General features: G+C 35.7%; 74 protein-coding genes and 1 pseudogene (1 of these 75 cut by a window edge). 18 read left to right on the top strand and 57 right to left on the bottom strand.

Annotated features, from left to right (window positions below; all coding sequences use genetic code 11):
- The 15 genes from FS802_RS20415 to accB form a co-directional block, all read right to left on the bottom strand.
- On the bottom strand, positions 1-357 hold the 5' end (the start) of the coding sequence (locus FS802_RS20415) for a glycosyltransferase family protein (RefSeq protein WP_144525413.1). Its footprint begins 1170 nt before the window's first position; the window shows 357 of its 1527 coding nt (coding positions 1-357); the start codon lies at positions 355-357; its stop codon lies beyond the left edge, outside the window.
- A 381-nt stretch (positions 358-738) separates the two neighbouring features.
- On the bottom strand, positions 739-1533 hold the full coding sequence (spo0A, locus tag FS802_RS20410) for a sporulation transcription factor Spo0A (protein ID WP_033657730.1): 795 nt from the start codon (positions 1531-1533) through the stop codon (positions 739-741).
- A gap of 287 nt (positions 1534-1820) precedes the next feature.
- Positions 1821-3119 (bottom strand): SpoIVB peptidase, encoded by a 1299-nt coding sequence (gene spoIVB / locus FS802_RS20400; RefSeq protein WP_002096319.1) that lies wholly within the window; start codon positions 3117-3119, stop codon positions 1821-1823.
- Between the two features lie 118 nt (positions 3120-3237).
- Positions 3238-4977 carry a DNA repair protein RecN gene (gene recN, locus FS802_RS20395; protein WP_000947769.1) on the bottom strand — a complete coding sequence of 580 codons (1740 nt, stop codon included), beginning with the start codon at positions 4975-4977 and terminating at the stop codon, positions 3238-3240.
- 266 nt (positions 4978-5243) lie between these two features.
- The gene (gene argR / locus FS802_RS20390; protein WP_001032581.1) at positions 5244-5693 is read right to left on the bottom strand and encodes an arginine repressor ArgR; all 450 of its coding nucleotides are present in this window, start codon (positions 5691-5693) and stop codon (positions 5244-5246) included.
- Between the two features lie 142 nt (positions 5694-5835).
- Complete coding sequence (locus FS802_RS20385) at positions 5836-6675, bottom strand: TlyA family RNA methyltransferase (protein WP_144525409.1); 840 nt, start codon at positions 6673-6675, stop codon at positions 5836-5838.
- Positions 6676-6678: 3 nt separating this feature from the next.
- Entirely contained in the window at positions 6679-8571 is a 1893-nt protein-coding gene (gene dxs / locus FS802_RS20380; RefSeq protein WP_000366437.1) for a 1-deoxy-D-xylulose-5-phosphate synthase, read from the bottom strand.
- Between the two features lie 302 nt (positions 8572-8873).
- Positions 8874-9764 carry a (2E,6E)-farnesyl diphosphate synthase gene (gene ispA, locus FS802_RS20375; protein ID WP_000150365.1) on the bottom strand — a complete coding sequence of 297 codons (891 nt, stop codon included), beginning with the start codon at positions 9762-9764 and terminating at the stop codon, positions 8874-8876.
- Positions 9764-9994 (bottom strand): exodeoxyribonuclease VII small subunit, encoded by a 231-nt coding sequence (gene xseB, locus FS802_RS20370; RefSeq protein WP_000428423.1) that lies wholly within the window; start codon positions 9992-9994, stop codon positions 9764-9766. Before xseB ends, ispA begins: the two co-directional genes overlap by 1 nt.
- Positions 9984-11342, bottom strand: a complete 1359-nt coding sequence (gene xseA, locus FS802_RS20365; protein ID WP_000415269.1) for an exodeoxyribonuclease VII large subunit — start codon at positions 11340-11342, stop codon at positions 9984-9986. The genes xseB and xseA overlap by 11 nt, the downstream gene beginning before the upstream one ends.
- Before the next feature lie 26 nt (positions 11343-11368).
- The gene (gene folD / locus FS802_RS20360) at positions 11369-12229 is read right to left on the bottom strand and encodes a bifunctional methylenetetrahydrofolate dehydrogenase/methenyltetrahydrofolate cyclohydrolase FolD (protein WP_000226735.1); all 861 of its coding nucleotides are present in this window, start codon (positions 12227-12229) and stop codon (positions 11369-11371) included.
- Positions 12230-12252: 23 nt separating this feature from the next.
- Positions 12253-12645 carry a N utilization substance protein NusB gene (gene nusB / locus FS802_RS20355; RefSeq protein ID WP_000830249.1) on the bottom strand — a complete coding sequence of 131 codons (393 nt, stop codon included), beginning with the start codon at positions 12643-12645 and terminating at the stop codon, positions 12253-12255.
- 347 nt (positions 12646-12992) lie between these two features.
- Positions 12993-13385, bottom strand: coding sequence for an Asp23/Gls24 family envelope stress response protein (locus FS802_RS20350; RefSeq protein ID WP_000807630.1), 393 nt, complete (start codon positions 13383-13385; stop codon positions 12993-12995).
- Between the two features lie 22 nt (positions 13386-13407).
- Positions 13408-14760 (bottom strand): acetyl-CoA carboxylase biotin carboxylase subunit, encoded by a 1353-nt coding sequence (gene accC / locus FS802_RS20345; RefSeq protein ID WP_000592872.1) that lies wholly within the window; start codon positions 14758-14760, stop codon positions 13408-13410.
- 16 nt (positions 14761-14776) lie between these two features.
- Complete coding sequence (gene accB / locus FS802_RS20340; protein ID WP_144525407.1) at positions 14777-15265, bottom strand: acetyl-CoA carboxylase biotin carboxyl carrier protein; 489 nt, start codon at positions 15263-15265, stop codon at positions 14777-14779.
- A 469-nt stretch (positions 15266-15734) separates the two neighbouring features.
- Between accB and FS802_RS20335 the strand changes: the two genes are divergently transcribed.
- Positions 15735-15929, top strand: coding sequence for a hypothetical protein (locus tag FS802_RS20335; protein ID WP_046957516.1), 195 nt, complete (start codon positions 15735-15737; stop codon positions 15927-15929).
- 85 nt (positions 15930-16014) lie between these two features.
- On the opposite strand, the gene FS802_RS20330 is transcribed toward FS802_RS20335, so the two are convergent.
- From FS802_RS20330 to FS802_RS20290, 9 genes are read right to left on the bottom strand one after another with little or no spacing between them, the layout of a single operon-like run.
- Positions 16015-16659, bottom strand: a complete 645-nt coding sequence (locus FS802_RS20330; RefSeq protein WP_000914706.1) for a SpoIIIAH-like family protein — start codon at positions 16657-16659, stop codon at positions 16015-16017.
- Between the two features lie 15 nt (positions 16660-16674).
- Complete coding sequence (gene spoIIIAG / locus FS802_RS20325; protein ID WP_000368870.1) at positions 16675-17337, bottom strand: stage III sporulation protein AG; 663 nt, start codon at positions 17335-17337, stop codon at positions 16675-16677.
- On the bottom strand, positions 17327-17959 hold the full coding sequence (spoIIIAF, locus tag FS802_RS20320; protein ID WP_001161039.1) for a stage III sporulation protein AF: 633 nt from the start codon (positions 17957-17959) through the stop codon (positions 17327-17329). The genes spoIIIAG and spoIIIAF overlap by 11 nt, the downstream gene beginning before the upstream one ends.
- Before the next feature lie 12 nt (positions 17960-17971).
- Positions 17972-19144 carry a stage III sporulation protein AE gene (spoIIIAE, locus tag FS802_RS20315; protein WP_000911620.1) on the bottom strand — a complete coding sequence of 391 codons (1173 nt, stop codon included), beginning with the start codon at positions 19142-19144 and terminating at the stop codon, positions 17972-17974.
- 10 nt (positions 19145-19154) lie between these two features.
- Positions 19155-19538 (bottom strand): stage III sporulation protein AD, encoded by a 384-nt coding sequence (gene spoIIIAD, locus FS802_RS20310; protein WP_144525405.1) that lies wholly within the window; start codon positions 19536-19538, stop codon positions 19155-19157.
- A 23-nt stretch (positions 19539-19561) separates the two neighbouring features.
- Positions 19562-19765 (bottom strand): stage III sporulation protein AC, encoded by a 204-nt coding sequence (gene spoIIIAC / locus FS802_RS20305; RefSeq protein WP_000020914.1) that lies wholly within the window; start codon positions 19763-19765, stop codon positions 19562-19564.
- 14 nt (positions 19766-19779) lie between these two features.
- Positions 19780-20295, bottom strand: a complete 516-nt coding sequence (gene spoIIIAB / locus FS802_RS20300; protein ID WP_000238694.1) for a stage III sporulation protein SpoIIIAB — start codon at positions 20293-20295, stop codon at positions 19780-19782.
- Positions 20289-21215: a stage III sporulation protein AA gene (gene spoIIIAA / locus FS802_RS20295; protein ID WP_000665894.1), complete on the bottom strand. Its 927-nt coding sequence runs from the start codon at positions 21213-21215 to the stop codon at positions 20289-20291. Before spoIIIAA ends, spoIIIAB begins: the two co-directional genes overlap by 7 nt.
- A 27-nt stretch (positions 21216-21242) precedes the next feature.
- Positions 21243-21524: a YqhV family protein gene (locus tag FS802_RS20290; RefSeq protein ID WP_000816054.1), complete on the bottom strand. Its 282-nt coding sequence runs from the start codon at positions 21522-21524 to the stop codon at positions 21243-21245.
- 293 nt (positions 21525-21817) lie between these two features.
- Between FS802_RS20290 and FS802_RS20285 the strand changes: the two genes are divergently transcribed.
- Positions 21818-22138 (top strand): hypothetical protein, encoded by a 321-nt coding sequence (locus tag FS802_RS20285; protein WP_000866176.1) that lies wholly within the window; start codon positions 21818-21820, stop codon positions 22136-22138.
- 36 nt (positions 22139-22174) lie between these two features.
- On the opposite strand, the gene efp is transcribed toward FS802_RS20285, so the two are convergent.
- The 4 genes from efp to FS802_RS20265 are packed head-to-tail and all read right to left on the bottom strand — an operon-like array spanning position 22175 to position 24801.
- Positions 22175-22732 (bottom strand): elongation factor P, encoded by a 558-nt coding sequence (efp, locus tag FS802_RS20280; RefSeq protein WP_000626521.1) that lies wholly within the window; start codon positions 22730-22732, stop codon positions 22175-22177.
- A gap of 21 nt (positions 22733-22753) precedes the next feature.
- A complete protein-coding gene (gene pepQ, locus FS802_RS20275) occupies positions 22754-23815 on the bottom strand; it encodes a Xaa-Pro dipeptidase (RefSeq protein WP_098653293.1) in 1062 nt (353 codons plus the stop codon).
- A gap of 4 nt (positions 23816-23819) precedes the next feature.
- On the bottom strand, positions 23820-24260 hold the full coding sequence (gene aroQ / locus FS802_RS20270) for a type II 3-dehydroquinate dehydratase (protein ID WP_000757087.1): 441 nt from the start codon (positions 24258-24260) through the stop codon (positions 23820-23822).
- A 52-nt stretch (positions 24261-24312) separates the two neighbouring features.
- Positions 24313-24801, bottom strand: coding sequence for a YqhR family membrane protein (locus FS802_RS20265; RefSeq protein ID WP_000076890.1), 489 nt, complete (start codon positions 24799-24801; stop codon positions 24313-24315).
- A 244-nt stretch (positions 24802-25045) separates the two neighbouring features.
- Between FS802_RS20265 and FS802_RS20260 the strand changes: the two genes are divergently transcribed.
- Positions 25046-25966, top strand: coding sequence for a DUF1385 domain-containing protein (locus tag FS802_RS20260; RefSeq protein ID WP_000807116.1), 921 nt, complete (start codon positions 25046-25048; stop codon positions 25964-25966).
- 79 nt (positions 25967-26045) lie between these two features.
- Positions 26046-26447 (top strand): SA1362 family protein, encoded by a 402-nt coding sequence (locus tag FS802_RS20255; RefSeq protein ID WP_001014467.1) that lies wholly within the window; start codon positions 26046-26048, stop codon positions 26445-26447.
- Here the strand turns inward: FS802_RS20255 and FS802_RS20250 are convergent.
- The 3 genes from FS802_RS20250 to splB all read right to left on the bottom strand — a co-directional run bounded on the left by FS802_RS20250 (position 26444) and on the right by splB (position 28759).
- Positions 26444-27106, bottom strand: coding sequence for an HAD family hydrolase (locus FS802_RS20250; RefSeq protein WP_141547097.1), 663 nt, complete (start codon positions 27104-27106; stop codon positions 26444-26446). The two genes, FS802_RS20255 and FS802_RS20250, sit on opposite strands and share 4 nt — an antisense overlap.
- 54 nt (positions 27107-27160) lie before the next feature.
- Positions 27161-27589, bottom strand: coding sequence for a transcriptional regulator MntR (gene mntR / locus FS802_RS20245; protein WP_001143071.1), 429 nt, complete (start codon positions 27587-27589; stop codon positions 27161-27163).
- A gap of 144 nt (positions 27590-27733) precedes the next feature.
- Entirely contained in the window at positions 27734-28759 is a 1026-nt protein-coding gene (gene splB, locus FS802_RS20240; protein ID WP_144525403.1) for a spore photoproduct lyase, read from the bottom strand.
- 156 nt (positions 28760-28915) lie between these two features.
- Between splB and FS802_RS20235 the strand changes: the two genes are divergently transcribed.
- From FS802_RS20235 to FS802_RS20220, 4 genes are all read left to right on the top strand, one after another.
- Positions 28916-29233, top strand: a complete 318-nt coding sequence (locus tag FS802_RS20235; RefSeq protein WP_000556083.1) for a PadR family transcriptional regulator — start codon at positions 28916-28918, stop codon at positions 29231-29233.
- Positions 29234-29238: 5 nt separating this feature from the next.
- Positions 29239-29925, top strand: coding sequence for a DUF1129 family protein (locus tag FS802_RS20230; RefSeq protein ID WP_098653290.1), 687 nt, complete (start codon positions 29239-29241; stop codon positions 29923-29925).
- 7 nt (positions 29926-29932) lie between these two features.
- Positions 29933-30604, top strand: a complete 672-nt coding sequence (locus tag FS802_RS20225) for a DUF1048 domain-containing protein (protein ID WP_098707531.1) — start codon at positions 29933-29935, stop codon at positions 30602-30604.
- Between the two features lie 200 nt (positions 30605-30804).
- Positions 30805-31644, top strand: a complete 840-nt coding sequence (locus tag FS802_RS20220) for a hypothetical protein (protein ID WP_088048125.1) — start codon at positions 30805-30807, stop codon at positions 31642-31644.
- A 27-nt stretch (positions 31645-31671) separates the two neighbouring features.
- Here FS802_RS20220 and FS802_RS20215 read toward each other — a convergent pair whose 3' ends face one another.
- Positions 31672-32508 (bottom strand): lipoate--protein ligase family protein, encoded by an 837-nt coding sequence (locus FS802_RS20215; protein WP_000514071.1) that lies wholly within the window; start codon positions 32506-32508, stop codon positions 31672-31674.
- 170 nt (positions 32509-32678) lie between these two features.
- Between FS802_RS20215 and FS802_RS20210 the strand changes: the two genes are divergently transcribed.
- Positions 32679-33062, top strand: coding sequence for a rhodanese-like domain-containing protein (locus tag FS802_RS20210; RefSeq protein ID WP_000108656.1), 384 nt, complete (start codon positions 32679-32681; stop codon positions 33060-33062).
- A gap of 39 nt (positions 33063-33101) precedes the next feature.
- Here the strand turns inward: FS802_RS20210 and FS802_RS20205 are convergent, their stop codons facing one another.
- Positions 33102-33638 (bottom strand): DNA polymerase III subunit delta, encoded by a 537-nt coding sequence (locus FS802_RS20205; protein ID WP_141545913.1) that lies wholly within the window; start codon positions 33636-33638, stop codon positions 33102-33104.
- Positions 33639-34019: 381 nt separating this feature from the next.
- Here FS802_RS20205 and FS802_RS20200 point away from each other — a divergent pair, with 381 nt between their 5' ends.
- The 5 genes from FS802_RS20200 (at position 34020) to FS802_RS20180 (ending at position 36670) form a co-directional block, all read left to right on the top strand.
- Positions 34020-34997 carry a LacI family DNA-binding transcriptional regulator gene (locus FS802_RS20200; RefSeq protein WP_098189923.1) on the top strand — a complete coding sequence of 326 codons (978 nt, stop codon included), beginning with the start codon at positions 34020-34022 and terminating at the stop codon, positions 34995-34997.
- Between the two features lie 98 nt (positions 34998-35095).
- A complete protein-coding gene (locus FS802_RS20195) occupies positions 35096-35677 on the top strand; it encodes a TetR/AcrR family transcriptional regulator (protein ID WP_141545909.1) in 582 nt (193 codons plus the stop codon).
- Positions 35678-35748: 71 nt separating this feature from the next.
- Positions 35749-36081: a DMT family transporter gene (locus FS802_RS20190; RefSeq protein ID WP_000312344.1), complete on the top strand. Its 333-nt coding sequence runs from the start codon at positions 35749-35751 to the stop codon at positions 36079-36081.
- Position 36082: 1 nt separating this feature from the next.
- Entirely contained in the window at positions 36083-36397 is a 315-nt protein-coding gene (locus FS802_RS20185; RefSeq protein WP_046956356.1) for a DMT family transporter, read from the top strand.
- A gap of 15 nt (positions 36398-36412) precedes the next feature.
- A complete protein-coding gene (locus tag FS802_RS20180) occupies positions 36413-36670 on the top strand; it encodes a DUF3975 family protein (protein WP_144525401.1) in 258 nt (85 codons plus the stop codon).
- Positions 36671-36686: 16 nt separating this feature from the next.
- On the opposite strand, the gene FS802_RS20175 is transcribed toward FS802_RS20180, so the two are convergent.
- From FS802_RS20175 to gcvT, 12 genes are all read right to left on the bottom strand, one after another.
- Positions 36687-36875, bottom strand: coding sequence for a hypothetical protein (locus FS802_RS20175; protein ID WP_098653287.1), 189 nt, complete (start codon positions 36873-36875; stop codon positions 36687-36689).
- A gap of 246 nt (positions 36876-37121) precedes the next feature.
- Positions 37122-37715: an ABC-2 transporter permease gene (locus tag FS802_RS20170; RefSeq protein WP_098653286.1), complete on the bottom strand. Its 594-nt coding sequence runs from the start codon at positions 37713-37715 to the stop codon at positions 37122-37124.
- 13 nt (positions 37716-37728) lie between these two features.
- The gene (locus tag FS802_RS20165; RefSeq protein WP_098199999.1) at positions 37729-38352 is read right to left on the bottom strand and encodes an ABC-2 transporter permease; all 624 of its coding nucleotides are present in this window, start codon (positions 38350-38352) and stop codon (positions 37729-37731) included.
- 31 nt (positions 38353-38383) lie between these two features.
- On the bottom strand, positions 38384-39016 hold the full coding sequence (locus FS802_RS20160; protein WP_144525399.1) for an ABC-2 transporter permease: 633 nt from the start codon (positions 39014-39016) through the stop codon (positions 38384-38386).
- A gap of 14 nt (positions 39017-39030) precedes the next feature.
- Positions 39031-39699 carry an ABC-2 transporter permease gene (locus tag FS802_RS20155; protein WP_098653284.1) on the bottom strand — a complete coding sequence of 223 codons (669 nt, stop codon included), beginning with the start codon at positions 39697-39699 and terminating at the stop codon, positions 39031-39033.
- Positions 39680-40552, bottom strand: a complete 873-nt coding sequence (locus FS802_RS20150; protein WP_098200002.1) for an ABC transporter ATP-binding protein — start codon at positions 40550-40552, stop codon at positions 39680-39682. Before FS802_RS20150 ends, FS802_RS20155 begins: the two co-directional genes overlap by 20 nt.
- Positions 40553-40555: 3 nt before the next feature.
- On the bottom strand, positions 40556-40930 hold the full coding sequence (locus FS802_RS20145) for a GntR family transcriptional regulator (RefSeq protein WP_144525397.1): 375 nt from the start codon (positions 40928-40930) through the stop codon (positions 40556-40558).
- Between the two features lie 118 nt (positions 40931-41048).
- The gene (locus tag FS802_RS20140; RefSeq protein ID WP_000535935.1) at positions 41049-41240 is read right to left on the bottom strand and encodes a hypothetical protein; all 192 of its coding nucleotides are present in this window, start codon (positions 41238-41240) and stop codon (positions 41049-41051) included.
- A gap of 70 nt (positions 41241-41310) precedes the next feature.
- Positions 41311-41514 carry a DUF3929 family protein gene (locus FS802_RS20135; RefSeq protein WP_000639160.1) on the bottom strand — a complete coding sequence of 68 codons (204 nt, stop codon included), beginning with the start codon at positions 41512-41514 and terminating at the stop codon, positions 41311-41313.
- 294 nt (positions 41515-41808) lie between these two features.
- The gene (gene gcvPB, locus FS802_RS20125; RefSeq protein WP_000795689.1) at positions 41809-43284 is read right to left on the bottom strand and encodes an aminomethyl-transferring glycine dehydrogenase subunit 2; all 1476 of its coding nucleotides are present in this window, start codon (positions 43282-43284) and stop codon (positions 41809-41811) included.
- Entirely contained in the window at positions 43281-44624 is a 1344-nt protein-coding gene (gene gcvPA / locus FS802_RS20120) for an aminomethyl-transferring glycine dehydrogenase subunit 1 (protein WP_000903245.1), read from the bottom strand. The genes gcvPB and gcvPA overlap by 4 nt, the downstream gene beginning before the upstream one ends.
- Positions 44625-44644: 20 nt before the next feature.
- The gene (gene gcvT / locus FS802_RS20115) at positions 44645-45745 is read right to left on the bottom strand and encodes a glycine cleavage system aminomethyltransferase GcvT (protein ID WP_000631766.1); all 1101 of its coding nucleotides are present in this window, start codon (positions 45743-45745) and stop codon (positions 44645-44647) included.
- 392 nt (positions 45746-46137) lie between these two features.
- Between gcvT and FS802_RS20110 the strand changes: the two genes are divergently transcribed.
- Both FS802_RS20110 and FS802_RS20105 read left to right on the top strand, forming a co-directional pair.
- On the top strand, positions 46138-47820 hold the full coding sequence (locus tag FS802_RS20110) for a DEAD/DEAH box helicase (protein WP_001100048.1): 1683 nt from the start codon (positions 46138-46140) through the stop codon (positions 47818-47820).
- A complete protein-coding gene (locus tag FS802_RS20105; RefSeq protein WP_001183977.1) occupies positions 47807-48601 on the top strand; it encodes a YqhG family protein in 795 nt (264 codons plus the stop codon). Before FS802_RS20110 ends, FS802_RS20105 begins: the two co-directional genes overlap by 14 nt.
- A 36-nt stretch (positions 48602-48637) precedes the next feature.
- Here the strand turns inward: FS802_RS20105 and FS802_RS31710 are convergent, their stop codons facing one another.
- Positions 48638-48769 carry a hypothetical protein gene (locus tag FS802_RS31710; protein ID WP_000064661.1) on the bottom strand — a complete coding sequence of 44 codons (132 nt, stop codon included), beginning with the start codon at positions 48767-48769 and terminating at the stop codon, positions 48638-48640.
- A gap of 97 nt (positions 48770-48866) precedes the next feature.
- Positions 48867-49094 (bottom strand): hypothetical protein, encoded by a 228-nt coding sequence (locus tag FS802_RS20100; protein ID WP_000032702.1) that lies wholly within the window; start codon positions 49092-49094, stop codon positions 48867-48869.
- Positions 49095-49167: 73 nt separating this feature from the next.
- Between FS802_RS20100 and FS802_RS20095 the strand changes: the two are divergent.
- Together FS802_RS20095 and FS802_RS20090 are read left to right on the top strand one after the other, a co-directional pair.
- Positions 49168-49285 (top strand): annotated as a pseudogene (locus FS802_RS20095) (GTP pyrophosphokinase).
- 140 nt (positions 49286-49425) lie between these two features.
- Entirely contained in the window at positions 49426-50058 is a 633-nt protein-coding gene (locus FS802_RS20090) for a VC0807 family protein (RefSeq protein WP_098653280.1), read from the top strand.
- A gap of 67 nt (positions 50059-50125) precedes the next feature.
- Here the strand turns inward: FS802_RS20090 and FS802_RS20085 are convergent, their stop codons facing one another.
- The 10 genes from FS802_RS20085 to comGA form a co-directional block, all read right to left on the bottom strand.
- On the bottom strand, positions 50126-50326 hold the full coding sequence (locus FS802_RS20085) for a YqzE family protein (protein WP_000106080.1): 201 nt from the start codon (positions 50324-50326) through the stop codon (positions 50126-50128).
- A gap of 38 nt (positions 50327-50364) precedes the next feature.
- Positions 50365-50862 carry a shikimate kinase gene (locus FS802_RS20080; RefSeq protein ID WP_098653279.1) on the bottom strand — a complete coding sequence of 166 codons (498 nt, stop codon included), beginning with the start codon at positions 50860-50862 and terminating at the stop codon, positions 50365-50367.
- Positions 50863-50980: 118 nt separating this feature from the next.
- A complete protein-coding gene (locus tag FS802_RS20075; RefSeq protein ID WP_000183842.1) occupies positions 50981-51631 on the bottom strand; it encodes a 2OG-Fe(II) oxygenase in 651 nt (216 codons plus the stop codon).
- A gap of 174 nt (positions 51632-51805) precedes the next feature.
- Positions 51806-52177: a competence type IV pilus minor pilin ComGG gene (gene comGG, locus FS802_RS20070; RefSeq protein WP_098653278.1), complete on the bottom strand. Its 372-nt coding sequence runs from the start codon at positions 52175-52177 to the stop codon at positions 51806-51808.
- Positions 52174-52644, bottom strand: coding sequence for a competence type IV pilus minor pilin ComGF (gene comGF / locus FS802_RS20065; RefSeq protein WP_000923108.1), 471 nt, complete (start codon positions 52642-52644; stop codon positions 52174-52176). Before comGF ends, comGG begins: the two co-directional genes overlap by 4 nt.
- Positions 52614-52916, bottom strand: coding sequence for a hypothetical protein (locus FS802_RS20060; protein ID WP_000829519.1), 303 nt, complete (start codon positions 52914-52916; stop codon positions 52614-52616). Before FS802_RS20060 ends, comGF begins: the two co-directional genes overlap by 31 nt.
- On the bottom strand, positions 52909-53364 hold the full coding sequence (gene comGD / locus FS802_RS20055; protein WP_000810391.1) for a comG operon protein ComGD: 456 nt from the start codon (positions 53362-53364) through the stop codon (positions 52909-52911). Before comGD ends, FS802_RS20060 begins: the two co-directional genes overlap by 8 nt.
- Positions 53361-53660, bottom strand: coding sequence for a competence type IV pilus major pilin ComGC (gene comGC / locus FS802_RS20050; RefSeq protein WP_001178693.1), 300 nt, complete (start codon positions 53658-53660; stop codon positions 53361-53363). Before comGC ends, comGD begins: the two co-directional genes overlap by 4 nt.
- Positions 53661-53671: 11 nt before the next feature.
- The gene (gene comGB / locus FS802_RS20045; RefSeq protein WP_098653277.1) at positions 53672-54703 is read right to left on the bottom strand and encodes a competence type IV pilus assembly protein ComGB; all 1032 of its coding nucleotides are present in this window, start codon (positions 54701-54703) and stop codon (positions 53672-53674) included.
- The gene (gene comGA / locus FS802_RS20040) at positions 54696-55739 is read right to left on the bottom strand and encodes a competence protein ComGA (protein ID WP_033657726.1); all 1044 of its coding nucleotides are present in this window, start codon (positions 55737-55739) and stop codon (positions 54696-54698) included. Before comGA ends, comGB begins: the two co-directional genes overlap by 8 nt.
- Positions 55740-55929: the final 190 nt, after the last annotated feature.

Here is a 55929-nt window from a genome sequence, read left to right as displayed (position 1 = left end):
TTCTTTAAGGATGGCATAATCTCCTACAACAGGGTTAAATGCTATGGAAGTAATAACTATTTCCATCGTCAAAATGATTATAATACCTAAAGCAATCATAATATTTGTGTACGTTTTTTTCATTGTATTAATAACCAATTTATAATACATAAAGAAGATCGCAAATAAAAGCAACGTCGCCGCTATAACAGCACCGACTTTTTTTGGAGTGTACTCCTCAGTCGGATAAGGGAATTCACCACTCATCAAAATTGTTTTTGGGATAAAAAATTTACTTACTATCATTGAAAATATAGATAAAAACACCGTCATAACAATGATTGGGTAAGCTCGATTCACTATTTTTTTTAAAGTCATTCATCCATTCTCCTATATCTCTAACTTTTCCCAATCAACGATACGTTATAGAGATTATGATGTCAAACCCACGTATTTCCTGTACATATCCTTCTTTTCACTACATTTTTCCTCATAAATTTATATATTCCCTCAAAACCTCAAAACCCTTAAATCGAAGGAAATAAAAAAACTCACTTATATGTAATATTACTAAAAACAGGATTTATCTTCCATGACATCAAATGATCCTCTTGTTCTCAATAAAATAAAAAGACCAACGAATTCTAAAATTCATTGGTCATTAAATAAAAAGTTCATTGGTTTTACATTTAATATCGAGTATAAATTTAAAGAATGATTAAGCTTTACTAAAACTTAAATCCCTTACTATCTTTACTCTCAGCTAGCCTTATGTTCAAGTCTCAGCTTATCGGCAACCATTGCGATGAACTCGGAATTCGTAGGTTTTGCTTTTGACATGGATACTGTATAACCGAATAAGGACGAAATAGAATCAATATTCCCACGACTCCATGCTACTTCAATTGCGTGACGGATTGCACGCTCGACGCGGCTTGCTGTTGTATTATATTTCTTCGCGATATCTGGATACAATACTTTCGTAATAGATCCAAGTAATTCGATATCATTGTACACCATAGAGATCGCTTCCCTTAAATACATATACCCTTTAATATGAGCAGGCACACCAATTTCATGAATGATACTCGTAATACTTGCATCTAAGTTTTTCGGCTTTCCATCTATTGTCGTTGCTGAACGGAAAGATGGAAGTGGACGTTTAATGGTAGCGTTCGCCTTACCGCTCACTTGACGAATATGACTCGTTAAATTCTCCATATCAAATGGTTTTAATATGAAATATGAAGCACCTAAGTCAACTGCTTTTTTCGTCACATCTTCTTGTCCAAATGCTGTCAACATAATTACGCTAGGCTGTCTCAGCCTTTCAATATGTCGCATTTTCTCTAATACAGCTAAACCATCTAAATGTGGCATAATAATGTCTAAAACAAGTACATCCGGCTGCATATCATTTAATAAATTTAAACACTCTTGACCATTATAAGCAGTACCGATTACTTCCATATCATCTTGAGCAGCTACGTAACTCTCTAGCATTGATACTAATTCTTTATTATCATCCACAAGACATACTTTAATTTTCTCCACAGCTTTTCCTCCCTTACCGAATCGATTCTCCGACATGTGTATCCTTCTAGGCTACATGAATTGTTCGACAATTGTGTGAAAATTCCCTTTTAAAGTTTGTTACTTTCCGATAAAATCACAAAAAAATATGTTTATCGCTCATTTATTCCCTTTCGCAGCACATTCCATCATAGAAATACAACGAAACGTTCAACCCTTTTCTTTTATTTTACAACAAAAAACACCTCTTGCGGAGCTTTTACAAAATTTCAACGAATTTTTCAACAGAAAAGCGAGCTAATTAATAATTAGCTCGCTTTTCTTTCTTGTTCATAAATGTTAATTCCAGCCTCATGTAACATCCATTCAATATGAACACCATATCCTGATGTTGGATCATTTACAAATACATGTGTAACAGCACCAATTACTTTCCCGTTTTGTACAATTGGACTTCCGCTCATGCCTTGTACGATACCACCCGTTTTCGCTAATAAACGTTTGTCCGTTACTTTTATTACCATGCCTTTTGTAGCTGGAAACTTTTGCGGTACTGTACTTACAACTTCAATATCAAACGCTTCCACTTTATCTTTATCAATAACTGTTAATATTTTTGCCGGTCCCTCTTTCACTTGATGAGATAGTGCAATAGGCATCGCTTTATCCATTACGCCATTTGGTATATTTGTATTTAATTTCCCGAATATACCAAATGGACTATTTATTGTAATATTACCAATCACTTCACGATCTGGTGAGAACCTCGCTAATTTCTCTCCTGGATTCCCATGACTACCTCTTTCAATTGATGTAACTGTCGAACGCATAATTTGTCCATCTTCGACTTGAATCGGTTTTTTCGTATCGTTATCAGAAATGACATGACCAAGTGCCCCATATTTCATAGAATCGGGATGAACAAATGTCATTGTTCCGATTCCAGCTGCCGAATCACGAATATATAAACCAATACGATAAGACGATTCTCCACTGTCTTTTTGTGGTGTTAACTTAGTGCGGATATGTTTTCCATCTCTTAACAAAACAAGATTAAGCGGTTCACCTGTTTCACCACTATTATGAATAAATGGTGCTACATCACTCATTCTTTCAATTGTTTTACCATTAATTTCAGTAATCATATCTCCAATTTGCACACCAGCCGTTTCACCAGGAGATACTTTCCCTTTTTCAGTTTGAATTAAATGATGGCCTACAACAAGTACCCCTTTTGTATTTAACTTCACACCAATTGATTGTCCACCTGGAATAACTTTAAAATCTTTCAATACTTTCACATTTACTTTTTTCACTGGAAAACCAGCAAGCTGAAACACCATATCTGCTTCACCATTTTGATGAGGATTTACCATAAGTCCTTGTTTTTGTTCATTGGAACTTACTGTAAACACATGACGATCTGTAGATGAAGCTTGAAAAACTGGTAATGAAGCTATTTCTGATTGTTGCCCTTCAAAAACAACAAGTTGCTTCGGGGATGAAATAAACGTCCGAAGCGGTTTAAAACACCCAATAAAAACTAAAGAAACAAGGAGACAAAGACCTATTATTTTGCGAAATCTTTCTAATCTCAATTTGTTCACTCTCCTCGCTCCTACCCCACATTCAGCCTCTTGGCTTCACTTTTTAATCTCTCCTTGCAGTGCTTTATTTATAACCGGAAGAATTAAGAAATCATTATTTGAGAAAAAAAGCTATCCATTACTGGATAGCCTCTGCTGTCTGTTTAAAATGATGCGCTTGCGTAAGTAATTCTTTCGCATGTTCTGTCGTTAAATCTGTAATTTCCACACCAGAAATCATTCGAGCTATTTCTGTTACTTTATCCTCCATAGTTAAAACGGTAACTGATGTAATTGTCCGATCATTCGCTACTTGTTTTCGAATAAATAAATGTGAATCTGCCATTGAAGCTACTTGAGGTAAGTGCGTAATACAAAGTACTTGCGAGTTTACTGATACTCGATAAATTTTTTCCGCAATAGCCTGTGCAACTCGACCACTTACACCAGTATCCACTTCATCAAAAATAACAGATGCAACACCTTGATGCTTAGAAAAAATGCTTTTTAAAGCTAAAATAATTCGAGATAACTCTCCGCCAGAAGCGACCTTTGAAAGTGGTTTTAGCGGTTCACCTGGATTTGTCGAAATATAAAATTCCACATGATCGTAGCCATCCGCCGTAAGTCTTACCGGGGCACCCTCCACAAGAGGCTCTTCAGCATTTCCTTCTCTCTTCATGATTCTCACTTCAAATTTTGTTTTCTCCATATATAATTCTTTTAATTCCTGATGAATGGCATTTGTAAGATGCTCTGCAAGCTCATGACGCATAGTACTTAACGACGTTGCTTCTTTCAGAATAACACTTTCTAATTCCTTTAACTGCTTCTTCGTCGTTTCAATATGAACGTCTTTATTTTCAATCGTAAAAATTTCTTGTTCAATTTTATCAGCATACGCTAAAATCTCTTCTACAGTATTTCCATATTTTCTCTTTAGCATACGAATTTCATTTAAACGCGTTTCAATTTCGTCTAAACGCTTCGGATCATATTCCATCATATCGAGCTTTTCTCTAAGTTGATATGCAACTTCTTCTAATAAGTAGTAGCTATTTGCAATTGAATCATGATTTTCTTGATACACTTCATCTAAATGTGTAATACTCTCCATTTGTCCCATTGCGCTTCGTACATTATCTAACCCTTGTCCGTCAGCACTTAACGAGCGATATGCATCGCCTAATGCTTTGTAAATTTTTTCGAAATTAGAAATTTGCAATCGTTCTTCAGTTAATTCAATTTCTTCATCCATCTTTAAATCTGCCTTACTGATTTCTTCATGCTGGAATTGAATTAAATCTAAGCGATGCGCCATTTGTTGTTCATTTTCACTTAACGATTTTAACTGTTTTTTTAATTTCTCATAGTCAGCGTATACATTTTGATATATACCCAATTGTTTAACAATGCGATCTCCATCAAAATGATCAAGCATAAACATATGACGCTCTTCATTCATTAAATCTTGTGTTTCGTGCTGCCCATGAATATCAACAAGTGTTTTTCCAATTTCCTTTAATATACTAAGGGTGACCAGTTTCCCATTTACACGACATACACTTTTTCCGTTTGCAGCGATATCACGCTTCAAAATAATCATGCCGTCTTCTATTTCTATATCCAACTCTTCTGCCTTTTCAATACACGGATGCTTTTCATCTTCTACATAAAATAGCCCTTCTATCTCAGCTTTTTCTGTTCCGTATCGAACAAATTCCGCTGAACCACGGCCACCTACAAGTAAACTAATCGCATCAATAATAATCGATTTTCCGGCCCCTGTTTCACCACTTAAAACCGTTAACCCTTTTTGAAAAGAAATATTTAATGCCTCAATAATAGCAAAGTTTCTAATCGATAATTCCGATAACAATGCCCCATTCACCTCGTTATAAACTAATCCCCTATTAAGGGCTTTTCTCAGTTCTTCATTCAAATAGTCATACTATATGTTTGTATGTATAAATTACTTTTCTAACCGCTCCATTGTACCAAACATTCGTTTTACGGGTCAATCCACCTATTTTCTAATTTTATTCAAAGAAAATATTATATTACAATTAAGAATTCACATTTTTAACCAATAAAAAAATCCTGTTCACTTTCCACTTTACAGAGGAAAGCAAACAAGATTTTTTTTTACAACATATTTAAGAAACGATCAGAGACAACACCTGTATCTTCAGGTGTACGGCAAATAATTAAGCAAGTATCATCACCACAGATGGTTCCGATGATCTCATCCCACTCTAAATGATCAATAAGTGCTCCAAGTGAATGAGCGTTACCAGGCAGTGTTTTTAGCACAAGCATATGTCCTGCCGTGTCTAATTTTACAAATGAATCCACTAGATTGCGTTTTAATTTTTGTAACGGGTTAAATCGTTGATCTGCTGGCAAGCTATATTTATAGCGCCCATCATGTAATGGCACTTTCACTAAGTGCAGTTCTTTAATATCGCGCGATACTGTTGCTTGCGTTACATTAAATCCCTCATTACGTAAAATATCAACTAATTCATCTTGTGTTTCAATTTCTTTGTTCGCAATAATTTCCCTGATTTTAATATGGCGCTGACCTTTATTCATACATTTGCACCTCACACTATCTCTTACCATAGTTTAAACATTGGTATACTTCACTTATTTATGTTAACTTATAATTCGTTGCTTGTACACAATTGTTTTTACAATCATTATACAATTACAACAAAAAGAGGAACAACATATGTTATTCCCCTTTTCCTTTTTGTTTTAGGGCATCATGCGCCTCTGTAACTACTTGCTCAACAGAAACTGGAGAATGATTTTCGCCATTCTCACGTTCACCATGCCATTTCAGATGAATTAAAAATTCAATATTACCATCCCCACCCGTAATTGGTGAGAATGTTAAACCTTCTACGTCGTATCCTTCTTTTATAGCAAAGTCGACAATCATTTCTACGACAGCCTCATGTACTTTTCGATCACGAACGATACCTTTTTTCCCAACTTGCTCTCTTCCAGCTTCAAACTGTGGTTTAATTAACGCTGCTACATCCCCATTAGGCATAAGCATTGTTTTTAAAACCGGCAGTATAAGCTTTAATGATATAAATGAAACATCGATACTAGCAAATTGCGGTAAACCACGTTCTAAGTCTGCTGGTGTCACGTAACGGAAGTTTGTCCGTTCCATTACGACAACACGCTCATCTTGACGCAATTTCCACGCAAGTTGATTGTATCCTACATCTAATGCATAAGATAATTTCGCTCCGTTTTGAAGCGCACAATCTGTAAAGCCACCAGTTGATGAACCAATATCTATCATAACTTTATCTTGTAAATCCAGGTGAAATGTCTCCAATGCCTTTTCAAGTTTATAACCACCACGGCTTACATACGGCATAACTTGTCCCTTCACCGTAATCTCTGTATCTTGTGGGATCTTCTCTCCTGGCTTATCAAGTCTCATCTCATTCGCATATACAAGTCCGGCCATAACGGCGCGTTTTGCTTTCTCACGTGTTTCTATAAGTCCTCGCTCTACTAATAGTACATCTACTCTTTCTTTTTTTGCACTCATTTGTTACGCCCTTTTTTGTTTTGATGGAATCATTGTATGAATACGGTCTACAACAGCATCTGTCGTTAAACCAATTTCTTCTAATAATTTTGTTACACTACCGTGCTCTATGAAACGGTCTGGAATACCCATTCGTTCAATTAACGCACTATGGTACCCGTTCTCAGACGCAAATTCAACTACTCCCGTTCCAAAACCACCAATTAAGCAAGCTTCTTCAATCGTTAAAATCGGTATATTTTTCCCTAAGAGATCATGTAAATATGCTTCATCCATCGGTTTAATAAAGCGAGCATTCACTACTTTCACTGAAACTCCAGCCTTTTCAAGACGCTCAGCTGCTTCCATTGCCATTGGTATTGTCGTACCAAATGTTAAAATAGCCGCTTGTGTACCTTCTTTTAACGTTTCCCAAGTACCGATTGGAATCGCCTTTAATTCTTCATCCATATGAACACCAAGTCCATTACCGCGCGCATAACGTAATGCGATTGGTCCATCTTCATATTGCATCGCCGTATATACTAAATGTTGCCCTTCATTTTCATCTTTCGGCATCATAAGTACCATATTCGGCAAATGACGTAAGAATGAGATGTCAAATACACCTTGATGCGTTTCACCATCTGCTCCTACTAAACCAGAGCGATCGATTCCGATGAAGACATTTAAATTTTGGCGGCATATATCATGAACAACTTGATCATATGCTCTTTGTAAAAATGTTGAATAAATCGCTAAGAATGGCTTCATTCCTTGCGTTGCCATACCCGCCGCCATTGTTGTAGCATGCTGTTCTGCAATACCTACATCAATCATACGATCCGGGAATTCTTTTTGGAATTTCTCAAGTTTCGATCCAACAGGCATTGCAGGTGTAATTGCAACGATACGCTCATCCGTTCTCGCTAGCTTAAGTACTGTATCACTAACAACAGCACTCCATGCTGGTGCAACTTCTTTCGGTTTAACGAAGTCACCTGATTCAATTTTATAAGGTCCTGTTCCATGCCAAGTTCCAATAACATCACTCTCAGCTGGTTTAAAACCTTTTCCTTTTTTCGTAATAACATGAACAAGCACTGGGCCTTTTGTTTTCTTTGCATATTGCAACGTTTCGAATAACTTTTCATAATCGTGCCCATCAACTGGACCTAAATATGTAAAGCCTAATTCTTCGAAAAAGACACCGGATACTAGTAAATATTTAAGACTATCTTTTATTTTCTCTGCTGTCGCAGCAACTTTCCCACCGACTGCTGGGATTTTCTTTAATATATACTCTAGTTCATCTTTTACCCAATGGTATTTCCCTGCGGTACGTAGACGTCCAAGTACATTATGAAGCGCACCAACGTTTGGTGCAATCGACATTTCATTATCATTCAAAATAACAATCATGTCTGTTTTTTCATGTCCAATATGGTTCAATGCCTCTAAAGCCATTCCGCCGGTTAGAGCACCATCTCCAATGATTGGTATAACATATTCTTTCGTTTTCTTTAAATCACGTGCTAGAGCCATTCCCATTGCAGCAGATAATGATGTCGAGCTATGGCCAGTTTCCCATACATCGTGCTCACTCTCGCAACGTTTTGGGAAACCACATAGACCTTGATATTGCCTTAATGTACCGAATTCCTTTGCACGTCCTGTTAAAATTTTATGTACATAGGATTGATGTCCTACGTCCCATAAAAATTTATCTTTCGGACTATCAAATAATTTATGCAGAGCAATTGTGAGTTCTACTACACCTAAATTAGGTGCAATATGTCCACCTGTTTGAGAGAGCTCTTCAATTAAAAACTTACGAATATCCTCACTCAATCCCTCTAGTTCACCGATAGACATATCTTTCAAAAAACTAGGGTTTTGAATTTGCGTTAGATCCACATGGATCACTCACTTTCATTTCATAATCTGTCAACATGTCAAATATTATAAAAAACATTTACACAAAACAAGAAATTATCTTTTTTTATTTTTCACCTTGTCCTGCAATTAACCAGTCTATTGCGCCCTAATCCTATTATAAACCATATTTCTTTAGGCGATGAAAAAAATAGCCGCTAACACGAAGTGATAACGGCAATGTAATCTACATATATTTTTGCCAATAACAAGAAAAGAAAAACCTTTTCCTACATTTATATCATAAAATGATGAATGACTCAACAAATGGAAACGCTGTTATATTAGTTATTACGTTTTGCAATCAAATCGCAAATAGATAGTAAATATTCATCTTGTAATTGCAAGGAACCAATAGCACCTTTTGCTTTTGCAATTGTTTCTTCTAAAATATCCTTTGCTCTATCTACAGTAAATAACGTCGTATATGTGCTCTTTTCGTTGGAAACATCACTACCAATCGGTTTTCCAATCTCTTCTTCGGTTCCTTCCACATCTAAAATATCATCTCGAATTTGGAAAGCTAGGCCGATATATTTTGCAAACGCAAGTAACTTTTCTTCTTGTTCTTCTGTGGCATCAGAAAGTATCGATCCTGCAAGTACAGCGAATTCAAGTAGTTTCCCAGTCTTATGCTTATGAATATACTCCAACTCATCAATCGTAAGCTGTTTCCCTTCAGCTTCCATATCTGCCACTTGTCCGCCAACCATTCCTTCTGGTCCTGCCGCTTTTGCAAGCTCAAGTACAAGTCTTACTTTTTTTTCAGCAGAGATTTCCTTTTGTTCATATGCCATAATAACTTGAAAAGCATAGGTCAACAAACCATCGCCTGCTAAAACTGCCATCGCTTCACCAAATACTTTATGATTTGTGGGCTTACCTCTTCTTAAATCATCATCATCCATACAAGGTAAATCATCATGAACTAACGAGTATGTATGTATCATTTCAAGAGCACAAGCTGCACCTATTCCAAGATTTCTTTCTTTACCAAACGCTTGTAATGTCGCAAATAAAAGTAACGGGCGGAGACGCTTTCCACCCGCTTCCAAAGAATATGCCATCGCTTCACGAAGTACATTTGGACATTGTAATTCATTTGCATAGCTTACAAGCTTCTCTTCTACGAAAGTTTTACTTTCTTTCAAAAAAGTATCAAAAGCAATAGTCACTATGCTTCATCTCCTAAAGCAGTAAACGGTTCAAGCTCTCCATCTTCCCCAAGAATAACTGCCATTTGTTCTTGTACGTTCTTCAACTTCTCATCACAAAGCTTAGATAATTCCATACCCTCTTTAAAATAAGAAATTGCTTCTTCTAAAGGTACGTCACCTTGCTCTAGCTTAGAAACGAGGTGCTCAAGTTGCGAAATTGCCTCTTCAAAGCTTAATTTATTTTCCATTATTCAATTCACGCTCCTCTATGCCTGATACGCTACAATCTAGTATTCCATCTTGTAATTGAACTGAAACAGCATCTCCAAGGCTGACATCTTTCACACTTTTTAACACTTGCTTCTCTTCATCATATACAAGCCCGTACCCTCTCATCATTACTTTAAGCGGACTTAACGCTTCAAGTTTTTGAGCAGCTCTGACAAAAGCAAATTCTTTCGTTTGAAGTAATGTTTGCATTTCACGTTGCAATTGCTTTTGCAATGTTTCAACCGCTACCTTCGTTTGCATAATTTTTTGAGCTGGGTGGTGCTTCTCTAAATAAAATGAAAGCTGTTTTAACTGATTTACCTTTTTATCAATATAGCGCTCTTTCGCTAAAACAAGCTGTTCTAACGCTCTATCTAATTGCTCTTCTTTTTGCTCATATACTTGTCTTGGATAACGGAACGCATAAGATTTTTGCAATACTTGTAGTTTTTCTTCTTTTTTATGTACTAACTCTCTCATTGCTCTTTGCAATCTTAGAGTTCTTTGTAATACCTTTTCTTGTAACTCTATAATGTTAGGCGCTGCCAGCTCAGCTGCTGCAGTCGGTGTTGGCGCACGTAAATCGGCAACAAAATCCGCAATTGTAAAGTCCGTTTCATGGCCTACTGCCGAAATAATAGGGATCTCACTCTTAAAGATTGCCCTTGCTACCATTTCTTCATTGAAAGCCCATAACTCTTCAATAGAGCCTCCCCCTCGCCCAACGATTAGGACATCTATCTCTCCCATTTCATTCGCTGTACGAATCGCTTGTACAATTGAGGGAGCTGCTGACTCCCCCTGTACAAGTACCGGAAACACAATAACATTTCCAATTGGATAACGACGTTTAATCGTTGTTATAACATCACGAATCGCTGCCCCTGTTGGCGACGTAATCACACCTATTGTTTTAGCATAAGGAGGAATTGTTTTTTTATAAACTTGAGAAAACAAACCTTCTTCCTCTAAACGAACCTTTAATTGTTCGTAAGCTAAATGCAGGTTTCCGACTCCGTCAGGCTGCATGTCTTGAATATAAATTTGATAAGAACCACTCGCCTCGTAAACGGAAATTTTCCCTTTCACAAGTACCTTCATCCCATTTTCAGGTCTGAATTTAATATTACGATTATGACCCGCAAACATAACCGCTGCGATTCTTGCATTTTCATCTTTCAATGTAAAGTACATGTGGCCACGACTATGATTTTTAAAGTTGGAAATTTCACCTTTTAACCAAACAGACTGCAAATGCGGATCATATTCTATTTTTGTTTTTATATAGCGTGTTAACGCTGTAACGGTTAAATATTGTTTTTCCATTTCTCTCTCCTCATAGCCGACTCAAATTATTTACAAACGACACCTGCACGCTTAGCAGATTCAACAGTATTATGAAGAAGCATTGTGATCGTCATTGGACCAACACCCTTTGGCACAGGTGTAATGTAACCTGCAACATCTAACACGTTGTCAAAATCAACATCACCACAAAGTTTACCTGTTTCTAAACGGTTCACACCAACGTCGATTACAACCGCTCCTTCTTTAATATAATCAGCTGTTACCATTTTAGGTCGTCCAACAGCTACGATTAAAATATCAGCTAACTTCGTTAACTCTTTCATATTTTGCGTTTTAGAATGACAATATGTGACAGTTGCATTTTCATTTAAGAACAATTGCCCCACTGGCTTGCCGACAATATTACTTCTTCCAATTACTACAACATGTTTTCCCGAGATATCAAGATTTGTTTCTTTTACTAATTCTACAATACCGTGCGGTGTACATGGAAGGAATGTATCTTGTCCCGTCATCATACGTCCCACGCTGATTGGGTGAAATCCATCTACATCTTTTTCTGGTGAAATTCTTTCAATGATAGCTTTTTCTTCAATATGTTTTGGTAAAGGTAATTGCACTAAAATGCCATTAATACGGTCATCGCCATTTAAGCGATCGATTTCAGCAAGCAAACGCTCCTCAGTAATTGTTTCAGGAAGTTCAATTAGCTCTGAATAGATTCCTACTTGTTCACAGCCCTTTTCTTTTCCTTTTACATAAGAACGAGATGCTGGATCTTCTCCAACTAGAATAACTGCTAATCCTGGTACAATCCCTTGCTCTTTCAACTTCACAACTTCTTCTGTTAATTGTGCTCGTTTTTTCTCCGCAACTTCATTTCCTTTGATGATTACTGCTACCATTTTAAGATTCCCCCTTAAAGAAATTACAGTGTATCTTTTATATTAGATAAAACGCCGTTAATAAAACGACGAGATTCCTCATCCCCAAATGTTTTAGCAATTTCAATTGCCTCGTTAATTGTTACGTTGTGTGGAATTTCTTCCATGTATTTCATTTCATAAACAGCTACACGTAAAATACTGCGATCAACAATACTAATACGCTCCAGCTTCCATTTTTTTAAGTTTTGACGAATCGCTTCATCAATTACTTCTTTATTTTCTACAAAACCTACTACAAGTGATTCTAGAAACTCATTTGTTTCTTCACCTTCATCTAGCGTGTTTTCCACCGCTACTTTCGGTTCTAATTCACCTGTAATATCCATTTGGTATAATGCTTGCATAGCTCTTTCTCTAGCCGTCCTACGTTTCATTGTAACTCTCCTTTATGCTTCAAGTCTTTCCTTATGCTTTGTTATATTATTATAATTTATAAGCCGTCAATTCACTTACTCTTACAGTTTTCATTGATTTTCCAACCTTATAATACAATGATAATAACACAATTTATCGTTTCACACACGGGTTACAAGGCTGAAAAATAATAAAAAGATTAACTTCAAGTTCCATATCTTATCACAATGTACGTTTTTTGGAAAAACGAAACATCTTCTTTTTGATTTCTTATTTTTTGAAATAGTATAATAATTAGAGGGTTTTAATTTGTGAAGAAATGAAACGATAAAAAAGATGCCTATGTTACTAGGCATCTTTTTCATTCTTACACTGGTTCGATTTCTGTTTTTTGTGTTTCGAATGTTACGCCAACGATGTGAACATTCACTTCTTTTGGCTCAAGCCCTGTCATTGTAAAGAGTGCCTGGCGAATGTTGTCTTGAATCTTTTGTGCAACAACTGGAATTGCTACGCCAAAATACATTACAACATAAAGGTCAACGATAATATCTTCGTTTGCTAATTCAACCTTTACACCTTTACCATGATTTTTCTTACCTAACTTCTCAACAACATCTGTAGCAAAATTACCACGCATTGCCGCTACACCTTCTACTTCAGCAGCTGCAATACCTGCGATTACTTCAATTACTTCTGGTGCAATTTCTACTTTACCAAGAGTTGTATCTTGACCCATATCTAACATATGTTCAGCCATGAAAAAAACCTCCTTTAATGTATCACTGCGTCACAAGTTCATGCTCTTCCAAAAATTTCGTATTAAACTCACCTTTTACAAAATCAGGATGATCTAGCAATTGCAAATGGAACGGGATTGTTGTATGTACGCCTTCAATGACAAACTCACTGAGTGCACGCTTCATTTTTGCAATTGCCTCTTCACGTGTTTTTCCGTGAACAATTAATTTAGCAACCATCGAATCATAGAAAGGTGGGATTGAATATCCCGGATATACAGCTGAATCGACGCGAATACCAAATCCGCCTGGTGGCAAGTACATTTCTACTTTACCTGGAGATGGCATAAATTTTTTGGCAGGGTTTTCCGCATTAATTCGGCATTCAATTGCCCAACCATTAAATTGTACTTCTTCTTGCTGTAACGATAACTTTTCTCCAGAAGCAACACGAATTTGTTCTTTAATTAAATCCATCCCTGTTACCATTTCGGTAACTGGATGCTCAACTTGAATTCTCGTATTCATCTCCATGAAATAAAAGCTTTTCGTTCTATATTCATAAATAAACTCAACCGTACCAGCACCTGTATAATCAACCGCTACCGCCGCTTTAACTGCCGCATCACCCATCTGTTTACGAACATTTTCATCAAGTGCAGGTGATGGACTTTCTTCTAGTAGTTTTTGCAAGCGGCGCTGAATTGTACAATCGCGCTCTCCTAAATGAATGGCATTTCCATGTGTATCTGCCATTATTTGAATCTCAACATGGCGGAAATCTTCAACGTACTTTTCTAAGTATACACCAGGGTTCCCAAAAGCGGTACTAGCTTCTTGCTGTGTAATTTGAATTCCTTTTACAAGCTCTTCTTCATGGCGTGCAACACGAATACCTTTTCCGCCGCCACCTGCAGTCGCTTTAATAATAACTGGATATCCAATTTGATTAGCAAGCTCGATCGCTTCTTCGGTATTTTTAATAATCCCTTGTGAACCTGGTACAATCGGAACCCCTGCTTCTTTCATTGTATCACGAGCAACGTCTTTTGTGCCCATCTTTGAAATAGCTTCTGGACTTGGACCGATAAAAATTAAGTTACATTCACGGCATAGCTCTGCAAAATCTGCATTCTCTGCTAAAAATCCGTATCCTGGATGAATAGCGTCGCAGCCTGTTAACTTCGCAACACTAATAATATTCGTCAAATTTAAATAGCTTTCTTTCGAAATCGTTGGCCCTACACAATACGCCTCATCAGCAATTTGTACGTGAAGTGACTCTTTATCTGCTTCTGAATAAATTGCGACCGTTTCAATATCCATTTCTTTACAAGCACGAATAATTCGTACAGCAATTTCCCCACGATTGGCTATTAATACTTTTTTTATCATCACAAAGACTCCCTTATTACGCTTTTACAAGAAATAGCGGTTGTCCATACTCAACAAGCTGTCCATTATTAACAAGAATCTCAACAACTTCACCATCTACATCTGCATCGATTTCGTTAAATAACTTCATAGCCTCGACAATGCATACGATAGAATCTTTCGATACTCTGTCTCCTACACTTACATATGCAGGTGTATCAGGCGAAGATGAAGAATAGAATGTACCTACCATCGGTGATGTAATTTTATGTAGGTTTTCATTTTGAACCGCTTTTTTCTCTTCTTGTTTTGGTACTTCCACTTGTGCTGCCGCTACTGTTGTTTCAACTTCAACAGTTGCTACTGGTTGCACGACTTGTTTTGCTACAGGTGCTTGCACCGCAACAACTTCATTACCACGCTTTTTCATTTTGATTGTCGTACCATCTTTTTTGTATTCAAATTCATCAATATTAGAGCTATCAATTAATTTAATTAATTCACGAACTTCTTGAATTTTAAACATGTAAAATCCACTCCCATACTCTTGTTTGTCCCGTTTTTACAGATTCTCGTCACTAAAACTAGATTGACTGTAAAAATACGATGTACTCTATTAGAAAATGCATTTCATTTACTAATAGAAATAGTTACTATTTCCATCTTACGATAAATTTTTTAAACATTCCAATTTATATTTCTTTATAATAAATCGAAACTCCTGTAAAAATATTATTCCAATAAAAATTTATTACCTAGTAATAATACCAAGTTTCACACAAAATTGGCAAGACCACTTCTAAAAAACATTCCTTACTTTTTTCACAATGCTACACAATAAACAGATCATTACCGCTCCACTCTTCACCTCATCTATAGTCAACAACATATTTTTACCAAATATTATTTTTTTGTTTACACACCGTTCATCATTCCTTCATATAAGAATAGTATGTTCAAAGTGTAGAAAATATATCGTATCGAGGTGTGGACATATGATATGGCTCATTCTCTTCTTACCTGCCGTAATGGTCTGGGCATTCGTTCTCTTCATCCACGTCAAATCCGGAAAAAGTAATCATCGTTACCATGAACCGCTAATCTTTTACTCACAACGTATTTCTCCATTCCGAGTTGAACATAATAAAAACAACTACAAAGACGAAACAGAAAAAAGCTATCGAAAATGATAGCTTTTTTCTATAATTATTTTCAAACAATCCGATTCGTAAAAACTAATAATCCGCAGGGGATTCCCCCGCGGATTATTAGTTTTTATTTTGTCGGTGGATCAAATTTCACACCTACATCTTTTGATCCGCCTTCACTTCTTACAAGCTGTATAATTTTATTCGCTTCTTTTTGTGAATGCTTTGCTGCTTTCACAGTTACTCTAATGTCAGTTCCATCAGCTCTTACAAGGGCATCTTTATATCCTCCTTGAGACTTAATCACTGTCTCAAGTAATTCTTGCTTCGTTTCCATTGTAGTAATTGCATCAAAATTATCTTTCGCTTTACTCTTTTCTGTTGCTGAAGATTTTGCTGAATTCATCACTTCTTGTAATCTTGATTTTTGTTCACTTAGCTGATCTTCCATTTGCATACGTAGTGCTGTGAAATTTTCATCACTTGATTGAACTGTTACGTTAGCATCTTTTTTACTTGTTTCTTTGTTAGCACTCTCTTTTTTGTCTGTTTCTTTATTTGATGTTTCCTTGCTTGTATTTTCTTTTTTTGGCGTTTCTTTAGGTGCTTCATTTGTTACTGCTTTATCAGTACCTTGTTTTTCTTGTCCAATCTTTTCACCTGTTGCCGGCGATGCTGTATTCATTTTGTCAGGAGTTGTTACGTAATAAACAGATAGTACAACAACTAAACTTAACATCGTTAATAGCCAAACCGTTTGTTTTTTTAACACTTTATTTCCTCCCTATCAATTTTTCGGCGAAACTGAAACACGATGGGCTGGTACATCTAGCAGCCGTATTACAGCTTCTTTTACCATCGCTTTAACTTGTATATTATCCACTCCTTTTGCTACGACAAGAACACCTCGTACTTTCGGTTTCTCTGTTCGTAAAACAACGGGAGTTTCTTTATCACCTTCACGTATAATGACTGTCTTTTCATCAAGGGACTCATCTTCTACTTCCCTCTTACCACCTGTCTTATCTGTTTCACCTGTTGTTTGTGAACGTTTCACTGTGTTTTTTTCTAATATTTTTTCTTCAGATGAATCTAAATTTACTTTAATCGTTACATTTTTTACTCCCGCTATTTCTTCTAAGGCTGCTTTTAATTCTTGTTCATACGCTTTTTCATACTTTTCTACATTTGACATACTATCATTATTTTTTTGTCCAAAAGTTGGTACGTCTTTTTCTTGGTTTTGCGTTTTTTGTTCTTTAAATACAGGTACTTCTTCTTTTTTACTTGAAAAAAGACTACTAGAAAACATAAGCAAAATCCCAAGTATGAGTAGGACAAGTAAAAACTTAGGTGTTATCTTTTTTCCCTTCTCATTGCTTTCTTTTTCATCCCCATTCAATAAGTTTCGAAAAAATGAGAACTTCGAATTTTTATCTTTATTGTCCATTTACTCTACCTGTCCTCCCTTCCATTTGAACTTGGATTTGTTTATTCTCTAGTTGCCACCTGCTTGAAAAGAAATCTTTCATTTCTACATTCGTTTCTTCTACTTTTTTCGGAGGTTCCTTCGTGTTAATTTCAACTGGTTTTACTGTTTCGATTGCATCATTTTTACTACGTTCTTTTTCTTTCAACGTCACAACAACAGTTTGAATATCTTTTGCTGACTTTACTTCCGCTGTACTTTCCGCTGCGACTATTTGTATTTCAGAGACTGTCATACCATACTTTTTCTCGAATTCTTTTCCTACTTCTTTTTTCATTTTGGTAGCCATCTCTTCTAAACTATATGCACGTGTTAGAGCTTGTATTTCTTTTTTCTTCGAATCTATTGAATTTTTTACAGATCCTTCTGCTACGTACTTCTCTTCATTAAAATTTGCGATTACTTCATTCACATCTGTTTGCAGTAGTTTAAAAAGGGGCGTTAAGATTAATACAACTAATAATAGACTTACAACGAATTTAACGTACTTTTGCAAATTTGAATTTGGAAGAATAAGATGAAGCATTGTCGCTAAAAGTAAAAAAACGATAATATTTCTAATCCACTCTGTAACAAATTGCATATCCTTCACCCCCTACCGCATCATAAGTGTAATGTTCCCCGCAGCAATAATAATTGTGATACTTAAAAAGAACATAAATGATACGATAGCTAAGCAAGCAAATACATAAATGATGCTTCGCCCGATAATATCTAAACATTGAATAATTGCTCCACTGCCAACTGGCTGTAATACTGCTGCTGCGAATTTATAAATAAACGCGATACAAAAAATTTGAATCGCTGGAAAAGCAACAATTAAGCATAGAATGACGAGCCCGATAATTCCGACTGTGTTTTTTAATAATCCCGATGCACTAATAACAGTATCCGCCGCCTCTGTAAACATTCTTCCTACTACGGGAATAAAGTTCCCTGTTACAAATTTAGCTGTTTTCACAGCGATTCCATCAGCAACAGCTGTCGCTGTTCCTTGTACAGATAATACCCCTAAAAAAATCGTTAAAAAAATACCGATAATCCCAACGCTAACGTTTTGCAGAAGCTTGGACAATTTCGTAACTTTATATTGATCACTCATCGTACTTACAATACTTAATATCGTTGCAAGTAATAAAAGTGGTAGAACGATATAATTCATCAAAAGTCCGCTCGTGTTCATTAAAAAGATGATAATCGGATGAAAAAACGATACAGATACAACACCACCTCCAGTTGCTATGAGTGCAAGCAAGATTGGCAATAGCGCTAATATGAAATCTACCATTGTTTGTATCGTTTCTCTTGCATATGTCATGACGACATAAAAACTATTTAAAGCGAAAATAATAAGTACCATATATACAACTGCATCCGCAATTTTACTTACACTACTCTTTGAAAATGCAGATTGCAGTGATTGCAACAATGCACTAAAAATTGTAAGCATAATGAGCGTTCCCAGCAGCTTCCCATTTGCAACAAGCTCGTGAAATAAATACTTTAATAAACCTAGCATCCACTCTTTTATAGAAATTTCTTTTTCTCCCTTTACAAACTCCATAAAACTACCTTTTTGACTCTCTGGTAAATAACCTCCATATTTTGTAACAAGCCCGTCCCAAAATTGCTTCACATCTTCAATTCCGAGCTTATCCAATTGTTGATCAACGACGTTTGTTTCTACAGGAGAAGCTTGTACAACAACCGGTAAAGAAAAGAAAAGGAAGCAAGCAAATAGCAGCTTAGCTCCAAACCCCTTCAACATTCACTCCCCCTTATCCCTTCGGTAAAAATCCGAGAATAGTTTCAATGACAACCGTCAAAATAGGAATCGCCATTACTAAAATTAAGATTTTTCCAGCTAATTCAATTTTTGAAGCGATTGCACCCTGCCCTGCATCTTTTGTAATTTGTGCTCCAAACTCAGCAATATAAGCAATCCCAATAATTTTTAGCAACGTTTCTACATATACGTTGCTAACTTTCGCTTCACTCGCTACTCTCTCAATCATTTGTAAAATAGAGTGAATTTGATCAATTAAAATAAGAAACATCACGCTACCTACGAACACAATAAATAACGACGTAATGCTAGATTTATGCTGATTTAATACAGCCGCTAAAAACGTAGCAACGAGGCCTAATCCGACAATTTGTATAATTTCGATTCGAACCGCCTCCTTTACTGGAAGAGAAAGACACTCTTAATCTTGTCGAATAGCGTATTAATTAAAAATGCCACATGAAATAAAATAACGACAAAACCGACAAGGATAACCCAATTTGCAATATCCTCTCGCTTTAATTCTTTTAGTACGGTATGAATAAAAGCTAAAACAATGCCGATTCCGGCGATTTGAAATATTAATCCAACATCAATGGACATCGCCTTTCTCCCTCCTATAGCAGTAAAATTACGATAAGTAGCCCCGCTAGTACCCCTAAGCTCTTGATCATTTTTTCGTATTGCAGTTGTAATGCTTTCGCTTCTTCTTCTTCTCTCTCTAAATGTGTAATGCATAAGCGAATATGTTTTTGTTGTGATTCACGATCATGCTGTCCGAGCGTTTCGCCAAATTGCTGCAAAATCTCGTACTCAGTTTGTTGAAATGCTGTTAGCTTCCAATTTTCTTTCAAACTATCTATCCAAGCTTCTCTTACTGTTTGGTCTCCACTTTCTAGCCTTCTAGCGAAACTTTGAAATATCCAATTTAACGGCTTCGGCATTTGTTTCACTAATCGCTCAGCGGCTTCAGATAAAGGTGTATGCCCATACATAATTTCTGCCTCTAATGATTGAAGTGCCGCTTTTAATAATCTAAGTTGCCTTGGTCTCTCACTGTATCTTTTAGCGTATGAAAACCCGAAAAAGGTGCTGACCGCAACGATTAACACTGCACCAAATATTTTTACCATACGCCCTCAGCCTTTCTATGAGGTAATACCGATTTTCCATATTTATCTTTCACTTGCATAACTGTTCCTGGTCCTCTTGCTTTTGATAGCTCCACAAACCTATCAAATATACCGAGCTCCAGCACCGCTTTTAGTGATGGACGTTTCACAACATCATCATAAGAAAATCCATGTGCGCTTATAAAAAGCTGAACCCCTGCATGCACCGCCTCCATAATTGCTTCACTATCTTCTTTACGCCCAATTTCATCTACAATCAAAACATCTGGACTCATAGAACGAATCATCATCATCATTCCTTCAGCTTTTGGACATGCGTCTAACACATCTACTCGCGCTCCAAAGTCATATTGCGGAATACCTTTCACGCAGCCTGCAATTTCTGACCGTTCATCTACAATCCCGACTTTACACGAAGGTATTTTCGAAGCACTTACACCTTGACTCATACAACGTGCTACATCTCTTAAAAGTGTTGTTTTTCCCGTTTGCGGCGGGCCAATTACCATCGTGTTTAACCATCTTGACTCATACAAATACGGCAAAAGTGGTTCAGCAATTCCTATTTTTTGACGAGCAATACGAATATTAAAGGAAGAGACATCTCGAATCATTTTCACTGCGCTTTTTTCTGTAATGACTTTTCCAGCTAAGCCGATTCTATGTCCTCCTCGAAGTGTCACATACCCACGTTTTAATTCCTCTTCCATCGTATAAATTGAGAATTGACTTAACTTATTCAATAAGTAAATGGCATCCTCTGCTGTAACGACATAGTCATAAAAAAACACTTCGCCATGAGCAATACACTCTAGCGGTCTTCCAATTCGAACACGAATTTCCTCTAGAGCATCGTATTGCTTACAACTTTCCACTAGCTGCTTCATCGTTTTCGGTAAAACTTCTAATACTTCTTTCATCAGCTTCTCCCCACTATACTCGACTTACTATTTCAACAACGCGATAAAAATGCAGCCAATTCCAAGCGCTAGAAAAAAGAGTTTCAAGAAAGAAATCTCACTTGCCACACTCGCTATGCCTATTGTCATTGTTAAAATTAATACGGTCGGTCCAACAAACGCCAACATACCATTTATAAACAATGCTTTCTTCGCATCATTCACATAAAGCATAAGCAAAGCGGCGAATATTTCCGCGCTACCTGAAAACAACCGAAGTAACCCCATTACAAGCACGGATGTTTCCATTGCCGCTAGCCACTGTTTCATTCTCCCACCTTCTCCCATAACGGTTACTATTGCTACATTCCAAAAAAGAATATATTTGTACAACCATATGCAGGGGTTGTCTATTTCAGAAGTAAAAACATAATATTTCTCTATCTTCTATCCGTAGTCCGAATATTCGTATTTTTTTAAAGGGATATTATGGTATATTTAATAGTTATAGGGAGTATAGACGATGCAGCATGAGAGATAGAACTAAAGTCATCTCGTGTACTACATATCGTATCGCGCCATTTTTAAAAATTGACTATATGTGCAAAATGAGGGGGGAAAATATGAAGGTATTGAAAATTAGTTTAACAATTGTAATAGAATTAGCTCTTATTTATCTTTTTTCAAAATTGGTCGGTTGGTCATTTATGGAGACCTTTTTCCTTGGTAGTTTAGCGATATTTGCAATTATGTGGTTAATTATTATGAATACTCATAGAAACAACATTACGGATCACGCAATAAGTAAAACACTGACTGGCGTTGAGACTGGCGAAATAAAACCATTTCAAATTGTTTTCACTCCATATATGGCGGGTACTCTTTCACTTGTTTTAGTTAGTTTTATTATCACTGCTATTTACTATCTACCCTATTTCCTATAAAAAAAAGCACTCGTGATGATCACGAGTGCTTTTCTACTATGCACGAGAAACGTATTTACCTTCACCAGTGTTGATGATAAGCATTTCGCCTTCGTTAATGAAGATTGGTACTTGTACAACAAGACCAGTTTCTAATGTAGCTGGTTTTGTTACGTTAGAAGCTGTATCGCCTTTAATACCAGGCTCTGTTTCTGACACTTTTAATTCAACTGTGTTCGGAAGTTCAACACCAAGTACTTCATCTTGGTATGTCATAATAGATACTTCCATGTTTTCTTTTAGGAATTTAAGTTCGCGCTCGATTTGGTTTTCACCAAGTTCGATTTGCTCGTAAGTTCCGTTATCCATAAATACGTGAGACTCACCGCTCGCGTATAAGTATTGCATACGACGGTTTTCGATGTGTGCTTTTTCTACTTTTTCACCTGCACGGAATGTTTTCTCTTGAACAGATCCTGTGCGAAGGTTACGTAGTTTAGAGCGAACGAATGCAGCACCTTTACCTGGCTTTACGTGTTGGAAATCCATTACTTGCCAAAGGGCATTGTCCACTGAAATTGTTAAACCTGTACGAAAATCGTTTACTGAAATCATGTAAAAAAATCCTCCTGTATATTACAAAATAATAAGTTCTTTTGGTGATTTCGTAATTACTTCATTACCTTCACTTGTTACAATGATATCATCTTCAATACGTACGCCGCCAATACCTGGAATATAAATACCTGGTTCTACTGTTACAGCCATTCCTGGTTCAAGTACTGTATCAGAACGGAACGCTAAACCTGGTGCTTCATGGATTTCAAGACCAATTCCATGACCAGTAGAGTGTCCAAAGTATTCACCATATCCTTTTTCCGTTATGTAATCGCGCGTTAACGCATCCGCTTCACGGCCTGTTAAACCAGCTTTAATACCGTTCACACCACGTAATTGTGCTTCTAAAACGATATTATAAATTTCTTTCAATTTATCAGATGGTTCACCAACTGCAATCGTACGAGTAATATCAGAACAATATCCTTTGTAATAAGCGCCGAAGTCTAATGTAACGAAATCTCCTGTTTCTATCACTTTTTCAGATGCCACGCCGTGCGGTAATGCCGAACGAAGACCTGAAGCAACGATAATATCAAACGAAGAAGATGTTGCTCCTTGTTTTCTCATGAAAAATTCAAGTTCATTTGACACTTCAATTTCAGATACTCCCGGGCGAATGAATGATAGAATATGTTCAAAGGCAGCATCTGCAATCTGTGCAGCTTCCTTTAATATCTTAATCTCTGAATCAGTCTTTATCAAGCGTAACTTTTCTACAAGCCCAGAAGTTGGGATAAATTCAGCATCGATTACTTCTTTATGCGCTGAATAAGAACTATATGTAAGAGTATCTTGCTCAAAGCCAAGCTTTTGAATTCCCAGTTCCTTCACTTGCTTTGCAACTTCATCAATGATTAATCCTGCATGCTGTACAATCTCGTATCCAACCGCTTGTTTACTAGCCTGCTCTACATAACGGAAATCTGTAATAAATTGAGCACGATTTTTCGAAATCAGTACAACACCAGCTGTTCCTGTGAAGTTAGCCATATATCTACGACTATGTTCATTTGTTAACAAAATACCGTCAATACCAGCCTCATCAAATGCACTTCTTACTCTTTCGGTTTTCTCCATTACTTTATGCCTCCCTCAATTTCTCCATTAATGCAAATAACGCTAACTTATAGCCATAAAAACCAAATCCAACAATTTGTCCCGCACAAACAGCTGCCGTCACAGATTCGTGACGGAACGACTCACGCTGGTGAATGTTAGAAATATGTACTTCAATAACAGGAATCGAAATGCTCGCAATTGCATCTCGAATCGCATAGCTATAATGCGTAAATGCTCCAGGATTTAAAATGATCCCTTCATATATATCTTCCGCCTCATGAATACGATCGATAATCGCACCTTCATGATTCGATTGGAAACATTCTAACTCCACTCCCATTGTTTCTGCTTCTTGCTTCATATCTGCTTCAAGTGTCGCTAGCGTGCCCTTTCCATATACATTTACCTCCCTGACACCGAGGCGATTTAGGTTAGGACCGTTTACGAGGAGTACCTTTTTCATATGTTTAAAACTCCTTAATATTAAATATATATACAACATTTTAACATAGGAGTCACTTATTTGAATAGTTTGTCTTCTCTTCCCCTTCTCGCTCAGCTTTATTGGTATTTACTGCGTAGGAAACAGAGTATGCTATAAACACACCATACAATATAAAAATACATATCGTCGTCACAATTGTTTCTTTCGGTAAATGGAGTGCACTTTTAATGGCAGGCGCTATTAATCCCATTCCGAAAAATAGTAACGCCCACCAAAATAGCCCATAAATCATCCCTGGAATAATCCCTTCAAACTTTGCCAAAAACGCTTTATACAAAAAGGCAATTAAAATCGAAAGTAGTCCCATACAAACAATTCCTGACACATTGCCCCATACCCCTTCTTTCCAGCTTCCAAAGGCAAATGGTAAAAGTAAATAGTTCGGTCCTGCTTCCGTAAATGAAAATATATGAAGGAAATACCATATCCCTCCCCAAAAGATTCCACCAAATAAACCAATTTGTACAAAATTCCTTGTTCCTAATTGTTCTTGACTCACATCGACACCTCCGCTCAATAGTATGCCCGAAACTATTTTGAACCATGTTTAAATACTGCGAAATTTGTCTATAAAAAGAATAAGAAATGTCCGACTCTCGTAACATTTTTCCTTGTCATATACTTGTATTTGTCGATAAAATAAAGGAAACTCGGTGATTGTCTTATTTCAAAATGACAGAACCCAGTATGACAATTGCCTCTTTTTCTACATAAGAGAGAAACAAATACAGGTTGGTGTTAACATGGCAGAAGAGTCAAAACAAATATATGGCGGGCAAGCAGTCATAGAAGGAGTTATGTTTGGCGGTAGAGAATATACTGTTACAGCGGTTCGTCGTAAAGATAAATCGATTGAATTTTATCGATTACCACGCGTTCGTAATAAAGCATTATCTATCCTGAAAAAAATTCCATTTTTACGAGGGATTGCCGCTATTGTGGATGCAAGTGCGAATGGAGCAAAACATTTAAACTTTGCTTCAGAACGATTTGATGTCCACCCAGAAGAAGACGAACAAATTGCAAATAACAAAGAAGAACAATCGAAATTAACGATGGTATTAGGAGTTGCAGCAGTTGGCGTTTTATCTTTCATATTCGGTAAAGTCATTTTCACAGCTGTTCCTGCACTACTAGCTGAATTAACGAGACCGATTTTCCCTTCTCATACAGGGCAAATCATTGTCGAAAGTGTCATTAAGCTCATGCTATTATTGAGCTATATATACTTTATTTCTTTAACCCCACTTATTAAGCGGGTATTTCAGTACCATGGTGCGGAGCATAAAGTAATTAATGCCTATGAGAATAATCTTCCAATGACTGTAGAAAATGTTCAAAAACAAACTCGCCTTCATTATCGCTGTGGCAGTAGCTTTATTATATTTACAGTCATTATTGGAATGTTTGTTTATTTCCTTGTCCCTACAGACCCACTTTGGGCCAGAGTCGTAAACCGAATTTTATTAATTCCAGTCGTTCTCGGCATTTCTTTTGAAGTGTTACAATTTACAAATCGATTACGCGATATTCCAGTATTACGCATACTTGGATATCCCGGATTATGGCTGCAACTATTAACAACGAAAGAACCAACAGATGATCAAGTGGAAGTAGCCATTGCATCGTTTGAAGAATTATTACGTTTAGAAAACAAACAATAATTATTTAAAATTGGTGTTCAACTCCTTTCCTCATCGTTAATATACTAATTTTAATATATGTTTTTAGGAGGTGTCCCTTATGAACGGTCGTTCGTTTACATTCGCTATAGTTATGCTTATTATCGGATTAGCAATATTCGGCCTTGTTTCATCTGTCATTACAAATCCAATGGGTGTATTAAGAAATATCGGGTACATGTTACTTGTTGTCGGTATCTTTTATTTGCTATACAAGATGTTTACAAATTCTAGTGGTTCTGCAAATTCGCAAAGCTCTTATAAGCGTGCAGCGAAACAATCGAACCGCAAACATGGGAAACAAAATGTAGCACCCCTAAGCAATTCTTTCTTGAAATCCAACGCTTCTAATGACAAAGGTAAGAAAGGCGCTCCTTCCACTTTGAAGCGAAAAAGAAAACAATCTCATTTAACTGTCATTGAAGGTAAAAAAAACAAAAAGAAAGACCGTGCTTCCTTTTAGGAAATACGGTCTTTTTTTATATTTTGCAGTACTTCTTTCAAACTTTTATCTTTCATACTTTCAATTCGAAGGTGATGATTTTCAAATGGTAAATTCCTTGTCACATCATTAGGTACAACAACGCACTTTAATCCTGCTGCAATCGCTGCTTTTAATCCGTTTAACGAGTCTTCAAATACAACAGCTTCAGACGGATCAATTCCTAAATCTTCTATCGCAATTCGATAAAGTGCTGGATCCGGTTTTACCCTCTCAACATCTTCCCTTGTTTTAATGACTTCAAAATAATCTCGAATTTGTAGCTCTTCCAAAAAAGAAGTAACCCATTCTCTAGATGAACTGGAAGCTAATGCGATTTTCAATCCCATTTCTTTCGCTTCCTCTAAATATTCTTTTACCCCGTCACGAGCTTCTGGTATTTTCATTTTTTCTTTATGTAAAGTTTTCACTTTTTCTTTTAATGCATCCTTGTTAAACTTCTCTTTTAATTGCTCATTTAAATATGCGTAAATCACATCGTCTGTCGTTCCAATACATTTCGCAAATTCCGCTAAAGGTAACTCCCCACCGTACTCACGAACAGCGTCTCTGAAAGAGTGAAACCATATTGTTTCTGTGTCTACAATTAATCCATCAAAATCAAAAATAATTGCTTTCATAATTTCCCCATCCTTTTCGGTTGAAATAAAAAAGGAAACGACATACGTTCCCCCTTAATTACTTTTCTCTTCATTTGCTTTTTGAACTCCACGAAGTGTTTCCACTCGAACCTCATCTTGTTCAAAATATTGCACTAGATCACCAATGCGGTCAATTGCTTCCCAACTTAAATGATGTTCAATTCCTTCTACATCATTGTAAATTTTACTTTCATCCAAACCGATAATACGCATAAATTGCTCTAGCAAGTCATGACGATATACGAGACGTTCTCCGATTTTTTTACCTTTTGATGTTAATACAAGCCCTCTATATTTTTCATAAATTAGATATTCATCTTTGTCTAATTTTTGCACCATTTTCGTTACAGAGGATGGATGTACACTCAGCGCTTCAGCAATATCAGATACGCGGGCATAACCCTTTTCATCAATCAACAAATAAATTTGTTCAATATAATCTTCCATACTAGGGGTAGGCATCGGTTTCCTCCATCCAATTTCATTTTGCTCATTCCGTACGAAGCAATCAATAAAATGATACACCAGAAAGAATAACGTGACAAGTTGAAAACAAGCCTAAATATTTAAAAGAAAAAAGAACTTGCATTCCAATACAAGTTCTTTTCATGTAAAATATTGAATTTCTGCGTTAGGAAAAAAGTGATGAATATATCCTCTAATCGTTTCTTCCAATACTTCTGCATCATCTTTTTTATATACGTATTTCCCGATGCCATATCGTCCCCATTTATATTTGCGCTTCTCTTCATCCATTTCAAGCTTCGTATTCGGATAACGCTCTTGAATGACCTTTTTTGCTGGTTTTGTAAAGCGATGTTGAATTAATTCAAATGTTAAATTCGGTATCGACAAATCTTTTAGCGCATTGTACAGTCGCTCAAATAGTTCACGATATCCTTCTTCCCATCCTTCATGCATATAAAGTGGTGCAGCTATAAACCCAAGTGGATAACCCGCACCTGCTACTTTACGAGCCGCTTCAATTCGTTCTTCAAAAGGTGATGTCCCCGGCTCAAAATTTTTGATTACATACCGTGAATTAATACTAAATCGAAAACGAGTTTTCCCATTATGTTTTGCATCTAATAAATGATCAACGTGCGAATATTTCGTAACGAAACGTAAACGCCCATGCTCACTTTCTCCAATGAATTCAATCGCCTGCTTTAATGCATGTGTTAAATGATCAATTCCAACAATATCTGATGTACAAGCCGCTTCAAACCTTGTTATTTCTGGTGCTCTTTCATCCATATACTGCTTTGCCTTCTCAAATATTTCATCAAGATTGACATACACGCGAACGTAAGGCTTACTCCCAAGTGTCGTTTGCAAATAGCAATAATGACAATGTCCCATACACCCCGTTGCGAGCGGGATTGCATATTCAGCTGACGGTTTTGACGTATCAAACTTTAATGTTTTCCTCACCCCAACGACAAGTGTTGCCTTTGCATTACGATACTTTTGCAAATCATTTTCACCTGGCAAATTTCTAATTTGATTATGGGATGTCGTTTCACGAATTTCTAATCCCATCTTCGTAAACTTCTCATACAGCTCTTTTCCAAGCGGATATTCGAGTGCCTTCGGTTCAAAGTAAACGAGTTTTGGCATAAATGGTTTCATATGCTTCCCTCCTCTCGTTAGTATGGGAAACGATGAAGAATTAACACTCATTAAAGTTTTCCACTTCAGTAACTTGCGTTGCAAGTTACTGAATGTTATAATTTGGATAACAGCTACCTTGCAACGCAAGTTACCTGAGTAAAAGGTGGTGAAATCATGCACAGCCAAATGTTAAAAGGTGTGCTCGAAGGTTGCATCCTATACATCATTTCACAAGAAGAAGTGTACGGATATGAACTGAGTACAAAATTAAATAAACACGGATTTACATTCGTAAGTGAAGGAAGCATATATCCGTTATTGTTACGTATGCAAAAAGAAAAATTGATTGAAGGAACATTAAAAGCTTCCTCACTCGGTCCAAAGCGAAAATATTATCACGTAACCGACAAAGGATTAGAGCAGCTTGAAGAGTTTAAACAAAGTTGGGGAATGGTTTCAACAACCGTAAACAACTTATTACAAGGGGAGTGATAGGAATGAAGGTGAAAGATTTAATCGAACTAAATAACCAAAAGCGTAAATTATTAACTAAGAAAAATGAAAACGCCTATAGCGACATGTTAATATACATCCGCTTAGCTAAAGTGCCAGAGTACCACGCGGAAGAACTACTAATTGAAATTCTAGATCATCTTATTGAAGCCCAGCAAGAAGAAAAAAGTGCTTATGATATTTTTGGCGACGACTTACAGGCATACTGTGACGAACTAATTGCTGCTCTACCGAAGCCAAGTTTATGGGAACAATTATCGATTCCTTTATTTATAACTAGTTATCTGTTAGCAATATACTTTGCTATTTCTTCCGTAATTGCATTGGTATTCCCCCTATTTTCAAATGAAGCACGTTTTAAATTTGTACACATTGATTTCATTTATCTGCTCGCATTTATACTGTCCATACATCTCATCATACGTTTTGTTTTCGACTTTATTAACATTGATTTATTTAAAAACAAAACAACTATTTGGAGACATGTAGGCAGTTTTTTAATACGCCATAGCCTATGGATACTATTAATCGGTATTTCCTTTTTATTTATTAAACAGCCTTATACTACATTACAAATTTCACCTTGGATCGGCGCTTTACTTGCCATCTCTTGCTATGCACTATACAAAATCTTCTTCAAAAAAGAATATTTAGACTTTAAAAAGGAGTAACGATATGATGACTGAAAAAGAAATGGTTAAGTTAAACAATGCAAAGAGAAAGTTATTAACAGTTGAAAACGAAGCTGCTTATGGTGATATGTTAGTATATCTTCGAATATCTAACGTACCCCAGCAACAAATGGAGGAGCTTTTACTAGAAATATTAGAGCACCTTATCGAAGCACAAGCAGAAAATAAAAGTGCTTACGACATTTTCGGTAATGATTTACAATCTTATTGCGATGAACTTATATCAGCTTTACCAACCCAAACAAAGTTAGAAAAAACCTCTTTAATTGGATTTTCTGTTAGCTTACTTCTTACCATACAGTTTGGAATCGATGCAATTGTTTCATTTTTCATTTTAACTTTTGCAATTAATGTGGAACAATTAACCCCAGTTTTTAGTATCCCTGGAACTACTTTGTCTGTTTCAATAATTATACTAGGAATACTGCTTATTTTATATTTATTAAAGCGTTACTCCTTTGATCAAAAAATAAATTGGAAAAGACGAATTCTATTCGGGCTCGCTTTTGCTACTCCATTTTGTTCAGCTATATTCGTAAATATTTATTTTAGAAAACAACCTTACCTTATTTATCATCTAACCTTTTGGCAAAACGCCTTAATCGCTATCTTATTTTTTATTTTATATAAATTACTATACAAAAAATCAAATTTTTAACAGCCTTTCAAAAGGCTGTTTTTCTTCTGTCTAATTTTACAAATTGAAAAATTTCATAAAGAAAATAAGAAAAATGCAAAATAATTAAAGTTAATTGTTGACGTGATGCTTTTATTATCGGTATCATAAATCTTCGTGAGCAATTATTTTTCGTTATACGATTTTTTTATTATTACTGAATTTTTGAGAGGAGAAATTAAATGTCAGTTAAGAAGAAAACGCAAGTACGCACCGGCAAAATGGTACGTGAACTAATGTTAGCAGACGAAGATGTAAATGCTTCGCTAATTATGGTATATAGTGAAAACGGTGTAAACGCAGAAATTAAAATCGAGGGCTTAACGCCGAAATGTAACGAAGAATTATTTTTGAGCGGAAACGTGGATTGGAACAAGAGTGTTATTTATAAAATTGTTGATTTCACTGGGAACGCTGAAGTTGGTAAAGTTACATTAACAGCGATGAACAAAAATAATGTTTCTCTAGAAGTTGAACGCGTTATGTGGAGCAAAGAGAATAAAGAAGCTGCTGAGCAAGAAGAAACTGTTGTAGAAGCTACTCCGAAAAAAGAAGTAGTTGTAGAAGCTCCAAAAGCAGTTGCACCTGCTCCAAAACCTGTTACGCGAGTAGAAACACCTGCAGCACCTAAACCTACTCCGGTACCGACACCGAAGCCAGTAAGTGTAGAAGCAGCTGTGGAACTATCTACTCCTGCACCTGTGAAAAAAGCAGCACCAACTCCAGTTACAAAGCAAGAGACAGCACCGGTCGCTCCTGCAAAACCGAAGCAACCTGCTTTGACTGAAACAAATACAAAACTACAAGAAAATTATGTTAAACTTGTGAAAAAGACAATTGAAGTTTGTCAAGATTACGAGCTTGGCATCGACATAGATGATTCTATTGAAAGCTTAAAAAAAGAACTGCAAAGCCAAGGTATTAGCGTTACATTTGACAAAGAAATTATGGACGTTGTAAATCGCCTTCGTTCTTTACAAGATAAAGGAATCAAAGTAGAAAAAGTACTTAATTTACTATAAAAAATAAGAGGTGGCAATTGCCACCTCTTATTTTTTATAATTCCATTCCTTACTTTCATACTTCTCTTTTGCTAATGTTTGCACTTCATGTAACTGTTCTTCTGTTAATTCATACGGAACAAGCTCTACATCTAATCCTTTTTCAAACCCAACCTCAAACGCTTTAATTAACTGTTCGATTGTAAACGTACGGTCTGTTAATTCATTAATTGCTACCGCTTTAGAAGAGAACATACTCTTCATACGCTCTTTTACACGTTCATTCGGGAATAAAAACAGATCGTATAATTCATCTAAATCTATTTCTAACGGAATCGATCCGTGCTGTAAAATCACACCTTTTTGACGTGTTTGAGCACTACCTGCGATTTTTCTTCCTTCTACTACAATTTCATACCAAGACGGTGCATCAAAGCATACTCCTGAACGTGGATTTTTTAAATTTTCACGGTCTGCTTCTGTTTTTGGAACTGCATAATATGCTTCTAATCCTAATGCCTTAAAACCGTCTAATAAACCTTGCGAAATAATACGATACGCTTCTGTAACTGTTTTTGGCATATTTGGATGATCTTCAGACACAATAACACTGTACGTTAATTCTTTATCATGTAGTACACCCCTGCCGCCTGTTTGACGACGAACGAATCCATATTTCTTTTCGTTAACTACATCCATATTAATATCTTTTTCAACACGCTGGAAATACCCAACTGTTAATGTTGGTACTTCCCATTCATAAAAACGAATGGTTGGTGGCATTTTCTTTTCACTTTGCCAATTTAATAAACATTCATCTAACGCCATATTAAATGCCGGTGAACATTGACCAGAGTTAATATAACACCATTTTTCTTTTCCCATCCTGCACCTCATATAACCAATTATTTTTCACATTCTCTAGTCTACCAAATTCGACAAAATTTGTGAAAGAATACGAAATTTCTTCTTATATGCAAATGAATCTGTTGCATAAATACATACGGGCATTATAATATTGAAAGTAGGATAAGAAAAAAGGGAGCGATAGAACCGTGTCAACAACTTGGATTATTTTATTAGCCGTAATCGTAGCGTTCATCGGCTACACTGTATGGATGTATTTCTATCAGAGAAAATTAATTAAAACACTTTCAGAAGAAGAGTTTCGCGCTGGCTACCGCAAAGCACAGCTTATCGATATTCGCGAAGCAGACGAATATACTGCAGGACATATTTTAGGCGCACGTAACATTCCATTATCACAAATTCGCCTTCGTCATAAAGAACTTCGCAAAGATCAACCAGTTTACTTATACTGCCAAAGCGGATTCCGTACTGGTCGTGCAGCTCAATACTTAAAGAAACAAGGCTACAAAGATTTCTACCAATTACAAGGTGGATTCAAAACGTGGACTGGAAAAATTAAAAAGAAATAATAACATACAAAAACTAGCTGAATCATTCAGCTAGTTTTTTCATTCCATATTATTCGCAATGTATACTAAATTTTGCTTAGTCACATCTTTATCATTCTCTTGCACATTACGATACAGCAGCTGATATTCAAGTCCTTTCTCTTTCCAAATAAGCGTAGAGAATTCATCTCCTCGCCCAGAGTCATCCTTATTTTTAAAATAAGCGAATGCTCCACTATTCAATTTCATTTGTTCTTGAAATCGCTTCTCTTCCACGAGATCCGGAAAACTATAAGGAAAGTTCGCAACATTTAACTCAATATACTCATTTCTACCTGGCTCCCGCTGTTTATATTTAATCATTAAGACAGCGTTCTTTTTCCCAATCGCTCTAACTTCCCCCTTCACATCACTCGTAATGTCATACGGTAAAAACGCCGGAACTTTAAATTTCACTGGAAAATATTTCGGAAGCTCCTTTAGCGGAATAGGATCCGTAACACGATCCATCGCTCCCCCTGTTGTTCCCACAAATTTTTTTTCTTCTTGCATCGTTTGCTGAAACGAACATGAACTTAGCACTAGACTAGAAAACACGAAACAAATGATTCTTTTTTTCAATTTGTTTCCGCCCTTTCTTCATACCGCTCTCTTTATGAATAAAGCGTTAATGCCCGATTGGTGGAGCTAATAATCCGCGGGACATGCCCGACTGATTAAAGTTTCACTTTGTATGCTATTCATATTCGCCTCATTTACAAACTCCCCCTTTGAAAACTTTCCACGTTATTCTCACACATTTTGACAAAAACTCTTTTATAGACGCAAAAAAGACCCCCATCATTCTCACGCTCAACTAAAAAGGTTACGCGAATAACAGAAGTCATGTTTATAACATAGTTTGTGAAAAGCTTTTCAGGTCAAGATTTTTTCATTCTTATTATTTTCCCTTTATAATAAAGGAAAGAGGTGATACATATGGCCAATATAAAACAAATTGCAAAAACCGCTGGTGTATCCATATCAACTGTTTCCCGCGTCCTTAATAATCACCCTTACGTAAAAGAAGAAAAACGTAAGCGTGTTCTAGATGCTGTTGAAGAATTGAACTATGCAAAAAATATAAATGCTATTCATTTAATAAAGGGAAAAACATATACAATCGGGGTTATGCTCCCTTTCATTAATCTTCCATACTTCAGTACAATTATTGAAGGAATCGGAAACGAAGCGTTAGCAGCTGGATATCACATTAATTTATGTCAAACAAATTACGATAGCCTCGAAGAGATTCGTGTTCTTGAAATGATGAAAATGAAACAATTCGATGGAATGATTATTTGCTCTCGAACGAGTTCTTGGGAACAAATTGAACCTTTCGCAAAATTTGCCCCTATTATTTCATGTGAAAAGATAAAGCATCCCCTCATTTCCTCCGTCTACGTAGATCACTATGAAGGCTTCCGTCTCGGCACTGCCTATTTACTCAGTAAAGGCCATGAAAAAATCGGAATCTGTTTAGCAAGAAAAACGAGTGCAAATTCTATGGAGCGCGAAAAAGCATTTGCTGATACGCTGCATAACGAAGGTAAAACGGTACATCCAGATTGGATTTTTCATCAATGCTATACGATGCAGGATGGTGCAAAAATACTTCATCGCATTTTAAACATGAAAAATCGCCCAACCGCTATTTTTACAGCGAACGATCAAGTTGCAGCTGGTTTATTAACAGAGGCGCGAAAACATGGCATTCGAGTCCCTGAAGAACTTGCTATCCTTGGATTTGATAATCATGAAATTTCAAAGGCGTTAGAAATTTCCACAATTGAACACCCCGGTCTCGCAATGGGCTCACATGCTTTTTCTTTATTCCATAAACAAATCCAAAGCGAGCAAATTGCCGGGAAGGCAGAAGAGCTTTCATTCCATTTAATTGAGCGAGATACTGTCTGAAAAAAGAGCGTTACCTATAGCGCTCTTTTTCAGCTCTTCACCTATTGACTTTATATTTTCCATCTCATATAATGAACCTAACGAACGGTAGGTAGGGGATGAAAATGACAGCAAACCGCATTAAAGCTGTAGCACTTTCTCATTTCGCACGCTACGGCTACGAAGGAACTTCATTAGCAAATATTGCTCAAGAAGTCGGGATTAAAAAACCATCGATTTACGCACACTTTAAAGGAAAAGAAGAGCTATATTTTATATGCTTAGAATCCGCTCTTCAAAAAGATTTACAGAGCTTCACAGACGATATCGAAAAATTTTCAAATTCGTCTACTGAAGAATTGCTTTTACAGTTACTAAAGGGCTACGCAAAACGATTTGGTGAAAGTGAAGAATCAATGTTTTGGTTACGAACTTCTTATTTTCCGCCTGATGCATTTCGCGAACAAATTATCGAAAAAGCGAATACACACATTGAGAACGTCGGAAAACTTTTATTCCCTATATTTAAACGGGCAAACGAGCAAAGTGAACTGCATAACATTGAAGTAGAAGACGCTCTAGAAGCTTTTCTATGCTTACTAGACGGACTTATGGTTGAACTACTATTCGCAGGTTTAAATCGCTTTGAGACTCGTTTAAACGCCTCTTGGCAAGTATTTTGGCGAGGCCTTTCAAACTGACGGATTGCTCCTTTGCAATGCGTCGTTTTTAAGCCCTTTACCTAACGACTGGTAGGAAGGAGAAATGACATATGGCATGGATTTATGTAATCATAGCTGGTATTATTGAAATCTTTTGGGTTATTGGACTTAAAAAAGCGGAGGCACCACTTGAATGGGCTGGTGTTGCGTTATTAATTACAATTAGTTTCGTCTTATTATTTAGAGCTTATAAAGATTTACCTGTCGGCACTGTATACGCAGTCTTTACAGGAATTGGAGCTGGCGGGATCGTTCTTACAGAAATTTTCGTCTTTGGAGAACCTTTCTCTATTGTAAAAGTTCTATTAATTGGTTTAATCTTCTTCGGAGTAATTGGGCTAAAACGAGTAACAGAAGAAAAAGAAGCGAAGGAGGCCGCATAAAATGGCTTGGTTATTTTTAATTCTAGCTGGTATTTGTGAAATTATTGGTGTACTCTTTATGAAAGTAGCCACTGAAAAGAAAGGCTGGGCACCAAAAGTTATTTTAATCGCTAACTTCGGCGTAAGTTTCTTCTTCTTATCCCTTGCGATGAACACGTTACCGATGGGAACTGCTTACGCGATTTGGACTGGAATCGGAACTGCGGGAAGTGCACTTCTAGGTATTCTTATTTTCCGCGAATCAGCGGATTGGCGTCGTCTTGCCTTCTTAAGTTGCATTCTATGCGGCGCTGTTGGCTTAAAACTATTAAGCTAACGTGAGGTGACTGTCATGTGGAAAGAAAAAGGAAAACAAATGTTAGCATGGATTACACTCGGGATCGTCATTCTATTGCAAATCAGTTTTTATATAATAGAATGGTTGTTTCATAGAGTCGTATCCATTCTTACATTTCTTCCTAACATGGCACTTGAAATTGCATCTATTGTTTGGTCAGTTATTGCCTCCATTGCAATCGTCATTATATGGAGTATCGCCAAACTATGGAATAAATTATTTAAAAAGGACAGTACTTTTGAAAAAGAGTAACTGTCCTTTTTTATATTCATTCAGACTTTCTGTAGAAGTTTGATACGATAAGACAAAGAAGACCAACTATGACAATGCTTATACCAATCCCTTTATGCAAATTAGGAAATGGCGATGGTATATCTGCATAAAAATTTGCTAAAATGAGACCGATTGAAAATAAAAATATCCCTATTCTATATAACCATTTTCTTTTGTTCATCATTCTCCCCCTAACATTTTTCATACACTCCTTTCTTTTGGACATACTACCTAAAAAAGGAGTGGATAATATGCAAAATTCTATACATAAGCAGATCCTATTTTTATTTTTCCTCTTTCTCATTCTCGTTATCATTTTCAGCTTTATATTACATACTCCAAAAGATGTTGTACCAAACAGCCTGTCTGTTTATAAACTCTTACTTTCATATTGTCGTTATTGAAGAAGGTGCCTTATATAAGGCACCTTTTAAAATTCTCTCTTCTCATACAATTTCACTGAAACGAAGACAGATACTATGAACATGCATATTGAACTAATGAATAACAAGCTGTTATATAGTTGAATTTGTTCCATGCTGATTTCAAAGAACATAGTACCAATTGCTGTCGGTGCTATTAGTATGAATAGCGTAATTAAAGAAGCTTTTTTATAGCCAAACCAAAACAATATCGGTAAAACAATGCTTAAATATATAAAAACAAAGCCAGAAATCGTAATTACTGTTGTCGTTATAAATTCAAAAGTTCCATCTTCAAATCGATTGATTACTACAGGACTAGACACTATCATACTTATAATAAAAATAATAAGTGCCATTATGTATTTAGCTAATACGATTTCCTTTCTCGCTAGCGGTAAACTATTTACTATTACTTCACTATTATATTTTTTATCGTCATTAAATGTTTTTAAAATTGCTATTACTGGAATTATAGCTGACATAATCATGTAAAAACTTTTAATATCTATTAATGTCATATACAAGAAAAGAGGATACATTAAGTGCCATATTAAATACTTCCACTGCATGATAAAGTCTTTTATTATAAGTTGCTTCACAATCGCTCCCTCCTTATAAATCACGTTCATTGTACAAATGAATTGAGAAAAACATAGACATAACATATAAAAGAAGGAGTCCTGCTATAAAACAAATATTTACGACTAGACTCGTGTTCCAAGCATTCTCTACATCTAACCATACGTTACTTACAATCAATCCACTTAAATACCCAAATGCAATTCCGATGAAAGGAGCAATTTGTTTTGCACTACTATATCCTACTGAAAATTCGATTGGGAGTACAATCATGCTATAAACCAATCCTCCCGTTATTCCGCCAAGAATCTCTCCCCATAGCATAAATACAGTTATATGTTCATTTTGTAACTGAATTAAACCAACTACAAGTGAGAAAATCCCACCTAAAACAACTAAAATACTTACAAATATGTATTTTGCTATGACAATTTCTTTACGCTCAAACGGCAAACTATTTACTATCATCTCACTTTTATTTTTCCCCTCATAACTCATTGACAGTACCATACCAAGAAAAGGTATAGATACACTAATCGTCATAAGGAAACTATCACTACGAAAATCAACAATAGCAAGGAAAAACAAACATATAAGATAAGCAAACCCTAACTTTCTTTGTAACATCATATCTTTTAAGACTAATTGCTTGATCATGTTTTACCCTCCTAATATGAAAATGTCCCTTCTATAACTCTGCCTCCTGAAACATTTTCATTGAGAGAAACATTGACATGACTATACTTATTAACACTCCGATACCAAGAACACTCATTGCTAGTGTAACCTCTTGAGAGTGGAGTACTTTTAACATAATTGTTTTATCACCAAAAATATTGCACATAAGACCAATCATACCCATTAGAGGAAATAGCATAATCACATTCAAGACAGTAATAGCTTTATATCCCCCAATGTAATTAGCAGGTATCGTTACTACACAATAAATTAAAGTTGCTACTATTGCTGAAAACACTGCATATCCAGGAATAACTATATCTCTGTTCAACAAAATATTTCCTAATATTACGACTATAGAAGTTATACTCAAACCGACTATAATAAATAATGTGCTTGAAATATATTTAGCTATAACTATCTCTTTTCTCATTATAGGCAAACTCACTAATACTTTTTCTGTTTTACTTTTTTCTTCATAATAAAAAGAAATATATATAATCGTACTACATGTTATAAATAATCCTATTGCAATCCCCATCGGTTCTATGGAATTTCTAAAAACAGATAAAATAGGTATTAAAAAATAGAAAGGAAACATCTTCTTCTGTAAGAAAAACTCCTTCAAAATCAACTGTTGCATATGAATTCCCCTCTCTATAAATCACGTGCTTCATAAATTTTAATTGTAAGAAACATAGAAACGATATAAATACTAACTAATGTAATGAATCCAACTATAAATACACCAATATGCATAGGATTCATAATCCACTCAATGAATGAAGGTGTTGTTTCATTCAGCCCATCACTAATAAACATCCAAAAAATTACACCGACTCCCATTGACGCTGCTGATACTATACTTCTTACTACCTTCGATTTTGTACCGTAATAACTAGGGAAAAGTATCACAACAAAAAATACGGCGTAAACAGCTCCATTTATTACTTCATACCATGGAATTTCAATGTATAGATTAGGATGATAGGCACCGATATCACCAATGACCACAATACCTCTTACAAGAAAAACAACTAACATCGTAGAGAGTATGCCACCAACAATAAATATTGCACTGGAAACATATCTAGCAATTATGATATCCTTTCGGCTTACCGGTAAACTATTTATAATAATGTCACTGTTATTCCTTTCATCCATAAAAATTAACGTCATAACGGAGGAAAGGGTTATAAATAGACAACTCATCGGAAATAAAAATTCACCACTTGGCTCTAACATAAAAAACAAAAGGGGCATAACAAAATTTACTAACCACATCACCCGAAAAAAGAACAAATCCTTATAAATGAGCTGACGCATAGGCACCTCTCCCTTTCGCAGTGTAAACGATAATATCATCTAATGTAGGCTTTTCTAGTACAACCTCATTTCCAAACCAATCGACAATTGCTTGTTTATCCTTCGCTAAACCTTCGAAACCGAACTTATTTTTTCTTAATCCCACAAATAGCTCTTTTCCTTCTCGGTCTAATAAATCGTTACTTCCTTTTACGATTACGTAGTTCTCCATTAATTCATCTTTCTCACCAGTAAATATAATTTCGCCATCGTTGATAAACGTAATATAATCTGCGATGCGCTCTAAATCTGTTGTAATGTGCGTTGAGAATAATACGGATACTTCATCTTCCATTACAATTTCTTGCAACATATCAAGTAATTCACTTCGAACAACTGGATCTAACCCTGCTGTCGGTTCATCCATAATGATAAACTCTGCGTGATGTGAAAGTGCGATAGCAATCGCAAATTTCATTTTCATCCCTTTTGATAATTCTTTAATTTTTTTATACTTCGGAACTTGCAATCGATGCATATACGATTGATACTGCTCTTCGTCCCACTTTTTATATAGCGGTGCAATAATACGTTTCATTTGTTCACACGTTAAATCTTCGTAGTAATGATTTTCATCATATACAAAACCGATATTTTGTTTTATTTCCTTCTCGGCTTTTTTATTGTCCTTGCCAAAAATTTTTATATCACCGCTATCTTTTCTAATTAAATTCATAATCATTTTGATCGTCGTACTTTTCCCTGCTCCATTCGGTCCGACAAATCCCATAATATATCCGCGTGGTAACGTAAAACTTATATTTTTCACTGCAAAATCTTGATAACTTTTACAAACGTTCTTTAGCTCTAACATCTCTTATTCCCCCTCATATAAACACGCAATCATCTGCTGTAAATCTTCAAGTGAAAGCTGCAACGCTTTACTTTCATTCACAATCTCTTCCGCTTTACTTTCCAATAGACGAAGCCTTTGTTCTTTTAGTATCTCATTATTTTCACGTGAAACATAAGTCCCCTTCCCAGCAACAGTTTCTATATATCCTTCTTTTTCAAGCTCCTCGTACGCACGCTTCGTTGTAATTACACTAACTTGTAATTCCTTCGCTAAGCTACGAATAGACGGTAATTGGTCTCCACCCTTTAAACCACCATTTAAAATAAGCTGGCTTAATTGTTTTCTTATTTGCACATAAATAGGGTCTTGGGAAGAATTCGAAATAATAATATTCATGTTTTCCTCCAGTGTGTGTATATACTGTGTATACCTTATATATACAGTATATACACACCATCCTATTTTTGGCAAGAAAAAAAGACCAACATTTTCCTGTTGGTCTTTCGTATATGTATCACTTTTCAAAGCGATCTAACATCTCATCTCTCATTCCAAAACTCACTACCGCAATTCCTACATACATAAACAGAAGGAATGCCGGATGAACTGTATTGTACCAAGTGCTATCAACAATTAAATAAATCGTTAATGCTACAACAAGAACAAACGCTAAGATAAACATATAAAAGTGTCTTGTACTACCCATAATAAACTCCTCTCTTCTCTCGTCACCATTCAACAGTATATTGTATCGAATAATTCGATATGACTCAAGGTTAACTTTCTGTTATGTAATCAAGTTCCACCTTTACAATGTCCTCACATGCTATTGAAATGATTGTTCCTTGCTTATCAATTGCCGTCACTTCTCTATTATCCATTACACGATGTGCTACTCTTTCTAGTACTTTTCCTTGATCTCGATAACAAAATTCTTTTACATCTTTAATCGTTTTTCCGTTTTCTAAATGGTATATCATTCTATAACACCGATATCCCACATTTTCACCCCCAGCTTGCTCGTTTTTTCACATATACATAAAAATGAGTCATTCCTATCTCATTACATCTTCTTAATTTCAATAAAATTCTAACAAAAATAAATACTTTTATCAAACCGACTTTTTCAACAAAATCACCTATGAAACTGCTTCTTTACACCATTATGAAACAAAAAATATAAACTTTTAACATTTTCTTCACTAATTCTGCACAAATTCTCCATACAAAAAAAAAGAACCCGCATATAGCGAGTTCTTCCTTTGTTATGCTAATCAAACTTGTACAGGAGCTAACTTTTCATAACGTAAAACTGGTTTACGAGCAGCCAATGTTTCATCCAAACGTTTAATTACCGTTGTATGTGGCGCTTCTTGTACAACTTCTGGATTTTCTTCTACTTCTTTAGCAATTTGAATCATCTTATCAATAAAACCGTCTAATGTTTCTTTTGATTCTGTTTCTGTCGGCTCAATCATAATACATTCTTCCACATTTAATGGGAAGTAAATTGTTGGTGGATGGTAACCGAAATCAAGCAGGCGTTTTGCGATATCTAATGTACGTACACCAAGTTTCTTTTGACGACGACCTGATAATACAAACTCATGCTTACAATGTCTATCGAACGGAAGATCATAGAATGGTGCTAATCTTCTCATCATATAGTTCGCATTTAATACCGCATACTCCGTTACTGCACGTAGTCCATCTGGACCCATAGAACGAATGTATGTGTATGCACGAACGTTAATTCCGAAGTTACCATAGAATGGTTTTACGCGCCCAATTGCTTCTGGACGATCATAGTTAAAGTGATAGCCATTTTCTGTTTTCTCTAAAATTGGTTTTGGTAAGTACGGAATTAAATCTGCTTTCACACCTACTGGACCAGAACCTGGGCCACCGCCGCCGTGAGGACCTGTAAATGTTTTATGAAGGTTTAAATGCACAACGTCAAATCCCATATCTCCTGGGCGCGCTTGGCTTAATACCGCATTTAAGTTTGCACCATCATAGTATAATTTACCGCCTGCGTTATGGACGATTTCTGCCATTTCTAAAATATTTTCTTCGAATAGACCTAATGTATTAGGATTTGTTAACATAAGTGCTGCTGTTTCTTCGTTTACAACACGTTTTAAATCTTCTAAGTCAACAAGACCATGTTCATTTGATTTTACTGTAATTGTTTCAAAACCAGCTACAGTTGCAGATGCTGGATTCGTGCCGTGAGCAGAGTCAGGAACAATTACTTTCGTACGGTTAAAGTCACCATTTGCTTCATGGTATGCACGAATTAACATTAAGCCTGTCCATTCTCCGTGTGCACCAGCTGCTGGTTGTAATGTAACAGTATCCATACCTGTAATTTCAATTAAATGCTCTTGTAAGTCGTACATTAATTCCATTGCACCTTGTACTGTCTTTTCATCTTGTAATGGATGAATATTTGCAAATCCTGCGAAACGAGCTACATTCTCATTAATTTTCGGATTATATTTCATCGTACAAGATCCAAGTGGATAGAATCCAGAATCTACACCGTGGTTACGGTTTGAAAGTGCTGTATAGTGGCGCATAATGTCAAGTTCAGATACTTCTGGTAGCTCAGCATCTTCTACTCGAATATAATCGCTCTCAAACACATCTTCTAGTTTCACTTCTTCTACATCTAATTTTGGTAGGCTATATCCTATGCGTCCTTCTTTACTCACTTCAAAGATAAGTGCTTGGTCTTGGTTCTTCATTGGATAGCCCCCATTTCGTTTACAAGTGTGTCAATTTCCTCTTTTGTACGAAGCTCAGTTACTGCTACAAGCATATGGTTTTCATGCTCTTTATAATCACGGCCTAGATCGTAACCGCCGATAATATTCTTTTGTAATAATGCATCGTTTACTTCTTTCACTGGACGCTTGCAATCTACAACAAACTCATTGAAGAATGGTCCAGCAAATGTAACTGTGAAGCCTTGCGCTTCAAATTGACGTTTTGCATATTGTGCTTTAGAAATATTTTGACGTGCCATTTCTTTCACACCTTGTTTACCAAGTGCCGTCATTGCAACTGATGCTGCTAATGCATTTAACGCTTGATTTGAACAAATGTTAGACGTCGCTTTGTCACGGCGAATATGCTGTTCACGTGCTTGTAACGTTAATACAAACCCACGTTTACCATCTGAATCTACAGTTTGTCCAACAAGACGTCCTGGAATTTTACGCATAAATGCTTTCGTTGTTGCAAAGTAACCACAGTGTGGTCCACCAAACTGCGTTGGAATACCAAATGGTTGTGCATCACCGATTACAATATCAGCACCAAATTTTCCTGGTGGTGTTAATGCGCCTAATGATAATGGATTTGAAGAAACGATAAATAATGATTTTTGTTGATGAACGATTTTTTCAATATCAGCTAATTTTTCAACTTGTCCGAAGAAGTTTGGATATTGAACGATTACACAAGCAACTGTATCATCTACTTCACTTTGTAATACGTCTAAATCTGTTACACCATCTTTATGATTAATTTCAACAACTTCAAGATGTTGACCTTTTGCATACGTTTCAAGTACTGCTCTTGATTCTGGATGAACTGCGCTAGATACAAGAATTTTCTTTTTACGAGTATGGCCAGCTGCTAGCATTGCCGCTTCAGCTAAAGCTGTACCTCCGTCGTACATAGAAGAGTTTGCTACATCCATTCCTGTTAATTCACAAATCATTGTTTGGAATTCAAAGATTGCTTGTAATTCCCCTTGTGAAATTTCTGGTTGGTATGGCGTGTAAGCTGTATAAAATTCTGAGCGAGAGATAACGTGATCTACAATTACTGGAGCGTAATGATCATATACGCCTGCTCCTAAGAAAGAAGCGTACTCTTTTAAGTTAGCATTTTTACTAGCCATTTGAGTCAACTCTTTTAACAGCTCTGGCTCTGATTTTGCTTCTTTAATTTTTAAATCCCCTTTAAAACGAACACTCTCTGGAATATCAGAGAATAACTCATCGATCGTTTGAACGCCGATCGTTTGTAACATTTCTTTTTTGTCTTCTTCTGTCATTGGAAGATAACGATGCAACATGAAATCTACCCCTCTCCCCGTTACTTTGAACGTTTATAAAATGGTGTTGGAACAACTACTGCTTTGACGCGTTTATTACGAATTTCAATTTCTACTTCTGTATCAACTGCTGCGTATTTTACATCAATTAGTGCTAAACCAATGCTTTTCTTTAACGTTGGAGATTGTGTACCACTCGTTACTTCCCCGATTTTTTCTTCTCCAATAAATACAGGGTAATGTGTACGAGGAATTCCACGTTCGATTACTTCGATGCCGACTAACTTACGAGGCGCACCGTTTTCTTTTTGCTCTTTTAACGTTTCTTTTCCAAAGAAGTCTGCTTCTTTATTTGGTTTTACCGCAAAGCCAATGCCAGCTTCAATCGGTGTAATATCTTTTGATAATTCTTGACCATAAAGTGGTAATGTTGCTTCGAAGCGAAGTGTATCACGAGCACCTAAACCACATGCTTTTAAGCCTTCTTCTGCTCCAACTTCAAGAAGTTTCTCCCAAAGTTTTGCAGCATCTTCACTCTTACAGTAAATTTCAAATCCATCTTCACCTGTGTAACCTGTACGAGATACAAGTGCTGGAATTCCATCTACAAGAATATCGTTTTTAAATTTAAAGAACTTAATTTCTTTCAAATCTTCTGACACAACTTTTTGTAAAATGCCTTCTGCTTTTGGACCTTGAATTGCAAGCTGTGCAACTTCACTAGAAACATTGACTACTGTCGCATCGCCAATTACATGGCTAGCTAACCATTCGTAATCTTTCTCGATATTTGATGCATTGATTACTAATAAATAGTCTTCTTCACCACGTTTGTAGATTAATAAATCATCTACTGTACCACCATTTTCGTAGCACATAGCTGTATATTGTGCGCCTCCTACCTTTAAAGTAGAAACGTCATTTGTAACAACACGTTGTAAAAATGCTAAACTATCTACACCTTTTACCTCAACTTCTCCCATATGAGACACATCGAACAAACCTGCAGCCGTACGTACAGCTTCATGTTCTTCTTTAATGCTTGAAAATTGAACTGGTAATTCCCAACCACCGAAGTCGATTGTTTTTCCACCATACTTCGCGTATACATCAAATAACGGTGTACGTTGTAATGTAATCATGCTCTCTCCCCCTTATGCTTTGACAAATCAATAAAAGTTGCTCGCCATACCTAAACATTTTCACTCTGAAAAGATAGGATATACGGAATCTCATTATATTTTTTTATGAAAGCGTAAATAAAAAATCACTTTCTTGGATAAAATACGAAAGATTCCACACATTTCACACCATTATCCTAACATTATTCGCTATATTTCATCAATATTCTAGCATAAAAAATAATTTAGAATTTTTCATTCTTAATCTTATTAAATACAACTTTCAAAATTCAGCCCTTTATCTTTGCCTATTCTTTAACTTTCAGTATGTGTAATAGCGCCTTATTACAAGGCTTATATAATAAAGATTTTTTTAATAATTACTTTAGTTTATAAAAGGTGGGAGAGTCGTAATGAATGTCGATATTTCCGTAGATCGAACGTGGCAAAACAATTTTTTAAATAGAATTAATGAAGATGGTCCTTGGACAAATTGGGATTTATATCATTTAGCTTATAAAACAGAAAAATCGTTACTTGTTCCTACTTTCGATGGATTACAAGCACCGAAACATTTATCTCATTTCACACCACTTCCTCATCAATTAGAAGTCGCTCAAAATGTCATTGAACAAATGAATGGTAAAGCGATACTAGCAGATGAAGTGGGACTTGGGAAAACGATTGAAGCTGGGCTTATTTTAAAAGAATATATGGTCCGCGGCCTTGTGAAAAAAGTACTTATACTCGTCCCTGCCTCTCTCGTATCACAATGGGCATACGAATTAAATACAAAGTTTTTTATTCCAGCTGTAGCCCAAAAGAAAAGCTACTCGTGGGAACAAGCGGATGTGATTGTATCATCAATTGATACTGCAAAACGTTCACCGCATCGCGATATCGTTTTGAACCTAGAATATGACCTTATTATTATCGATGAAGCACATAAACTTAAAAATAATAAAACAAAAAACTATGAATTTGCACAACGATTAAAAAAGAAATTTTGTTTATTATTAACCGCTACGCCTGTTCAAAATAAGATTGATGAAATTTTCAACCTCGTTTCTTTATTAAAGCCAGGACATTTAGGCAATCAATCCAACTTTGAAGAATATTACGCTTCAAAAAATCGTTCCGCCGAATCTGATGAAGATTTAAAAGCTCTTATTAACAAAGTGATGGTCCGAAATCGACGTCATAATACCGGAATTGATTGGCCAAAGAGACATGTACGTACAATTTTTGTTGAGTTTAATGAAGAAGAGCAAGCTTTGTATAATGGTATTGAAAATTGGCGAGGACAAGATGCCTTCACATCTGCTTTCTCATCGTTAACTTTAAAACGGGAAGCGTGTAGTAGTCGTGAAGCTGTTTACTACTCATTAAAAAAACATGTGGAAAAAAGGCAGAAAGAAAATGAGCATTACATAAAGGACCCACATATTGATGTGCTAATGGACAAAATTAATCATATTCCTTTCAACTCAAAAGCGAATAAAGCTCTTGAGCTTATAAAAGAAATTGACGATAAAGTCATTATCTTCACTGAATATAGAGCTTCACAAATGTATTTACAATGGTTTTTACAACAACACGGTATTTCTTCCGTTCCATTCCGCGGCGGGTTTAAACGCGGGAAGAAAGATTGGATGAAGGAGCTTTTCCAAAACCACGCACAAGTATTAATTGCAACGGAAGCTGGTGGCGAAGGGATTAACTTACAGTTTTGTAGCCATATGATCAATTATGACTTGCCATGGAATCCAATGCGTCTTGAACAAAGAATCGGACGTATTCACCGTCTTGGTCAAAAGAATGATGTTCATATTTATAACTTAGCTACAAAACATACTGTTGAAGAACATATTTTGAAACTGTTATATGAAAAAATCAATTTATTTGAGCGTGTTATCGGCGAGCTTGATGAAATTTTAACGAGAATTAATATGAAAAACATCGACGCGCATATTCAAGAAATCTTTGCGCAGTCAAAAAGCGAAGGAGAAATCCGAATTAAGATGGAAAACTTAACATCTATTATCGACTTCGCGAAACGAAATGAAGCTGAGGTGCAAGGCTATGCAGCAACATGAAATTCATAATTACTTATACAATTTTTTTGAGGCGAATAACTGCGAAATTTTAAAGCGCTCCCCTCATCTATTAGATGTGCAGTTAACAATTGAGATGGATAAATTATTAATGAACCGTCCTTTTTATTGGCACTATCTTGAGAAAACAGGAGGCGTACCGAATCCGATGCGCCTTACTCTTCTTACAAATCCAGAAAGTGAAGAAAACGATGGTGAGCTTATTCACTACGGTTCACCACGTCTTCATCAAATTTTCCAAACGACAAAAGAATTAGGCTCTTACATACGTTTATATGAGGAAGTACGGCATAGCGGGGCAACGCATACACCGCTCCATCCTTGGCTCGGTGTAAATATAAAGGTTTCCTATCAATGTGATCGAAAAAAAGACATCCTTCACTCCATTGGGATTCATCTCATTTCTGGCACAATGATTGCAAACTTTCATGAAACATTAGCTAAAATTAAACTTACACCGAAAATACCTGACTTTTGTTTTACGCTCTCGCCTATCATTAAACCGCAAAGCGGTTTACAACGTATAGAGGATGCTTTAAAGAATATTATTGCAGAAGATGACCATACGTGGGCGAAAGAAGCAAGAGTGCGCTGGAATCACGATTTAGACCTTTTAAATCGTTTTTATGAAGAGAGTGATGAACTTCCCGAAAGCTATGAAATTGAAAAGCAAGCCTTGCAAGAACAATATGAACCCCGCATTACAGTGCAAATTATTAACGGCGGACTCTTTTATGTTACTGCGAATCATTTTCTTTCTTAAAAAGCCCCTTCTGTTTTAGAAGGAGCTTTTTTTGAGTTATCCTCTATCGCCATTACGCTCTTGTTGTTTTTGCTTTGCCATACGTTTTTGATGCGCACGATCCTTTGCGCTCACATGATTAGCATCAGTTGGAAGATTTTCTTTTGAACGACCAATTCCATTGCTCATCTTTATCACTCCTTTTTATATCTTTCAAAATACATCCTTATTTTCAGCTAGAGATACAATCCTTATACAAAAAAATAAGAGCAGCCATTGGCTACTCTTACTCACTCACGTATTTTTGAAACATATCATGGATGCCTTTATTTACTAGGTTCGAGATCTGCTCGTCAGATTTATTCGGATAACGATCACGCAATCTGATAGATGCCTTCACCATTAAATTTTCTAATACAGAACGGCCACCTTCTCCATAAATAATTTCAGCATACTTAACAAGCCTTCCATCCTCTACTGTTGCTGGATTATGATTGAAGAAAAATTTACTCATTGTCTCCACCTCTCTATTTTGATAACGTTTACATTTATATAGATTATTTATGTTATTTATTTCACAATATTGTATGCATGTATATTTAATTAGTTTCATTATAAAGCAACATATCGATAGTAAATATGTGATTTTCCGTCCATTTTGTGAACAAACCAAAAAATGAAAGCGTTTCCTTTATTATATACTAAAAAAACTTACTACGCTAGGGGCAATTTTTTTAATCTACTAATCCCTCAAAAATTAATATATTTTTTCTTTTCCCATTAAACCTTATACAATTTTCAGAAATTATATTATAAAATATATGTATGACTTAAGGAGGATTTATATGAATCAAAATAAAAAAGCTATATTAGATCTTGTCTTTTATCTCGTAATCCCATTCCTCATTTGGAAATTTGCAAAACCTTATATCGATCCTTATTACGCGATGTTACTTTCCTCTGTTCCAGGGATTATTTATACACTGTATACCTTTAAAAAAGAAAAACAGTTTAACGTGACAGGGTTCTTTATTTTAATTACACTCATTTCTAATACAACATTAGACCTATTATCTGGATCAGCTGAACGAATGTTGTGGAACGATGCGTATTATCACATCGTACTCGGTATTATCGTCATATGTACAATTTTTATAAAAAAACCACTTATGTTATATTTCGCAGCAGATATTGCCGCATTGCAAGGCCATGACCGTGATAAAAGTCGTGAACTGTATCGTGATAGTCGTATCTATCCAGCACTACAATATTTAACGCTATTTTTCGGGCTACAATTTATATTAAAAAGCTTCTTAAAAATTTATTTCATCTCTGTTTTCGGTGTAGATGGCTATGGTGAAATGAGAGCGATTATGACCGCTGTTGGGTGGGGCATTTCCATTTGTATCGGAATTGGATTTGTTTGGGTAAACAATAAAATACATGCTGTTACAGAAGAAAAAGAATCTGTACAGTAAATGAAAATCCCCTAGTAGCATCATACTACTAGGGGATTTTCATTTTGCTACACATATTACGAAATCGTTAACTTGATTTTTTTCTTTTATCTTTTACGTTTCGATAAAACAAAGCAGCACTTAGCGGCATAACACCAAACCACTTATTCATAAATGGCTCTTTTTCAGCACGGCGTTGTTCTTTCTTTTGTTTACGATCTTCTTTTGGAGCATCCATATACGACACAAACTGCTGTGTCACAAAGCGAACATAATCATTAGTAGACATATTATCATCACCTCTACTTGATTAGTATGTCCACTTTTTTATTCATTAATCTTTTCTTTTAATTCATTCATAATTTGCTTTACAGACTTATTCGTCGTATCGATATGAATATGAGCCTCTTCATAATAAGCTTGGCGCGATTCAAATTTTGCCACAAATGCCTCTATATCTTTCTTCTGAAATAGTGGACGCGTCGTATCTTCACGGAGTCTTTCTGCAATTACATGTGGATCACAATATAAATACACGACAGTTCCATTTTCCTTCATCCACTTTCGGTTTTCCTCTCGCTCGATGATTCCACCACCAGTTGTAATAATTACATTACAACTGGGTAGTGAACGTAACATTTCACTTTCATATTCCCGAAAAGCGATTTCGCCTTCTTCGGCAAAAATATCACGAATTGCCTTCTCCTGATTCTCTTCAATTTTTTGGTCTGTATCGACAACATCCATATGAAGTTCTTTACTTAACGCTTTTCCAATTGTTGTTTTCCCAGCTCCCATATAACCGGTTATGTATATAGATTTCATGTTCGTTCCTCTCAATCATCCGTTATTATTTTTTATTATAACGAAAGATTTCATTATTTAATAAAAAAACGTTTTGTTCTCCTTATACAATGAAGAACAAAACGTTATATACACGCTTTTACTTATAAGCGCCTCTTCTCACCCACTGTGTTGCAATCCATTTCTCACCTTTCGTTACAGGTGCCCCTCCATGTAACGTAAGCTCATTTAATGATTGGTCTTGATAAAAATACTCAAAGTATACTGCCATTCCCTTTCTAGGGTGCACAGAAAGATTTAATTTCGGAAAGAACGTTTCTCCGCCTTCTTCTACATCATTTAAGTACATGACAAGCGTACTAATACGATTATTAGCAGCTGATCTACTATGTTCCGCAAAATAATCATAGTGCGCTTTATATTGTTGATCCACTTCATAATTTAAAATGTGTAATCCCTCTCCATGCGACACAGGAACATTCATGATAGATGAAATTCGTTTTTCAATCTTCGCAGTAAGTTCATTATCGTCCAAAAATGCACCACTACTCGTTCGAATATCATTTACATCACGTGATGAACCAACTTTAGAACGCTTCATTTTACTTTTAGACAATTCAATCAATTCGTCGCATTCTTCATCACTTAATACATTTCCTAACACGACAATAAGAGGTTCTTCGAATTTTGAAATAATGTGTATTTCCCTATCTTCTGTCATAATTGCATTTCCTTTATGATCAAAAATGGTTTGTTCCTTATTTTCACCTATTTGATTGTTATTTGTCATTTCCCTATTCTCCCTAAAAAAATATGTTTGGATAGCTTGAATATATCATATTCTTTCTACCTTTCTCTTTTTTGAGAAAATTTAAACTTTAAATTGTTTTATTTATCCATTTCCTTTCAAAAACAACCTATTACAAAATGAGAAATTATGGTTTTCATCCGTATATTTCACAGACTATCCTTCTATCCAATCGAATATTTTCTCATCCTTTTTTCTATACCGAAAGCTTACTTTATAGAAAACTTCTTGTTTTATTTTGCACTGCAACGAAACGAGAATATCATCGTTTTCAAAGACGTAATTTCCACTTGCTTCGCCTTTTTCATATTGAAAGAAAAAAGTATCTTCCTTTTCTTTTTGCTGTAAGTCTTTTTTTATATTTGTAATTGATCGATTTAGTAGTTCTTCCAGTACAAACTTTTGCTCTATTTCAATATAAAATTTTTTATCTATAAGCAACATATTCGTTTCGTATACAAAGAACGAAGTTAATAATACAAGAAAAATGATTGTTCCTGGCATCGTAAATCCATCTTGTTTTCTCATATATTTATTTCCATTTCGCTATATCTGACAGCTACACCTTCATATATTTTCCCACTCATATCTTTCACATTTATAAAGAGCAAATGAGGTGTTACTTCATACGAAACCATTTCAACATTTTGTAATATAACTTCTCTTCCGCGCATATTCACTTTTCTTATAAGATGATTATTCAATTTTTCATACGTCACTTCATCTCCAGTGCGAAGACGGAAGCGCAAAAGATTATCTTTATTTTCAGGGACTATTTTTTCTACAAAAGATACTTCACGAAACTCTAACTGTACTTGTCCTATAAACACATCCCATTCCCAATTATTTAATCCTTTTGATTGGTTGTTTTCTATTCCAATAAAATTCAAACGTGGTAAGAGTAAAAAGAACAGTGATAACAGAAAAAAACATACGATCATTTCTATTAATGTAAACCCAACTTCTAATTTATTTTTTCTCCTGCATAAAAGCATTGTTCCATCATTCTTCCTTTCACATCTTTCCACATAGCACAAACTTCATTTCCTCCCCAATATGTGTAATATACATTTCCGTTTACGACTTTTTCTTGCGGTCGTTTCGCCCCATTCTCATACATATATAAAGCTGCTTCCCTTTTTAATAATACAAATGCTTTATAACGAATTTGTATGTTTTTTCGTTCTTGCATAACCAATACTGTTTGCGGAAGTAGTAAAGATACTGTCATCATTACTATACTTAATGCTACAAGCATCTCAGCCATCACTGACCCTTTTTGACATTTCACGATACGTAAATCTTCCTCTCCCAAGCTGAAATACAATCTCATATTTATAACTTCGATACGAAAGTAAAATAGTGCCACCTCTATTAATATTTCCACTCGGATTATATGTCATCGGATTTGGAAAAGTATTCAAATCAATTTGTATATCGCTATCATATTCTCTTTTAATGATAGTAAGATTCTCACTTAGCTCCCCTATATAATACGTATGTCTATCTTTATACCATCGTAATGTATAGTGTTTTTGACGGTTTATCGCTAATTGTTGCATATACAAAATATCGTTTGAAAACTGTCTTAAAAATTGTTCCACTTTTTGTTTTTCATGTAATGAATGTACGTTAAAATACGTGACCATACTTAGTACAGAAATTGCAAATAGAACGAGTAGCATTTCTAAAAGAGTAAAACCTTTTTGTTTCACAGTTTCCCAGTTGTTACTGTGCCATCATTTGAAATATGAATGGATTCACCATTCGGACACTCATCAGCTGTAATATATTTTTCATCCCTTAGCTCTTTTAGCGAAGGAATTTTATTATGTTGTAAATGGTATGCTTGTATTTGAGCTTCTATAGATTTCACATAGGCTTTACATCCTTTTCCTTCGACGGATGAACGCTGTGTAACTACATTCGGAATAATTAATAGTAATAATACAGTTATGACGACCATAACTAATAACATTTCTAAAAGGGTAAACCCTTCTTCATTCTGCATGTAAATACCTCCTAAATAGAATTCATCATTTGAAACATTGGCATAATCATTGCTAAATACATAAGAACGACTATTCCTCCAATACACGTAAATAAAATTGGTTGAATGATCACTAACATACGTTTAACTTTTTGCTCCATTTTTTCCATAATAAGATCGCTATAGTCACCTAATTCAATCGCCAAATTACCGTTTGCTTGTCCATGCGTAATAATATAAGAAAGTTCTTCCTCATAATATCCGCTTTTAGCAATAATAGATTGCAACGGTTCTCCCGCAATTAATTGACGCTCAATTCGGCCCGCTTCATATTGAAAAAACGGATGATAATGTTGCTCCATCATTATTGTTAGAGCCTCAAGTACTGATAGTCCGCCGTGTAATAAACCGCTCAATTGAGTGGCGAAATAATGTGAATGCTTTAAAATAAGAAATTTTTTTACGAGGGGGATACAAAGCTTAATTTTTACCTGCTTCATATGCGGGAGTTTTTGAAAGTAAAATATATATACACTACAGCCAATCATAACGATAAAAATAGTGCTAAAAATAAGATAGGGTAGTAGCTTAATTGCACTTAATATTTGTTCTGTAAATAACGGTGCTGTGGTACCAAACGAACTATATACCATGTCAACCTGTGGTAATAAAATGCGATTAAAAATCAAAATCATGATTAGTAAAAAGAGCGCCAAAAACATAGGATACTGCATTATTTTCATCATATCTTTCCTATACTTATCCTTTTTATAAAGAAGTGCGCTCCCTTGTTGCAATGCAAAAGAAATATCACCATGTTTCTCGGCATAAAATAAATAACTTAACATCTCCTGATGAAACTTTAATTGATGAAAAGAATCGTGTAGACTTTTTCCATCTTTTAATCCATCAATCATGCGCTGCAATTGTACTTTCTTTTCTAAAGGTAATTGAAACCGTAAAAATTCTAATGCCTGCAAAAGGGAGTATCCTTTTTCTAATAGTTCTCCCAATCGTTTCAGCAATACGACTTGATCACTTAAACTCCATATCTCCTTAAACATAAACATCCTCTTCTAAAAATCCTAAAGCGTATCCTTTTCGTATCAAAGATTCTAATGTTTCATGCTTGTATGTGACACATTCCCCGTTTGCTTCTTTAATCGCTTGTTTTAACTCATATCCATATAACAACTCATAAATACTCGCTTGTCTTACCTCCCTCATTGATTTACATAAAATTGAGCACTTTCTTTGGCAAAACGGACACTTCAATTCGACAAGTCGCTGTGCAGCTATAGCCAATAAAGATTGTTCAATCTCTTGCCTCGTTATACCGAAATCCATAAATCGGAGTATCGCCCCTTTCGCATCACTAGTATGCAGTGTCGTCATTACTAAATGTCCAGTCAAACTTGCTCTTATAGCGATTTTCGCTGTTTCTTCATCACGAATTTCACCGACTAAAATAATATCTGGATCATGACGTAAAATGGCCTTTAGTCCCGCCTCATATGTGATACCTGCTTTTTCATTTATTTGAATTTGTAATACATCGTCATTTCTTTTTTCAACTGGATCTTCAAGTGTAACGATGCGACGTGTTTTCTTTTTTTTAATTACCTCTAATAATGCATACATTGTTGTTGTCTTCCCCGAACCAGTCGGTCCAGTAAATACGAGTAACCCATGTGAATAGTGTAAAAAAGAGAGTAGTTTTTTCGCTGTACTTGGAAATAACGAAAGATGAGATAACGGCTGAATAGATGCTTGTAAATGAAGACGAATAACGAGACTTTCTTGGTATACGGTTGGAAGCGTGGAAAGGCGTAAATACACTTCTTGTCCATCCATTTGTAAATACAGCGAACCATTTTGTGGCTTCCGTCTCTCCCCTATATCCATGGATGCTAAAAATTTAAAGTGTGAAACAAGCTTTTCTCCAAATTCCTTTTCGATACAGTGTTTCGTCATTAAATCTTTTCCTATACGCAGTTGAACCGCTACATCCTTCTTCCGGGGCACAATATGTAAATCCGAAGCTTGTACCCTGCACGCCTCTTTCAAAATCGTATTCGCAAAAATTTCAATTCCATTCATCATTTTTTCCCTCCCCACTATGTATATAGCATGAAAAAACAGATAAGAAAAATCGACATTTTTGTATTTTCACCAGAGGAAAAAGGAAAAATATGTTTGTGAAATTATGAACAATTTCCGAATTATTGTCTGAAATTACCTATATGGAAGTTTATCTGTATTATAATGTTATTATCTTGGATAAAGTGAT

Origin of the sequence: Bacillus sp. DE0042, from assembly GCF_007680225.1 — a bacterium.
In the GTDB taxonomy this organism is placed as follows: Bacteria; Bacillota; Bacilli; order Bacillales; family Bacillaceae_G; genus Bacillus_A; species Bacillus_A wiedmannii.
Note: the sequence above shows the minus strand (reverse complement) of the source record. Positions and strands in the feature narration are given on the sequence as shown.

Bases quoted from the DNA above. Each gene is read 5' to 3' on its own strand.
- FS802_RS20235 (WP_000556083.1), top strand. From the start codon at position 28,916: ATGCACAGCCAAATGTTAAAAGGTGTGCTCGAAGGTTGCATCCTATAC.
- FS802_RS20090 (WP_098653280.1), top strand. From the start codon at position 49,426: ATGAATCAAAATAAAAAAGCTATATTAGATCTTGTCTTTTATCTCGTA.
- nusB (WP_000830249.1), bottom strand. From the start codon at position 12,645: ATGAAACGTAGGACGGCTAGAGAAAGAGCTATGCAAGCATTATACCAA.
- FS802_RS20175 (WP_098653287.1), bottom strand. From the start codon at position 36,875: ATGATGAACAAAAGAAAATGGTTATATAGAATAGGGATATTTTTATTT.
- FS802_RS20165 (WP_098199999.1), bottom strand. From the start codon at position 38,352: ATGATCAAGCAATTAGTCTTAAAAGATATGATGTTACAAAGAAAGTTA.
- FS802_RS20060 (WP_000829519.1), bottom strand. From the start codon at position 52,916: ATGGCTGAGATGCTTGTAGCATTAAGTATAGTAATGATGACAGTATCT.
- FS802_RS20350 (WP_000807630.1), bottom strand. From the start codon at position 13,385: ATGGCTGAACATATGTTAGATATGGGTCAAGATACAACTCTTGGTAAA.
- efp (WP_000626521.1), bottom strand. From the start codon at position 22,732: ATGATTTCAGTAAACGATTTTCGTACAGGTTTAACAATTTCAGTGGAC.
- FS802_RS20085 (WP_000106080.1), bottom strand. From the start codon at position 50,326: ATGTCTACTAATGATTATGTTCGCTTTGTGACACAGCAGTTTGTGTCG.
- FS802_RS20100 (WP_000032702.1), bottom strand. From the start codon at position 49,094: ATGAGTAAATTTTTCTTCAATCATAATCCAGCAACAGTAGAGGATGGA.
- FS802_RS20250 (WP_141547097.1), bottom strand. From the start codon at position 27,106: ATGAAAGCAATTATTTTTGATTTTGATGGATTAATTGTAGACACAGAA.
- FS802_RS20155 (WP_098653284.1), bottom strand. From the start codon at position 39,699: ATGCGTCAGCTCATTTATAAGGATTTGTTCTTTTTTCGGGTGATGTGG.
- FS802_RS20075 (WP_000183842.1), bottom strand. From the start codon at position 51,631: ATGACAAATAACAATCAAATAGGTGAAAATAAGGAACAAACCATTTTT.
- xseB (WP_000428423.1), bottom strand. From the start codon at position 9,994: ATGGAAAATAAATTAAGCTTTGAAGAGGCAATTTCGCAACTTGAGCAC.
- FS802_RS20230 (WP_098653290.1), top strand. From the start codon at position 29,239: ATGAAGGTGAAAGATTTAATCGAACTAAATAACCAAAAGCGTAAATTA.
- folD (WP_000226735.1), bottom strand. From the start codon at position 12,229: ATGGTAGCAGTAATCATCAAAGGAAATGAAGTTGCGGAGAAAAAACGA.
- spoIIIAA (WP_000665894.1), bottom strand. From the start codon at position 21,215: ATGAAAGAAGTATTAGAAGTTTTACCGAAAACGATGAAGCAGCTAGTG.
- FS802_RS20140 (WP_000535935.1), bottom strand. From the start codon at position 41,240: ATGGGTAGTACAAGACACTTTTATATGTTTATCTTAGCGTTTGTTCTT.
- FS802_RS20135 (WP_000639160.1), bottom strand. From the start codon at position 41,514: ATGATATACCATTTAGAAAACGGAAAAACGATTAAAGATGTAAAAGAA.
- FS802_RS20225 (WP_098707531.1), top strand. From the start codon at position 29,933: ATGACTGAAAAAGAAATGGTTAAGTTAAACAATGCAAAGAGAAAGTTA.
- spoIIIAC (WP_000020914.1), bottom strand. From the start codon at position 19,765: ATGTCCATTGATGTTGGATTAATATTTCAAATCGCCGGAATCGGCATT.
- spoIIIAG (WP_000368870.1), bottom strand. From the start codon at position 17,337: ATGGACAATAAAGATAAAAATTCGAAGTTCTCATTTTTTCGAAACTTA.
- FS802_RS20215 (WP_000514071.1), bottom strand. From the start codon at position 32,508: ATGGGAAAAGAAAAATGGTGTTATATTAACTCTGGTCAATGTTCACCG.
- FS802_RS20260 (WP_000807116.1), top strand. From the start codon at position 25,046: ATGGCAGAAGAGTCAAAACAAATATATGGCGGGCAAGCAGTCATAGAA.
- comGA (WP_033657726.1), bottom strand. From the start codon at position 55,739: ATGAATGGAATTGAAATTTTTGCGAATACGATTTTGAAAGAGGCGTGC.
- FS802_RS20185 (WP_046956356.1), top strand. From the start codon at position 36,083: ATGGCTTGGTTATTTTTAATTCTAGCTGGTATTTGTGAAATTATTGGT.
- FS802_RS20105 (WP_001183977.1), top strand. From the start codon at position 47,807: ATGCAGCAACATGAAATTCATAATTACTTATACAATTTTTTTGAGGCG.
- FS802_RS20145 (WP_144525397.1), bottom strand. From the start codon at position 40,930: ATGAATATTATTATTTCGAATTCTTCCCAAGACCCTATTTATGTGCAA.
- spoIIIAF (WP_001161039.1), bottom strand. From the start codon at position 17,959: ATGCAATTTGTTACAGAGTGGATTAGAAATATTATCGTTTTTTTACTT.
- FS802_RS20180 (WP_144525401.1), top strand. From the start codon at position 36,413: ATGTGGAAAGAAAAAGGAAAACAAATGTTAGCATGGATTACACTCGGG.
- accB (WP_144525407.1), bottom strand. From the start codon at position 15,265: ATGTTTAAAATTCAAGAAGTTCGTGAATTAATTAAATTAATTGATAGC.
- aroQ (WP_000757087.1), bottom strand. From the start codon at position 24,260: ATGAAAAAGGTACTCCTCGTAAACGGTCCTAACCTAAATCGCCTCGGT.
- spoIIIAE (WP_000911620.1), bottom strand. From the start codon at position 19,144: ATGTTGAAGGGGTTTGGAGCTAAGCTGCTATTTGCTTGCTTCCTTTTC.
- FS802_RS20195 (WP_141545909.1), top strand. From the start codon at position 35,096: ATGAAAATGACAGCAAACCGCATTAAAGCTGTAGCACTTTCTCATTTC.
- FS802_RS20255 (WP_001014467.1), top strand. From the start codon at position 26,046: ATGAACGGTCGTTCGTTTACATTCGCTATAGTTATGCTTATTATCGGA.
- argR (WP_001032581.1), bottom strand. From the start codon at position 5,693: ATGAATAAAGGTCAGCGCCATATTAAAATCAGGGAAATTATTGCGAAC.
- gcvPA (WP_000903245.1), bottom strand. From the start codon at position 44,624: ATGTTGCATCGTTATCTTCCAATGACAGAAGAAGACAAAAAAGAAATG.
- splB (WP_144525403.1), bottom strand. From the start codon at position 28,759: ATGAAACCATTTATGCCAAAACTCGTTTACTTTGAACCGAAGGCACTC.
- spoIIIAB (WP_000238694.1), bottom strand. From the start codon at position 20,295: ATGGTAAAAATATTTGGTGCAGTGTTAATCGTTGCGGTCAGCACCTTT.
- gcvPB (WP_000795689.1), bottom strand. From the start codon at position 43,284: ATGAAGAACCAAGACCAAGCACTTATCTTTGAAGTGAGTAAAGAAGGA.
- FS802_RS20200 (WP_098189923.1), top strand. From the start codon at position 34,020: ATGGCCAATATAAAACAAATTGCAAAAACCGCTGGTGTATCCATATCA.
- FS802_RS20190 (WP_000312344.1), top strand. From the start codon at position 35,749: ATGGCATGGATTTATGTAATCATAGCTGGTATTATTGAAATCTTTTGG.
- FS802_RS20160 (WP_144525399.1), bottom strand. From the start codon at position 39,016: ATGCAACAGTTGATTTTGAAGGAGTTTTTCTTACAGAAGAAGATGTTT.
- FS802_RS20335 (WP_046957516.1), top strand. From the start codon at position 15,735: ATGATATGGCTCATTCTCTTCTTACCTGCCGTAATGGTCTGGGCATTC.
- FS802_RS20285 (WP_000866176.1), top strand. From the start codon at position 21,818: ATGAAGGTATTGAAAATTAGTTTAACAATTGTAATAGAATTAGCTCTT.
- gcvT (WP_000631766.1), bottom strand. From the start codon at position 45,745: ATGATTACATTACAACGTACACCGTTATTTGATGTATACGCGAAGTAT.
- mntR (WP_001143071.1), bottom strand. From the start codon at position 27,589: ATGCCTACCCCTAGTATGGAAGATTATATTGAACAAATTTATTTGTTG.
- FS802_RS20080 (WP_098653279.1), bottom strand. From the start codon at position 50,862: ATGAAATCTATATACATAACCGGTTATATGGGAGCTGGGAAAACAACA.
- FS802_RS20290 (WP_000816054.1), bottom strand. From the start codon at position 21,524: ATGAAACAGTGGCTAGCGGCAATGGAAACATCCGTGCTTGTAATGGGG.
- FS802_RS31710 (WP_000064661.1), bottom strand. From the start codon at position 48,769: ATGAGCAATGGAATTGGTCGTTCAAAAGAAAATCTTCCAACTGATGCT.
- pepQ (WP_098653293.1), bottom strand. From the start codon at position 23,815: ATGGAGAAAACCGAAAGAGTAAGAAGTGCATTTGATGAGGCTGGTATT.
- FS802_RS20385 (WP_144525409.1), bottom strand. From the start codon at position 6,675: ATGAGTGCAAAAAAAGAAAGAGTAGATGTACTATTAGTAGAGCGAGGA.
- comGB (WP_098653277.1), bottom strand. From the start codon at position 54,703: ATGTTTAAGGAGATATGGAGTTTAAGTGATCAAGTCGTATTGCTGAAA.
- comGF (WP_000923108.1), bottom strand. From the start codon at position 52,644: ATGCTTTTATGCAGGAGAAAAAATAAATTAGAAGTTGGGTTTACATTA.
- accC (WP_000592872.1), bottom strand. From the start codon at position 14,760: ATGATAAAAAAAGTATTAATAGCCAATCGTGGGGAAATTGCTGTACGA.
- comGG (WP_098653278.1), bottom strand. From the start codon at position 52,177: ATGAGAAAACAAGATGGATTTACGATGCCAGGAACAATCATTTTTCTT.
- comGC (WP_001178693.1), bottom strand. From the start codon at position 53,660: ATGCAGAATGAAGAAGGGTTTACCCTTTTAGAAATGTTATTAGTTATG.
- FS802_RS20220 (WP_088048125.1), top strand. From the start codon at position 30,805: ATGTCAGTTAAGAAGAAAACGCAAGTACGCACCGGCAAAATGGTACGT.
- FS802_RS20150 (WP_098200002.1), bottom strand. From the start codon at position 40,552: ATGTTAGAGCTAAAGAACGTTTGTAAAAGTTATCAAGATTTTGCAGTG.
- FS802_RS20110 (WP_001100048.1), top strand. From the start codon at position 46,138: ATGAATGTCGATATTTCCGTAGATCGAACGTGGCAAAACAATTTTTTA.
- xseA (WP_000415269.1), bottom strand. From the start codon at position 11,342: ATGGAAAAACAATATTTAACCGTTACAGCGTTAACACGCTATATAAAA.